The 57,671-nt window shown below is 45.3% G+C and carries 47 protein-coding genes and 2 pseudogenes (1 of these 49 running past the window's edge); 25 read left to right on the forward strand and 24 right to left on the reverse strand.

Annotation, left to right across the window (positions count from 1 at the left end; all coding sequences use genetic code 11):
- Positions 1-531: 531 nt before the first annotated feature.
- From H735_RS20900 to H735_RS31935, 5 genes and pseudogenes are all read right to left on the reverse strand, one after another.
- Positions 532-1,197 carry an HNH endonuclease gene (locus H735_RS20900; protein WP_020197856.1) on the reverse strand — a complete coding sequence of 222 codons (666 nt, stop codon included), beginning with the start codon at positions 1,195-1,197 and terminating at the stop codon, positions 532-534.
- Between the two features lie 4 nt (positions 1,198-1,201).
- Complete coding sequence (locus tag H735_RS20905; protein ID WP_027726843.1) at positions 1,202-2,431, reverse strand: AAA family ATPase; 1,230 nt, start codon at positions 2,429-2,431, stop codon at positions 1,202-1,204.
- Between the two features lie 323 nt (positions 2,432-2,754).
- A complete protein-coding gene (locus H735_RS30385; protein ID WP_227741570.1) occupies positions 2,755-3,144 on the reverse strand; it encodes a hypothetical protein in 390 nt (129 codons plus the stop codon).
- A gap of 174 nt (positions 3,145-3,318) precedes the next feature.
- Positions 3,319-3,506, reverse strand: a pseudogene (locus tag H735_RS30390) (IS3-like element ISVpa4 family transposase); the annotation flags it as partial.
- 668 nt (positions 3,507-4,174) lie between these two features.
- Positions 4,175-4,898 (reverse strand): annotated as a pseudogene (locus tag H735_RS31935) (mechanosensitive ion channel family protein); the annotation flags it as partial.
- Positions 4,899-5,247: 349 nt separating this feature from the next.
- On the opposite strand from H735_RS31935, the gene H735_RS20920 reads away from it, so the two are divergent.
- Both H735_RS20920 and H735_RS20925 read left to right on the forward strand, forming a co-directional pair.
- A complete protein-coding gene (locus H735_RS20920) occupies positions 5,248-5,595 on the forward strand; it encodes an L-threonine 3-dehydrogenase (RefSeq protein ID WP_020197861.1) in 348 nt (115 codons plus the stop codon).
- A 91-nt stretch (positions 5,596-5,686) separates the two neighbouring features.
- Positions 5,687-6,742: a glycosyltransferase family 9 protein gene (locus tag H735_RS20925; protein WP_020197862.1), complete on the forward strand. Its 1,056-nt coding sequence runs from the start codon at positions 5,687-5,689 to the stop codon at positions 6,740-6,742.
- Between the two features lie 73 nt (positions 6,743-6,815).
- On the opposite strand, the gene lldD is transcribed toward H735_RS20925, so the two are convergent.
- Positions 6,816-7,955 (reverse strand): FMN-dependent L-lactate dehydrogenase LldD, encoded by a 1,140-nt coding sequence (gene lldD, locus H735_RS20930; RefSeq protein WP_020197863.1) that lies wholly within the window; start codon positions 7,953-7,955, stop codon positions 6,816-6,818.
- A gap of 290 nt (positions 7,956-8,245) precedes the next feature.
- Positions 8,246-9,937: an L-lactate permease gene (locus H735_RS20935; RefSeq protein WP_020197864.1), complete on the reverse strand. Its 1,692-nt coding sequence runs from the start codon at positions 9,935-9,937 to the stop codon at positions 8,246-8,248.
- 156 nt (positions 9,938-10,093) lie between these two features.
- Between H735_RS20935 and H735_RS20940 the strand changes: the two genes are divergently transcribed.
- Both H735_RS20940 and H735_RS20945 read left to right on the forward strand, forming a co-directional pair.
- The gene (locus tag H735_RS20940) at positions 10,094-10,993 is read left to right on the forward strand and encodes a LysR family transcriptional regulator (RefSeq protein ID WP_005439033.1); all 900 of its coding nucleotides are present in this window, start codon (positions 10,094-10,096) and stop codon (positions 10,991-10,993) included.
- A gap of 137 nt (positions 10,994-11,130) precedes the next feature.
- Positions 11,131-13,170, forward strand: coding sequence for a prolyl oligopeptidase family serine peptidase (locus H735_RS20945; protein WP_020197865.1), 2,040 nt, complete (start codon positions 11,131-11,133; stop codon positions 13,168-13,170).
- Positions 13,171-13,391: 221 nt separating this feature from the next.
- On the opposite strand, the gene H735_RS20950 is transcribed toward H735_RS20945, so the two are convergent.
- Positions 13,392-15,023, reverse strand: coding sequence for an ABC transporter ATP-binding protein (locus H735_RS20950; protein ID WP_020197866.1), 1,632 nt, complete (start codon positions 15,021-15,023; stop codon positions 13,392-13,394).
- A gap of 74 nt (positions 15,024-15,097) precedes the next feature.
- Positions 15,098-15,595: a hypothetical protein gene (locus H735_RS20955; protein WP_020197867.1), complete on the reverse strand. Its 498-nt coding sequence runs from the start codon at positions 15,593-15,595 to the stop codon at positions 15,098-15,100.
- A 197-nt stretch (positions 15,596-15,792) separates the two neighbouring features.
- Here H735_RS20955 and H735_RS20960 point away from each other — a divergent pair, with 197 nt between their 5' ends.
- The 3 genes from H735_RS20960 to H735_RS20970 all read left to right on the forward strand — a co-directional run bounded on the left by H735_RS20960 (position 15,793) and on the right by H735_RS20970 (position 21,398).
- Entirely contained in the window at positions 15,793-18,153 is a 2,361-nt protein-coding gene (locus H735_RS20960) for a Lon protease family protein (protein ID WP_005439027.1), read from the forward strand.
- Between the two features lie 227 nt (positions 18,154-18,380).
- A complete protein-coding gene (locus H735_RS20965) occupies positions 18,381-20,009 on the forward strand; it encodes a methyl-accepting chemotaxis protein (RefSeq protein ID WP_005439025.1) in 1,629 nt (542 codons plus the stop codon).
- A gap of 408 nt (positions 20,010-20,417) precedes the next feature.
- The gene (locus H735_RS20970) at positions 20,418-21,398 is read left to right on the forward strand and encodes a porin (RefSeq protein WP_020197868.1); all 981 of its coding nucleotides are present in this window, start codon (positions 20,418-20,420) and stop codon (positions 21,396-21,398) included.
- 125 nt (positions 21,399-21,523) lie between these two features.
- Here the strand turns inward: H735_RS20970 and H735_RS20975 are convergent, their stop codons facing one another.
- The gene (locus H735_RS20975; protein WP_373364765.1) at positions 21,524-22,261 is read right to left on the reverse strand and encodes a flagellar brake protein; all 738 of its coding nucleotides are present in this window, start codon (positions 22,259-22,261) and stop codon (positions 21,524-21,526) included.
- Positions 22,262-22,413: 152 nt separating this feature from the next.
- Here H735_RS20975 and H735_RS20980 point away from each other — a divergent pair, with 152 nt between their 5' ends.
- The gene (locus H735_RS20980; RefSeq protein WP_020197870.1) at positions 22,414-22,689 is read left to right on the forward strand and encodes a GNAT family N-acetyltransferase; all 276 of its coding nucleotides are present in this window, start codon (positions 22,414-22,416) and stop codon (positions 22,687-22,689) included.
- Positions 22,689-23,672 (forward strand): phosphotransferase, encoded by a 984-nt coding sequence (locus H735_RS20985; RefSeq protein ID WP_020197871.1) that lies wholly within the window; start codon positions 22,689-22,691, stop codon positions 23,670-23,672. Before H735_RS20980 ends, H735_RS20985 begins: the two co-directional genes overlap by 1 nt.
- A gap of 61 nt (positions 23,673-23,733) precedes the next feature.
- Here H735_RS20985 and H735_RS20990 read toward each other — a convergent pair whose 3' ends face one another.
- On the reverse strand, positions 23,734-24,234 hold the full coding sequence (locus H735_RS20990; protein WP_005439016.1) for a GNAT family N-acetyltransferase: 501 nt from the start codon (positions 24,232-24,234) through the stop codon (positions 23,734-23,736).
- A 405-nt stretch (positions 24,235-24,639) separates the two neighbouring features.
- Here H735_RS20990 and napG point away from each other — a divergent pair, with 405 nt between their 5' ends.
- From napG to H735_RS21005, 3 genes are all read left to right on the forward strand, one after another.
- Positions 24,640-25,410, forward strand: coding sequence for a ferredoxin-type protein NapG (napG, locus tag H735_RS20995; RefSeq protein ID WP_020197872.1), 771 nt, complete (start codon positions 24,640-24,642; stop codon positions 25,408-25,410).
- Entirely contained in the window at positions 25,410-26,264 is an 855-nt protein-coding gene (napH, locus tag H735_RS21000) for a quinol dehydrogenase ferredoxin subunit NapH (protein WP_020197873.1), read from the forward strand. Before napG ends, napH begins: the two co-directional genes overlap by 1 nt.
- A 204-nt stretch (positions 26,265-26,468) precedes the next feature.
- Complete coding sequence (locus tag H735_RS21005; RefSeq protein ID WP_009704957.1) at positions 26,469-26,720, forward strand: hypothetical protein; 252 nt, start codon at positions 26,469-26,471, stop codon at positions 26,718-26,720.
- Between the two features lie 37 nt (positions 26,721-26,757).
- On the opposite strand, the gene H735_RS21010 is transcribed toward H735_RS21005, so the two are convergent.
- The 3 genes from H735_RS21010 to H735_RS21020 form a co-directional block, all read right to left on the reverse strand.
- Complete coding sequence (locus tag H735_RS21010) at positions 26,758-27,003, reverse strand: hypothetical protein (protein ID WP_005439002.1); 246 nt, start codon at positions 27,001-27,003, stop codon at positions 26,758-26,760.
- An 833-nt stretch (positions 27,004-27,836) separates the two neighbouring features.
- Positions 27,837-28,583 (reverse strand): metalloregulator ArsR/SmtB family transcription factor, encoded by a 747-nt coding sequence (locus H735_RS21015; protein ID WP_020197875.1) that lies wholly within the window; start codon positions 28,581-28,583, stop codon positions 27,837-27,839.
- Between the two features lie 228 nt (positions 28,584-28,811).
- On the reverse strand, positions 28,812-29,690 hold the full coding sequence (locus H735_RS21020) for an NAD(P)-dependent oxidoreductase (protein WP_020197876.1): 879 nt from the start codon (positions 29,688-29,690) through the stop codon (positions 28,812-28,814).
- A 306-nt stretch (positions 29,691-29,996) separates the two neighbouring features.
- Between H735_RS21020 and H735_RS21025 the strand changes: the two genes are divergently transcribed.
- Both H735_RS21025 and H735_RS21030 read left to right on the forward strand, forming a co-directional pair.
- Positions 29,997-30,464, forward strand: a complete 468-nt coding sequence (locus tag H735_RS21025) for a NanQ anomerase/TabA/YiaL family protein (RefSeq protein ID WP_020197877.1) — start codon at positions 29,997-29,999, stop codon at positions 30,462-30,464.
- A 175-nt stretch (positions 30,465-30,639) separates the two neighbouring features.
- Complete coding sequence (locus H735_RS21030; protein WP_020197878.1) at positions 30,640-31,821, forward strand: MFS transporter; 1,182 nt, start codon at positions 30,640-30,642, stop codon at positions 31,819-31,821.
- A gap of 104 nt (positions 31,822-31,925) precedes the next feature.
- Here H735_RS21030 and H735_RS21035 read toward each other — a convergent pair whose 3' ends face one another.
- From H735_RS21035 to H735_RS21055, 5 genes are all read right to left on the reverse strand, one after another.
- Positions 31,926-32,765, reverse strand: a complete 840-nt coding sequence (locus H735_RS21035; protein WP_020197879.1) for an energy-coupling factor transporter transmembrane component T family protein — start codon at positions 32,763-32,765, stop codon at positions 31,926-31,928.
- On the reverse strand, positions 32,762-34,543 hold the full coding sequence (locus H735_RS21040) for an ABC transporter ATP-binding protein (RefSeq protein ID WP_020197880.1): 1,782 nt from the start codon (positions 34,541-34,543) through the stop codon (positions 32,762-32,764). The genes H735_RS21035 and H735_RS21040 overlap by 4 nt, the downstream gene beginning before the upstream one ends.
- A 6-nt stretch (positions 34,544-34,549) precedes the next feature.
- Positions 34,550-35,098, reverse strand: coding sequence for an ECF-type riboflavin transporter substrate-binding protein (locus H735_RS21045; RefSeq protein ID WP_020197881.1), 549 nt, complete (start codon positions 35,096-35,098; stop codon positions 34,550-34,552).
- A gap of 310 nt (positions 35,099-35,408) precedes the next feature.
- Complete coding sequence (locus H735_RS21050; protein WP_020197882.1) at positions 35,409-36,539, reverse strand: HlyD family secretion protein; 1,131 nt, start codon at positions 36,537-36,539, stop codon at positions 35,409-35,411.
- Positions 36,539-36,925 (reverse strand): DUF3302 domain-containing protein, encoded by a 387-nt coding sequence (locus H735_RS21055; protein WP_005438987.1) that lies wholly within the window; start codon positions 36,923-36,925, stop codon positions 36,539-36,541. The genes H735_RS21050 and H735_RS21055 overlap by 1 nt, the downstream gene beginning before the upstream one ends.
- A gap of 146 nt (positions 36,926-37,071) precedes the next feature.
- On the opposite strand from H735_RS21055, the gene H735_RS21060 reads away from it, so the two are divergent.
- Positions 37,072-37,962, forward strand: a complete 891-nt coding sequence (locus H735_RS21060; RefSeq protein ID WP_020197883.1) for a DMT family transporter — start codon at positions 37,072-37,074, stop codon at positions 37,960-37,962.
- Positions 37,963-38,082: 120 nt separating this feature from the next.
- Here H735_RS21060 and H735_RS21065 read toward each other — a convergent pair whose 3' ends face one another.
- From H735_RS21065 to deoD, 4 genes are all read right to left on the reverse strand, one after another.
- Positions 38,083-39,666, reverse strand: a complete 1,584-nt coding sequence (locus H735_RS21065; RefSeq protein WP_020197884.1) for a GGDEF domain-containing protein — start codon at positions 39,664-39,666, stop codon at positions 38,083-38,085.
- Positions 39,650-41,134, reverse strand: coding sequence for a tetratricopeptide repeat protein (locus H735_RS21070; protein WP_009704947.1), 1,485 nt, complete (start codon positions 41,132-41,134; stop codon positions 39,650-39,652). The genes H735_RS21065 and H735_RS21070 overlap by 17 nt, the downstream gene beginning before the upstream one ends.
- 168 nt (positions 41,135-41,302) lie before the next feature.
- Entirely contained in the window at positions 41,303-42,772 is a 1,470-nt protein-coding gene (locus tag H735_RS21075; protein ID WP_027726846.1) for a lactate dehydrogenase, read from the reverse strand.
- A gap of 68 nt (positions 42,773-42,840) precedes the next feature.
- The gene (deoD, locus tag H735_RS21080; protein WP_005441106.1) at positions 42,841-43,551 is read right to left on the reverse strand and encodes a purine-nucleoside phosphorylase; all 711 of its coding nucleotides are present in this window, start codon (positions 43,549-43,551) and stop codon (positions 42,841-42,843) included.
- Positions 43,552-43,949: 398 nt separating this feature from the next.
- Between deoD and H735_RS21085 the strand changes: the two genes are divergently transcribed.
- The 4 genes from H735_RS21085 to H735_RS21100 are packed head-to-tail and all read left to right on the forward strand — an operon-like array spanning position 43,950 to position 48,065.
- Complete coding sequence (locus H735_RS21085; protein WP_020197886.1) at positions 43,950-44,900, forward strand: YbgA family protein; 951 nt, start codon at positions 43,950-43,952, stop codon at positions 44,898-44,900.
- The gene (locus H735_RS21090; RefSeq protein WP_020197887.1) at positions 44,890-45,693 is read left to right on the forward strand and encodes a MerR family transcriptional regulator; all 804 of its coding nucleotides are present in this window, start codon (positions 44,890-44,892) and stop codon (positions 45,691-45,693) included. Before H735_RS21085 ends, H735_RS21090 begins: the two co-directional genes overlap by 11 nt.
- 23 nt (positions 45,694-45,716) lie before the next feature.
- A complete protein-coding gene (gene phrB, locus H735_RS21095; RefSeq protein ID WP_020197888.1) occupies positions 45,717-47,132 on the forward strand; it encodes a deoxyribodipyrimidine photo-lyase in 1,416 nt (471 codons plus the stop codon).
- Between the two features lie 6 nt (positions 47,133-47,138).
- The gene (locus H735_RS21100; protein ID WP_005441098.1) at positions 47,139-48,065 is read left to right on the forward strand and encodes a L,D-transpeptidase family protein; all 927 of its coding nucleotides are present in this window, start codon (positions 47,139-47,141) and stop codon (positions 48,063-48,065) included.
- A gap of 26 nt (positions 48,066-48,091) precedes the next feature.
- Here the strand turns inward: H735_RS21100 and H735_RS21105 are convergent, their stop codons facing one another.
- Complete coding sequence (locus tag H735_RS21105) at positions 48,092-48,340, reverse strand: Lpp/OprI family alanine-zipper lipoprotein (protein ID WP_005441096.1); 249 nt, start codon at positions 48,338-48,340, stop codon at positions 48,092-48,094.
- 422 nt (positions 48,341-48,762) lie between these two features.
- On the opposite strand from H735_RS21105, the gene H735_RS21110 reads away from it, so the two are divergent.
- From H735_RS21110 to H735_RS21130, 6 genes are all read left to right on the forward strand, one after another.
- Positions 48,763-50,106: a DEAD/DEAH box helicase gene (locus H735_RS21110; protein WP_005441090.1), complete on the forward strand. Its 1,344-nt coding sequence runs from the start codon at positions 48,763-48,765 to the stop codon at positions 50,104-50,106.
- 183 nt (positions 50,107-50,289) lie between these two features.
- The gene (locus H735_RS31455; RefSeq protein ID WP_009704941.1) at positions 50,290-50,463 is read left to right on the forward strand and encodes a hypothetical protein; all 174 of its coding nucleotides are present in this window, start codon (positions 50,290-50,292) and stop codon (positions 50,461-50,463) included.
- A 382-nt stretch (positions 50,464-50,845) separates the two neighbouring features.
- Positions 50,846-52,858, forward strand: a complete 2,013-nt coding sequence (locus H735_RS21115; RefSeq protein ID WP_027726847.1) for a prolyl oligopeptidase family serine peptidase — start codon at positions 50,846-50,848, stop codon at positions 52,856-52,858.
- Positions 52,859-55,000 carry a TonB-dependent hemoglobin/transferrin/lactoferrin family receptor gene (locus H735_RS21120; protein WP_042980344.1) on the forward strand — a complete coding sequence of 714 codons (2,142 nt, stop codon included), beginning with the start codon at positions 52,859-52,861 and terminating at the stop codon, positions 54,998-55,000. It begins immediately after the preceding gene.
- Between the two features lie 9 nt (positions 55,001-55,009).
- A complete protein-coding gene (locus H735_RS21125) occupies positions 55,010-57,262 on the forward strand; it encodes a proprotein convertase P-domain-containing protein (protein ID WP_020197848.1) in 2,253 nt (750 codons plus the stop codon).
- A gap of 25 nt (positions 57,263-57,287) precedes the next feature.
- Positions 57,288-57,671: the beginning of an Lcl domain-containing protein gene (locus H735_RS21130; RefSeq protein WP_020197849.1), read on the forward strand. Its footprint extends 1,050 nt past the window's final position; 384 of the gene's 1,434 nt are visible here — the first part of the coding sequence; its start codon is at positions 57,288-57,290; its stop codon lies beyond the right edge, outside the window.

The following is a 57,671-nucleotide window of genomic DNA, read 5'->3' on the forward strand; positions in this document are numbered from 1 at the left end:
CTTTATTGGGCAAACGGCACAGCTATTTTTCGCTCTCTCAGATACGACAACAAAGCCACAGGCAGGACCTGTGGCTTTGTATAACAACGACAGAATGTTTTTCATTCAATTTGAATAGGGAACGCATTCTGTGTGCAGCGCTGGGCGTTTTATCACCACAATAGGGAGGGAAAACACCTAAGCTTATCGGATGTCCTCGGTGGGCTACTTTGCAGTTATGCCAAGTTCAAATCGATACTATTACTTCTGGCCAGACAGTAAATAGTAACTCAAAGAAAAAGCAGGGATACCCGAGGCTCTCAAGCATAGTCTAAAATTGAGCGTTGAAATCGCAAGTCTACCAGATGTCAAAATGAAGATAGTTGACGGAATTTTCCCTAAAAGAGTCCTGAAATGAACTTCTAGCAGCAAGCCGGCATAGGGATAGTTTGTCCAACAGGCTGTTGGACAAATTCTCGTCCCCAATTTTGCAAGAGTATCTCTTGCAAACATGCAAATGGTAAAAATAGGAGCTAATACTCACTCCTTCATTTAAAACCCAACTCTTAACTGAGGATGATTATCCACAAGGTAAGAATCGTTCAAGTAGTAGTATCGCCAAAATATAGAGAATGGATGTTTTACATTAAGCATTGCTTCGAAAGTTTCTTCTGCTTCTTGCTTTGCTGTTCGTCCTGAACTCTTGTTACGGAGCACCTGCCTTGCTAATAGCAACTTGGTATAATACTCCCACATTTGATCCATCAGAGCAGTACGGCTAATACCTCTTAAAGCCGTATTCTCTAGGTTGTAGCAAGCCTCTAGTAATGTCACCGTGTTTTCTGTTTGGGTGCATGGTTTTGCACTGGTTGCCGAAACTTCAACATCTCCATCAGGTGTAGAAGGCATCAAGCATTTAACCATTGCACCAACATCGTAAAAACGATTAGCACAATCTAAAAGATTGATATGCGTACTGCTTTTGATGCTATTGCATCGAGAGCATGAGTAGTACAAGTTCTCCCAGTTGTATTTCAATTCGGGAACTTTTTTGTGCGGAATGAAATGTTCCACTTCTACATCTTGGATCTCATCTCGTTCACACAGGTAGCACTTCTCGAAGAACATAGGCTTTAATTTCTTGAGAACATCCACTTCATTGTATTGATTCTTAGTGATGCTATCTGGTGTAGGGTATGTTCGAACAACATTGAACATTTAGTTACCCCTCACCATCGGTCGAATCTAAAAGAGCATTCTTACCTAGTAAAAGGAATGCACGTGAACGAGCGTTTAACTGCCCCTCATGCGGCTCTATTCCGTCAATTAGTTCCTGTAATCGTTCCGTATTTACTGGCTCTTGATTAATGATTTCAGCCATCTCATCCAATTGTTTGTTTAATATATCGGAAGTACTTTCAACACCTAGTAGTCCTTTTAAAATCGACTCATATGAGTACATAGAAAGGTCTTCCAGTGTTTCAAGTTTACTTAGATCATAAATTATTGAGTCATTTACCGACTGAACAACAAAAGGTGAATGCGTAGTTACAATGAACTGAATCTTTGGGAAAGCCTTGTCAAAGAAAGAAAAGATTTTTCGTTGAATCGAAACATGCAGATGCGCATCAATTTCATCAATTAAAACGAAACCAGTGATATCTTCCGCTGGTATATCACGCAACTCGACTTTCATCAGTAAATCGGCGTAAATGCTTAGAATTGAACTGTAGCCAGAAGACAAGTTATTAAATCGATATGGCTCCTTTCCTTCTTGGTGAATGTAGAAGGCTTGTTCCTCAGGGTTATATTGAAGAATTAGTTCATTATCTTCAAACAGGTTACGGAGATCATTTTGTACTTTTTCAAACCATTCGTTTATCTGTTGCTCTTTCTCTGGATTATTTTCACGAGCAATTACATGCGAACCATAGTTGTAATAACTGACTAGATATTTTTCGAACTGATTACTTGAATCCTCTTCGAAACCTTGGGATTTACCAGCCTGCTTCACGTTAGATATGCTTTCAATTTGACCATTTCCAGCAATGTTACTTGCAAGTCGATTCGCTTCGAAAAAACGAAGGATAAATTGATTTTTGTTAACCAATTCGAACAGAGCATCAGAATCACTGATATCCATGTTTTCGTTAGATATACGTTCTAACTGCCCTTTGAATAACTGAACTTTGTTAGCGTAGAAATTGTAATTTTGGTCCGATACGCCAATGCGATCTAACTGTGTTTGGTAATTGTTCAATTGTTGTTGAGTGGCTTCTTTAGACTGTATTTTCCTATTAAAGAATTGCTTTAGGTATTGATCTAACTGACGTAGAAAACGAGTCTTGCCGCAGCCGTTTCCACCTGTGATTATGAGGTTTTTTCCGTTTAAGTTAATGGTAACGTACTTATCACTAGTACCAATCAATTTGAAATCTATTGATTCAATCATGCTTTTAACCAATTGTGAGCCTGATTGATATTCTACAAGGTGAATTTGCAAGTACCAACTACATAATTTGCCATACTTCTAGTTATTCATGAATTGCTAATTTAGTAAACTTACTGACTCATTTGTGTCCAGAGACGTGTTGGGGCGACTAGCGCTAACTCGCATTTACCCCAAAGTGTATCTACTTCTCATGTGTTTGAGCTGTTACCCGACCGAAAAACATCGAGTTAAATTTAGCGACGATATCAGCGTAAAAGCTACGCTTCAATCACTTAAATTGGTTTATTTATGGTTGGATTTATACGAATTAGCTAAAGAAGCAACTAAGGGTAAGCTTGACTGTTCTTTGAGAGATCTAGAGCTATGGTCGATTGATAGAACGGAGATGAGTAATCCTGAAAGATTTGGTTGTATTGCTCACGGCTATCAAGCACAAAAGCAACTCGAACGTGGTCTAGGTTGTATGTCGTTAAAACAGAACGTAACCAACCTGCCAACGAATTCTCCAAAAGCGCTCTACAGCCCACGAACCACACCCATGTTTGCTGAACACTTCGAATAATATCTAAGATTTCTGACTTGTATCGGTACCTATCTCCCATTGAAGTTAGGTCTATGTACACAACATTAGCACCCAGTCCATGGTTAACTCGGTTGTAGATATCTTGAAGCTCTTTACCGCATTCACTATCAAATGTGTGAAACCTCATCATGCCCAACTCCCAATAGCCATTTATTAAGCGTTCTGGTGTACCTAAGGGCCAGCTATCAAAGGTGTATAAATTATTATCTTTACGCATCTACAAAACTTATTTTTATGAACAGATTAGAGAAGTGGAGTCTAATGGTTGAACACATAAGCCAATACCTTTGGTGGTTAATCCGGCTCATGCGGCATATCTCTGTTTGCTAAAGTAGATTTCATCAGGTGGGAGGCCATTGAGTCCCTGACAATTACGCTCCTCATTATAAAACATCATGTAGTGCACGATTTCAAGCTCTACTTCGCGGGGCGTACTGTTAGCTCTTAGTAAACCTCCTCATATTTCAGACTTCGCCATAATTGCTCAATAAAAAATTTTCGACCGAGCACTTTGGCCAAAAATCATTTGTTTGATTAAAAAGTGGTAAGCTGGTCAAGGGATTGCATAAGGTATTCCCCCATGCGGTTAAGCTAATGATCGTTAGCTTAACTTCTCAAGCTCTCTCACAACTATTAAGAAATCCTCACCATTTTGTGTAATTTTATTTGGGCTGACACAAACCTGCCCCTTTGCAACTTAGAGTAAAAGATCATTCTCATCTTGTTAATGCGAATTTCCCCTACGAAAAGTTATCCGAATAGAGTATGGCTAGCGTAGCGAGAAATTACGCTTCATCGAGCAATTTAACCCTTCAATACATCTGGCACTGGCACGATCAACAAGATTTTGAGCTTCAACATCATTACCAACAATGATGCGATGCGGAAAGTGTCAACTTGAATAAGTGACAGATAGACTCTCGAACACAGATGATGTGACAGACCCAGTGTTCACATCTAACTACTAAATGAATATCTATTCATGAGGATGAGCTAGATAAAGGTAGAGTTGAGTGGGGGATATAGATAGCTACTCGATCAAATGAAAAGATGAACCGCCAATCGTTCTGCTAGCACCTGAAGCGATTAACCCACTGACTCTGACAATATTCTAAATATACAATTGACAACATTCCCAACTAAAATTCAGTATCAGGAAAATTGCTGAACACTGAGTTAGGTACATAGATAGGTCGCTTATCGAAGGTACGAATGCTGGTCATGCGCCAGCCAATACGTTCCACCGTTCCTTCAATTTGACGGTCTGGAGAGCGGATCCAATCGCCAACTTTAAACGGACGATCAAAGTAAATCATCAAACCACCAAAGAAGTTTGATAGAAGATCCTTGGCTGCCAAACCGACAATCAAACCGCCGACACCACCAAAGGTCAGCAAACCGGAAAGGCTGAGGCCAAATGCCTGCATAACCGTTAATACACCGATGACGATAAAGAACAGGCGAGCGACTTTCGCGACGGCTTGTACGGTTGTCTCGTCACGGGTTTTCTGCTCAAGCACGTAGTCTTCGACGTTGGTGATAAGGCGCATCACAATCCAAACTAGGATGCTGATAACAAGAATGAGTTTAAGGGTGCTGAGCCAGTTGAACTCGTTCCCCAACTCACTTTGCAGAACAATGCCTAAAGATACCGTCGCAGGCCAACACCAGATTAAGGTACTGACGGGGGTTTTGAGTGCTTCTAATAAAAGGTCATCCCAATGAAAAGGGGGGGGTCTCGACCAAAATAGCTAATCGAGAATGCAATACGCGCCACGCAATCCAAGCAAAAAAGCTCGCAATCGTAATGAACAGTACGCTGCTGCTCCAGTCTTGATGATGGGCCATGATGTAAGTTTGAAGTTCTGTAAACCACTGTGGCATAAGTAAAGTTTCATTTTTTGGAACAATGAGTGAAAGGTAGCAGAGTTTGAGTTTCCGCCCTAGCAAAATGATGTGATTCGAATAATCCGTTCTTGTCTTCTTATAACTGTTATTAAGGAGATGAGTGTTTAGCGTGATGTTAATGATTAATGTGTAAATACAAGATAATGATACGTATGGTGAAATGTAAATTTTGTGCTGTTCAACCTACATGGTGTGATGAAACTCGAACTTTGAAAGATAAGCGCTATCATTCGAACCATCAATTGTAGGTTCTTTGACTCATCGCTAACATTTATCAAGCTCAAATATGAGACTTTAGTGTCACTTTGACATACGGAGATAAACCATGGAATTCACAGAGCTAGATAGAAATGCGCTCTACGACATTTGGATGTCGCAAAAAGCAAAAATGCACCTCACCCAAATGGAGATGACAAAGCGCCTAGGTTTAAGCTTGCATGAGTTCTCTGCTTTGTTACGTGGGAATGCTCCGCTAACACTTGGCTTCGTGAAGCAACTTTGCGAACAATTGCACGTTCGCCCTGGTCAAGTGATTCCATCTATGAGCAAACGCGATATTTCTTCTTCGGGCTCCGTGTACCTGCAAAACCGTATCACCGTAGATGGTGAAATCCGTAATGTCTTTATTGAAGGCAACCAAGTTGTGATCGAATACGAACACACGGTGAACTAACCGATCCATCCGTGTATTTTTTGTCGTAGACAATTTATTCACATCTCTACTGATAAAACTAGCAGCCATGATGTCCCTTTGAATGAAAGGAATGGCTGTGGAGACTTTTCTCCGTAATTTCGATAAACAACGTCGTCGTTTGACGCACCAACTTGAGCCTAAACTTGCAGGTTGGTTGAATGACGACTCTCTCACTGTTCACGAACCAATGCCGCACGCTCAGGTAAAACGTATTTTGATCGTGAGAAACAACAGTCGTATCGGAAATATGTACTTCCTGCTTCCGTTTGTTCATCAGGTTCTACGCTTATACCCAAATACGAAAGTTGATCTATTGTTGAATTCGCCTTGGCAAGGTGAAGTCTTCAAGAATCTTGGCATCAATCAAATTCATTACTCCAACTTGTCATTCAAATCGCCAGATAAAGGACTTGCGACTATCCGTTTGTTAAAGCGAGAGAGATATGACTTGTTGTTCGCACCGACTGCGGGCGCGTGCGACACTTTTCTTTCCGCTGTGATTCCGGCGAAGAATAAGATCGCTTTTAAGAAAGTTAAAACAGAGCAAGTATTTACTCACTCCTCGGTCGCCGATTCGCCTTTTCGTCACGGTGCCTACAAGCCACTTTCTATCCTTGAAGCTATGGGACATGAACTTGATAACACCTTAGATCATCATATTGTGTTTGATTCAAAAGAGCTTTCCTCTGGTATTCAGCAAGCACGTAAATTACGCGAAGAAGGCAAGCCAACATTTGCTTTCTTCCGTGGTGCGCGAGGCAAGAAAAAGCTCAGTGACCATGCTTGGTTAACAATTCTGGCTGAATTTGAACGCAAGCAAGGACAGAGTGTGAATTGGGTGGAAGTACTAAGCCCGGATATCCAGCAGCCACTATTAAAAGACTCCCGCACTTTGGCATGCAAGGACCTGCGTCAATTGGGTGCAACGTTGCGTTATCTTGATGGCTTTCTTTGCTGTGATACGGGGCCGCTGCATTTAGCGGATGCCGCAGGTGCGACTTGCTTTGGTTTTTATACAGAGACGTGCCCGCAGCGATTCGGATTGATGGGAGAGAAATGCCATGCGATTCGATTGTTTCTTTCGGAGGAACAAGCCGAGTTTGAGCCTGTGTTAAGAATGGCGTAACGCCGGATGAAATGAAAAAGTGACAGCACAATAGGCTGTCACTTTTGTATGAACATGGTTTAGAGCGATTTGCCTAAGGAATCTTCACCAAAGAATCACGCGATAAGTCAGAGATGGTTTTCGCTCCTGTAAGCGTCATTGCTACGCGCATTTCCTTATCGTAAAGGTCAAGCAAGTTCTCTACGCCAGCACCGCCTTGCGCTGCGAGTGCGTATACAAAAGAGCGACCAAGCAGCGTACAGTCTGCACCAAGTGCCAGCATACGAACGACATCCAAACCAGTACGAATACCTGAATCGACGAAAATCTTCAGGTCACCTTTTACGGCATCTGCAATGCTTGGCAGCGCTTTTGCTGTTGAAAGCACACCATCAAGCTGACGACCACCGTGGTTAGATACCACGATACCATCAGCCCCGAAGCGAACCGCGTCTTTTGCATCTTCTTCGTCTAGGATGCCTTTGATGACCATCGGGCCATCCCAAAAGTCTCGAATCCACTCTAGATCTTTCCAAGAGATAGAAGGGTCGAAGTTTGCGCCTAGCCAGCCAATGTAGTCTTCTAGCTTGGTTGGCTCGCCACGGTAAGTGGAGATATTGCCTAAGTCGTGAGGTTTACCTAATACACCGACATCCAACGCCCAACTTGGGTGACGCATGGCTTGGAATACTCGGCGCATCGCGGCATTAGGGCCACTCATACCAGAGTGCATGTCACGGTAACGCGCGCCCGGAACTGGCATATCCACAGTGAAGACCAGCGTTGTTACACCAGCAGCTTTAGCACGCTCAAGTACGTTCTTCATAAAGCCACGGTCTTTTAGAACATACAGCTGGAACCACATTGGGCGTTCAATCGCAGGTGCCACTTCTTCAATTGGACAAACGGATACAGTCGACATGGTGAAAGGAATACCTTTCTTTTCTGCCGCTTTTGCTGCTTGAACCTCACCACGTCGTGCGTACATACCGGTCAGGCCAACAGGCGCTAAAGCTATTGGCATTGCCAGCTTCTCGCCGAAGATTTCCGTTTCTAGGCTTAGATCGCTCATATCACGCAGAACACGTTGGCGTAGTGCCACGTCACCTAAGTCATCGGTGTTGTGCTTTAATGTGCGCTCGTCGTATGAACCGCCATCAATGTAATGGAAAAGGAATGGAGGCAGCTTGGCTTTCGCAGCAGCGCGGTAATCTGTAGAAGCAGAGATAATCATATTCGTGTGTCCTGGCTGTTATTCTAAGATTGCGTCCTGAGTCAATGAGCACCTGCTCTGTCAGTGTTTCACTGACTGCCATCCTTTCGGCAGTCGACATCAGAATAGAGTATAGATAAGTGATTGAGCTGTGAGACATTCCATACACGGAACAATCAATTATCTGCACTGAAAAAGACTGGCACATCGGTCGGGGGATTGATGCGGCAAGCCACACCAAAAGTGTCGGGGTAGTAGTGCTGACCGCTGTGCCAGAGAAAGTGCAGGGCGGGGGAGACCCTGCGTAAGTTTTACTTCATTAAGGCGTCTGTAAGTTGGAATCCGTAAATCAGAATCAGACCGATGATGCCTGTGACCACCAAGTAGTAGAACGTTGGGATAACCGTCTTGCGCAGCGTTGCACCTTCTCGTCCTAGCAGGCCAACCGTTGCAGAGGCTGCCACAACGTTGTGGATGGCAATCATGTTACCGGCAGCAGCGCCAACCGCTTGAAGAGCAACCACAATGGCACTTGAGATAGTCAGTGTCTGCGCTACTTCGAACTGGAACTGGCTGAACATCATGTTCGATACGGTATTAGAGCCGGCGATGAATGCACCAAGGGCACCAACAGTAGCACTCAACGCCGGGAATGCTGAGCCAACGAGGTCTGCTGCAAAGTTCGCCGTCGTTACAGGCATACTTGCTAGCTCGGCGCCGTTGACACCTGAGTTAATAAAGATACGAACCATAGGGATGGTGAACACGAGAACGAAACCTGCACCGACTAGTGTCTTGCTTGATTCGCCAAACGCTTTGCCTAGTGACTTAGCGCCGCCACCTTGCAGAAGAACCGCAAGTAACGCAACGAAGACTAAGATGCCACCCGGAAGGTATAAAGGTTGAATTGCCGTGCTGATACCAGTTTCGCCAAGAATATTACCAAACGATAGGCTTACACTCTTAAGCAGACCTTTGAACTCAGGGCTTACGCGGCTTGCTACTAGGATAACTGCTAGCATCACGTATGGTGCCCAAGCTTTGGTTAGGCTCATTGGTTTGCCTGGGTTGTCATCAAGATTGATCTTTAGAGAACCTAGCCATTCTGCTGGCCATTTATCTTCGCTCTCGAAGTCCCATTTGGTTTTTGGAACAAGGAAACCTTTCTTCGCCGCAGTAACTACAATAGCTAGACCAACTAGACCACCAATGAGTGATGGGAACTCTGCACCCAAGAACACGCCTGTAAGTGCGTAAGGAACGGTGAAAGCAACACCAGCAAATAGTGCAAATGGCAGAATGTCTAGACCTTCGCTCCAGCTCTTGTTTTTACCGAAGAAGCGAGTCAGCATCATTGCCATTAGTACAGGAATTAGCGTGCCAACGGTCGCGTGAATCATTGCCACGCTTGCGGTGATTTGTTGCAGGTAGGCATCCCACGTTGAACCGTGTGCGACAAGTGCTTCACCAATGTTGTGTGTATCTAGACCTTTATTCACACCCACGATGATTGGTGTACCAACCGCGCCAAATGATACTGGTGTTGATTGGATCATCATGCCCATCAAGACCGCTGCAAGAGCAGGGAAACCAATCGCAACCAATAGTGGTGCTGCGATAGCTGCAGGTGTACCGAACCCCGATGCACCCTCAATGAATGAACCAAAACACCAAGCGATGATGATGGCTTGCACTCGACGGTCTGCCGAAATATCAGTAAATCCATTGCGGATAGTCGTGATCGCTCCGGTATGTTTTAAAGTGTTGAGCAAGAAGATGGCACCGAACACGATCCATAGAACAGAGACAGTAATTCCTAACCCTTGGAATACAGAGGCCAGTACGCGAGTAGCTGACATATCCCAAAACATTAGGGCGATAGCGACGGTTAGACCGAACGCAACAGGCATGGCTTTTTTAGCAGGCCAGTTGAGACCAACCAATAATATGGCGGCGACAACAATTGGCGAAAACGCCACAAGGGCAAGTAGGGTTTCACTCATTGGTACATCCTCGTACGCTGACTTCTCGAACGGCTTTATGCTGTAGAGATGATTTTTGTTGTAATGGTTTTGTTAATTTGGTGTAAATTTACCCCTTTATTTTTTATAGATATAGGGAAATAATGAAATTAATTTATTCCAAAAGTGACATAATCGATGCGTGCAGACGACCTAATCCTATTCTCTCAGGTAGTAGAAATGGGCAGCTTTAGTAAGGTGGCTGAAGAAAATAACCTTACAAATTCGGTAGTTAGTAAAAGAATTGCTCGATTGGAAGAAGAAATTGGCGCTCAGCTATTATATCGAACAACGCGTAAATTGACCCTGACCGAAGCGGGAAAGGTTTTGTTACATAGTGCTAAAAATGTGAAGCAAGCCACTCAGGAGGCTATGGATGCAGTTTCAGGCTTTGGTGAGAATGTCAGTGGTCATATTAAAATGTCGGTGCCGACTATCTCCGGTGATTTGATTCTAGCGGATGCAGTTGCAGAGTTTTGTAATATGCATCCTGGTTTAACAGTGGATATGTCGCTTGATAACCGCTTTGTCGACTTGGTTGCTGGTGGTTTTGACTTGGTAATTCGTACCGGCTACTTGGAAGATTCCAGTCTGATTGCGAGACATATTCTGGACTCTCAATGGGTAGTTTGTGCGTCGCCTTCTTACATCGCCAAAAATGGCAAACCGATTGAGCCTATCGACTTAACCACACACAACTGTCTGCAATACGCTTATCAAACTACTGGGGCGACCGACTGGCAGTTTAAAGGCAAAGATGGCGATTACATTGTCAGAGTCTCGGGTTGTTTCTCGACAGATAACGCTACGGCATTACGCAAGGCAGCCCTGGGTGGGCATGGTATCGCCTACGTACCGCGTTGTTTGGTGTATCACGATATTCGCAGTGGTGAGCTGGTGGATATTTTCCCAGAGTTAGTTGGTAAAAAGCTTGGCATCTATGCGGTTTACCCTTTTACTCGTCAGCCGCCGAATAAAGTGAAGCTCTTGATAGAACACATCCGAGAGCGATACCTCACTATCTCGCATTACTTTTAATTGGTTCATAAATATAAGAAATGTTTCAATCTATTGGTTGAAATTCGGTGTTTGAACCCTAAGGTAGGTATTGAGAATAAATCTCAACAAAATAATAAAACAAAACACTTAACTTCAAACGGAGTAACACGGACGTTATGCATTACCCAAAAACTCGTAAAGATTCCGTCGTCGACACTTATTTTGGTCACGACATCGCAGACCCATACCGCTGGTTAGAGGACGATCTCAGCCAAGAAACCGCAGAGTGGGTTTCAGGACAAAACTCAGTGACCTTTGATTACTTAGGTCAGATTCCTTTCCGCCAACAAATCCGCGATTTAGTGGCGAATAGCCAAAACTACGAAAAGTACTCTCAACCATTTGTTCATGGTGAATACACTTACTTCTACAAAAACGATGGCTTGCAGAACCAGAGCGTTTTATACCGCAAAAAGGGTGATGAAGAAGCGGAAATCTTCCTAGACCCGAATACTTTTTCAGAAGAGGGAACAACATCACTTGGTGAAGTGAAGTTCTCTAAAGACGACTCTCTTGTCGCGTATTCTATCTCTGAGGGAGGCAGCGACTGGCGCAAGATCTTCGTCATTAATGTTGAAACCAAAGAACAGCTTGAGCCTGAAATTGTCGACGCTAAGTTCATCACAATTTCTTGGCTTGGTAGCAAGGGCTTTTACTACGCGAGTTATGACAAACCTAAGGGCAGTGAGCTTTCGGCGCGCACTGAGCTGCACAAGCTCTACTACCATGAGTTAGGCACACCACAATCTCAAGACAAAGTTGTCTTTGGTGCGTTGGACGCGCAGAAGCATCGTTATGTAGGGGGAGTGACAACCAAAGATGATCGCTTCCTTATCATTACCGGCGCAGAGTCGACATCGGGTAACAGACTGTTCTATGTCGATCTAGCTTCAGAAGAGCAAGACGTAATCACGCTTCGAGACACAACCGATGGTGATACACATCTGATTGATAACCAAGATGACACCCTAATCTTCTATACCAACCTAGATGCGCCTAACGGCAAAGTGGTTGGCTACAACACTCAAACTCAACAATGGGCAGAGATCATTGCCGAGCAGGAGCAACCACTGGATATCAGCAAAGGTGGTGGTTACTTGTTTGCGACTTACATGGTTGATGTTCTCTCTAAGGTTCAGCAGTTTACTTACCAAGGCGAGTTAGTGCGTGAAGTTACTCTGCCTGATCAAGGCACTGTATATGGCTTACAGGGCAAAGCAGAAGATAAGACGCTTTACTACACCTTTACTAACTACGTGACCCCTCCGACCATCTTCTCTTTTAATGTGGAAAGCGGTGATTCTGCACTCTACCAAGAATCGAAAGCCCCGTTCGACCGTAAAGAATACGAGTCTCAACAAGTGTTCTATACCTCAAAAGACGGGACGAAAGTGCCGATGATCATCTCGTATAAGAAAGGCACCAAACTCGATGGTACAGCACCAACCATGCTTTATGGCTATGGTGGCTTTAACATCAGTTTGACGCCGATGTTCTCGGGAAATGTCGCGAACTGGTTAGAGCTTGGTGGTATTTACGCGGTGGCAAACATGCGTGGCGGCGGCGAATATGGCAAAGCTTGGCACAATGCAGGTACTCAGCAACAAAAGCAAAACGTGTTTGATGACTTTATTGCCGCGGCGGAATACTTGATTGAGCACGACTACACTAGCTCAGAGCGCCTTGCGATTCGTGGTGGCTCAAATGGCGGCTTGTTGGTTGGCGCTTGTATGACTCAGCGTCCAGAACTGTTTAAAGTGGCGATTCCTGCGGTTGGCGTATTAGACATGCTTCGCTACCACACCTTTACCTCTGGTGAGGGCTGGAAGTACGACTACGGCACGTCAGAGCAAGCCGAGGCGATGTTCCAATATCTACTTGGTTATTCACCTGTGCACAACGTCAAAGAGGGTGTCTCGTATCCGGCTACGCTTGTCACGACCGCAGACCACGATGACCGTGTTGTCCCTGCGCACTCATATAAGTTTATTGCAGAGCTGCAAGAGAAGCATCAAGGAGACAATCCGGTGCTGATTCGTATCGATGTGAATGCTGGCCATGGCGCGGGGATGCCGCTGAGCAAACAAATCGACCTGACTACCGACGTTTACGCGTTTGCATTACATAACATGGGTATCGAAACGCTCGATATTTAATACGAAGCGCAGGCTCAACATAATAAAAAATGCCGCGACATCCATCGCGGCATTTTTCATGGTTGGGGGAACTCAATGTGTTAGTTAGGGTGACTAAGCCTAACTTTGAACCAACCAGTCTCGGCGGCCAAACCGAATGGCAGCTATACCATTTTTCGTAGTTATGGCGAAAAATTCACCATACTTTAATCCTAGTTTAAGAATATGAAACTGTGATGAATCTAGGCTGCATCATCTTGATTTTCATTGTTTTCAAGGTCAAATGAGGCATCAATCAGTTTTCTTGTGTAATCGCTTTTCGGATTATGGAAGATTTCTTCAGCCGTTCCTTGCTCCATGACTTCACCCTTTTGCATCACCAAAACACGGTCCGACAAAGCTTTGACTACGGAGAGGTCGTGACTAATAAACAAGAAGCCGATGTTGTGTTTCTTCTGCAAATCTTTCAGAAGATCAATCACGGTCAACTGAACAGAGCGGTCGAGAGCCGAGGTTGGCTCATCAAGCAAAATGAAAGAAGGCTCAAGAATTAACGCACGCGCAATAGCGATACGTTGACGCTGACCACCAGAGAACTCGTGCGGGTAACGGTTAATAGATGCAGGGGCTAAGCGCACCTCTCGCAGAACATCACGTGCTTTTTGCATTCGTTCTGCTTTGCTCATTTGAGGTTGATGCACAGTGAGACCTTCAGTGATGATGTCACCGACCGTCATGCGAGGAGAAAGCGAGCCGTAAGGGTCTTGGAACACCATCTGGACATCTTTCTTTAACTCAAAACGTTGTTTGGCAGAGAGTAGGGAAAGATCTTGTCCTTTGAATTGAATCTTGCCACTTGATGGCAGCAAACCAATCAAAGCCCGTCCTAGTGTCGATTTACCGGAACCTGACTCACCAACAATACCAAGCGTTTCGCCTTGCTTTAACTCTAGTGAGATGCCTTTAACTGCCTCAAAATACTCGTTCTTGCTGGCGATGAAGTGCGGCTTAACAAGAAACTTAACGCGGATATCATCGGCTTTAAGAAGTTCAGCGGCGTTTTCTTCAATCGGGTCTTTGCTGCCTTTAGGAATCGAGTTAATCAACATCTTGGTGTAATCATGCTGCGGTTCGGAGAAGAGTGCGTCTGTAATGCCTTCTTCGACCACTTCACCTTTACACATCACCAATACTCGGTCAGCAAAGTGTTTCACTACGCCTAAGTCGTGAGTGATGAACAAAATCGCCATGCCCATCTTGGCTTGGATCTCTTTGATCAGATAAAGCACTTCTGCCTGAACGGTAACGTCTAGCGCCGTGGTTGGCTCATCGGCAATCAGAATGTCTGGCTCGTTTATTAGAGCCATGGCAATCATGATGCGTTGCAACTGACCACCGGAGAATTCGTGCGGATACTTAGTGTAAGCTTGTTGAGGATTTGGTAAGTGCACTAAGTCAAACAGCTCAAGCACCTTGTCTTTGGCTTGTTTCTTACTCACTGGACGATGACACATAATGGCTTCCGCCACTTGAATACCAACGCGCATGTATGGGTTAAGAGAAGTCATTGGCTCTTGGAAAATCATACCAATGCGATCGCCACGGATGCTTTGCATTTGGCGTTCGGTTTTCTCTAGGATTGATTCGCCTTCAAAGACGATAGAGGAATCGGCGTGCAAAATGGCATTATCTGGCAGCAACCTCATCAACGCATTGGTTGAGACAGACTTACCAGAGCCAGATTCGCCTACGATAGACAGTGTTTCACCTGCTTTGAGATCGAAGCTAACCTTCTTTACTGCATCGACGATACCATCGTTTGTCGTAAAGCTGACAGACAGGTTGTTCACCGAAAGAATGGTTTGTGTGGACATCACGTTTCCTTGTGTATCGAGTTGTTATTACTGTTATTTGTTGTGCCTTACCGTGGCAACTCTAATGAAGAGGGCTAATTGTAGAGTTGAGACGCGCCCGCTTCTGCAGAACTCATGGCTTGTAGATACAAGAACTGTTCATGAGCACGGGTGACGTGATCGAGCTCTATCATCCATTGAGCGTTACGTTGGGCAGAGCAAAATGCTGCCATGTGCGCCAATAAATCTTCGCTCTGTTTGCTCAGCATTTGGCTAACGCGGCCAATTAAATCATGGCTCTCGAGCTGTAAGAATTGGAACAGAGCGTAAGGCTGATTAAGCGCCGCGAACGCTTCTTGCTGCATACCGAGTTTGTTGAGAATTTCTGACTGCGCAACGCTCGCATCACGCAACCCACTAATTAAACACACAAACTGACACGGCTTGGTTTGTTCGTTTTCAAGTGCGGAGTGAATGTGGTTTGGCAGGTGGTTGAGCACGTCTTCGTAAAAGCGATGAGCTTCTGGCCAATGGCCTTGTTCCATCAGCTGCTCTGCTTTCAAATAGCGCATCCAGCATTGCTCAATATTCATCTTCATCTCCACAAAATTCGATTTGAACAGATATTAAATGAAATTAATTATCAATTGCAAGTGCGACTTTTTATCATTTTAAAAGGCGTACAGCTGTTCGTAAAATGTTCAAACGAACCGGGGTGGAAGATAAATCACTTAAATTTAAACAAATAATCTCTACACTGAGGTAACGACAATAAGAAAAGGAGGCGAGTATGGCAGTACAAAGATTGGAACCTAAACAGCTGTATTCTGTAGCTGATCTAGAGAATATGCCATGTAAGTCGACCAAGGAATTACCTCCGATTGACGAAATTGTAGGGCAAGAGCGCGCACAGAAAGCGGTCGAGTTCGCCATGTCAATCAAGGAGAAAGGGTACAACATCTACGCCATTGGTCAGAACGGCCTAGGCAAGCGCACCATGATTTTGCGCTATTTAAATCGCCATCAACACGATGCCGCAGCACTGTTTGATTGGTGTTATGTCGCGAACTTTGAAGACACGCGTATACCAAAAGTCCTAAAGCTCCCGTGCGGAATTGGTAGCAAGCTCAAAGTAGACATCGAAAAGCTGATGGGTAAATTGCTCAATGCTTTACCTCTCGCGTTCGACAATGAGATGTACTACAGTCGAGCTGATCGTTTGAAAAACCAACTTGCGAATAAACAGCAACACGAGTTGGACAGCATCAGTAAGGAAGCAAAAGAGAAAGGCATCAGCCTAACGATCACGGCGCAAGGTGATTATCAGTTTGTTGCGATGGACGGTGAAGAGCTGCATACCGAAGAATCTTTCGAAGCGCTCAGCAAGAAAGAGCAAGAATACTTTGGCAGCAGTATCGATGAGCTAGAAGTCAGTTTGCGTAATATGGTTCGCGAGCTCACGGAGTGGGAAGACTCATTTAGCGAGAAGATCAAAAAGCTTAATGATGACGTAACGCTGGACGTGATTACCCACTTCATCAAGCAATTGAAAGTGGATTACGCTGAGTATTCGGAAATCAAAACCTACTTAACTGATCTGCAAAAAGATATTGTCGAAAACGCGGACATCTTCCTAGAGCAGAGTGGTGAACAAGGTGAGATTGCTACCGCTTCCTTAGATAAGAAGCTTCCACGTCGTTACAAAGTCAACGTACTGGTTAGTCGTAAAGATTGCGAGTTCCCAATTGTGGTGGAAGAGAATCCGAACTACCACTCGCTATTTGGTTCAATTGAAACGGCGACGTTCAAAGGCACAGTGTTTACCGATTTCTCTTTGATTAGAGCGGGTAGTTTGCATAAAGCGAACGGAGGCGTGTTGTTGATGGATGCACAAAAGGTGCTTGAGCAACCTTATGTGTGGGATGGATTGAAGCGTGCATTACGTTCTCGTCAGCTGAGTTTTACTTCTTTAGAAAAAGAAGTGACATTGACTGGCGCGGTTTCTCTTGATCCTGAACCGATTCCATTGGATATCAAAATCATCTTGTTTGGTGATTACCGTACTTACCAACTGCTGCAACACTACGATCCGGAGTTTGGAGAACTGTTCCGTGTGACGGCGGATTTCGAAGACGAAATGAAGCGTACACCGGATTCAGAACTGCAATACGCACGTTTTATTTCTAGTGTGGTGAACGACAACAACATGCTGCACTGCGATAAGAAAGCCATCGCGCGCATCATCGAGTACAGTTCACGTTTGTCTGGAGACCAAACCAAGCTTTCGTTGCATTCTGCCAACATCGCTAACCTATTACGTGAGTCTAACTACGTGGCTCGCCAGGCGAATTCCAACATGATCCGTATCGGACACGTGGAAGAGGCACTGAGCAATCAAGAAATGCGAGTCAGCCGTTTGCAAGATAGCGTGATGGAAACCTTCGTTAATGGCACGACCTTGATTCGTACCGAAGGTTCTGCCGTGGGTCAGGTCAACGCACTGTCGGTATTGAGCACCAGTGACCACATGTTTGGCGCGCCGAACCGCATTACGGCAACCACGTGTTACGGTGATGGTGAAGTGATTGATATCGAAAGAAGTGTTGATCTTGGCGGTAGCATTCACTCGAAAGGTGTGATGATTCTGTCTGCTTACTTGTCGTCTGTGTTTGGTAAGACAGCACGCGTTCCACTGACAACCACGATTACCTTTGAGCAATCGTACGGTGGTGTAGATGGTGACAGTGCAAGTATGGCCGAGTTCTGTGCAGTCGTGTCGGCGTTCTCGAAACAGCCAAACCGTCAGGATATTGCGATTACTGGTTCGATGAACCAATTCGGTGAAGCACAGCCTATTGGGGGTGTAAACGAGAAGATCGAAGGCTTCTACGATGTGTGCGAAATCAAAGGTCGTCATGCTGGACAAGGGGTGATCATCCCGCGTTCAAATGTACATAACCTGATGCTTCGCCCTGACATTGTCAAAGCGGTAGAGAAGGGAGATTTCCACATTTGGGCTATTGACCACGTAACCGAAGCGGTTGAGCTGTTTACTGGCAAAGATGCTGGTGAAGCGACTGACGAGGGAACTTACCCTATCGACACCATCTTTGGCTTGGCACAAGCTAAGCTAAATGCGCTGAGAAAATAAGCACTTATTGACATAAAAGTTGATAGAAAAGCGTATAAATTTTCATAACTTGTCATAATGACAATATCCCGACGCAGTTGTCGGGATATTGTCGCTAAAGCCATGAAATTGATGGCTTTTTGCTCTGGACAAAAGTGTGATCTATCTCTAGTATTTGCCCCCTTGTCTATTCGTCCGGGAATAATCCCATCGCAAGGAAGCCAACACTCAAATACCTGAGGTTACTCATGCAGCTATCACTGAAAAACTTGTCAGTACGAACGCAAGTTTTGGTTCCAGTTCTATTCACCGCGATCACTCTGTTCATCACATTGTGGATCACTCAAAACAACTTAGAAGCAGAGCAAGAATTGGTTGCTTCTAACTCCGACTCTCTTGTGTTCTACAAAGACACATTGGCTAAAATCGACGACCAAGTTTACCCATTGCGCATTAGCGCGGTTTACGCAATCTACGATGCTTCTCGTCGTGATGCTTTCCTTGCTGACCTAAAGGCGGGTGCAAAAGCGATTGATGCCGATCTCGATCTTGTCGATGCTCGCGGTACGTTCAGCAAAGAAGCGCAGAAAGTACGCCAAAGTATTGATGCTTACATTGATTACTCAACACGTGCGGTAGAATTCTTTAACCGTCACGACCGTGGCTTAGTTTCTGATAGCGAATACACAAACTTTATCTCAGGTTACCGCCGTGTTGGTAACGAAATGGTTGCAACCATCAACTCACTATCACAACGTGTGAATGAGATTGCGACGGAAGCAACCGCAGCAAGCGCACGTGAACATACTCGCGTACAAAACAATGCCATGATGTCGGTGATTGCGGTATTTGCATTCTCTTTGCTAGGTGCTTGGTTCCTATCTGGCATGATTGTTACGCCAATCCAAAAACTGCAAGAAGTGATGCGCAAGCTAGCAGGTGGTGACCTGTCAGTGCGTGCAGACATTGATGGCGACAACGAAATTTCGCAGTTAAGCAAAGACGTAAACCAAACAGCGAAACAGCTTCACGATACGGTTGACCAACTGATGCGCATCAGTGAAGAAGTGGCTTCTGCTTCAACAGAACTTGCAGCGGTAATGACACAAGCTGAAGCGAATGCACAACAAGAATTGGCTGAAATCGAGCAAGTGGCATCGGCGGTTAACGAGCTAGCAAGCACAGCAAACAACGTAAGTGACAACGCGACATCAGCAGACGCAACAGCACGTGAAGCAGACGGCCTAGCGCAATCTGGCCTAGCTATCTTCCAAGAGAGTGCACAAGCAAGCGAGCAAATGTCTCAAGCGCTTAACGATGCGGCTCAAGTGGTTCTTCGCCTGAAAGAACAATCGGTTCAAATCAACGACGTTATTGAAGTGATTCGTGGCGTATCTGAGCAAACTAACCTCCTAGCACTGAACGCAGCGATTGAAGCTGCACGTGCCGGTGAATCTGGCCGTGGTTTTGCTGTTGTAGCCGATGAAGTTCGTATGCTGGCAGCGCGCACTCAAGACTCAACGCAAGAAATCTCCTCTATTATTGAAGAGCTTCAAGCTCAGTCTGGTCTTGCAAATGACAGCATGCAGGTGAGCTTAGAGATGCTTAATCGCAACAACGAGCTAACTCAACAAGCGAACGATGCGTTGATTGGTATTACCGAGTCGGTAGCGAACATCAACGATTCAAACACGCAAGTGGCGACGGCAGCGGAAGAGCAGTCTCAAGTAACACAAGACATCAACCGCAACGTGGTAAACATGTCTGAACTTGTAAACCAAAATGTTGCTGGCATCAGCCAAAGTGCGAGCGCAAGTACAGAACTTTCTCACCTTGCTGAAAAACAAAAAGAGCAGTTGAGTTTCTTCAAGCTTTAGTCAAAAGCAGCAAGCGACAAACATCGACTGATTGAAAAGAATCCCTGAGCTTCGGCTTGGGGATTTTTTTATCAAAAATCGAGTAATGATTTAATTAACAGTAATTAAAACAGTCAGTTACTCAAAATAAAAGGTGATTAAAATCACATTTATAAATGTTGAATCTCACTTTTTAGCGTCAAAAGTTTTTTGACGCGCACGCTTTTATTCACCGAACCGATAACTTGAGGGTTTGGAGGTATTCATATCGTCATCTCCAGTGGTGTTTTGTTCAATTAAGGCTGTGTATTCAACTTGTTGCGTTAAAAATAACAGCTGCTACGATGCCGCCCGTTTTCTCGTTGGTACAGAAAAGTCCTGTTTTCTGGTGAGAAAATGATGACAAAACAAAGATATGGAAAACTATAAATGAAATTGAAAACTTTAGCTGTAGCAGTGGCGCTAATGGCATCTGGATCTCAAGTTGTCGCTTCAGAGTTGTACAACCAAGACGGTACATCACTAGAAATGGGCGGTCGTGCTGAAGCTCGCCTATCTATGATCGACGGTAAAGCAGAAGACCGTTCACGTATCCGTCTTAACTTCCTAGGTAAGCAGGAAATCAGCGATAGCCTATACGGTGTTGGTTTCTGGGAAGGTGAGTTCGAAACATTCGAAAACGGCGCAGTTGATAACAACAGCGATCTAGAGACTCGTTACGCGTACGCAGGCCTTGGCGGCAAATACGGTGAAATCACTTACGGTAAAAACGACGGTGCACTAGGCGTTATCACTGACTTCACTGATATCATGGCTTACCACGGTAATACAGCGGCTTACAAACTAGCAGTGGCTGACCGTACAGACAACATGGTTTCTTACGCTGGCCAGTTCGAGCAACTAGCATTGCGTGCAAGCTACCGTTTTGCTGACCGCACTAAAGAAGCAAATGGCTTTGGTGATAACGATGAGAATGGTTTCTCTCTATCAGCAATCTACGCATTTGCTGACACTGGTTTCGAGATTGGTGCTGGTTACGCAGATCAGAACGAAGATGACGAGTTCATGCTAGCAGCAGCTTATACTGTTGGTAACTTCTACGTTTCTGGTCTTTACACTGGTGGTGACAACCTAGATCAAGATACTAATGTGGTTCCTACGTCTGGTGACGTTGACTACAAAGGCTATGAGCTAGCTGTAGCATACACAATGGGCCAAACAGTGTTCACTTCTACGTACAACAAAGCAGAGAAAGATAACGACGACAGCGTCGATAACCTAGCAGTTGACGTAACTTACTACTTCAAGCCTAACTTCCGTGGCTACGCGTCATACAATTTCGATCTAATGGACAACGAAGGTTCTAATGAGCAAGACGAACTAGCACTAGGTCTACGTTACGACTTCTAAGTCAAATTGTTTTCTAAGATCCCGCCTTTTTCTTAGAAAAACAAAACCCCTTACCGTGTGGTAAGGGGTTTCTTCGTTTTAGGGGTATTTGAACGCCTTGATTCATACGCTGGATATGGACTGGTTTATCCTTTCAAAGTTAGCTTGGTGCCATCAAATTTGAGGTGACTTAAAAGGTTTTTGGCGTTTGCTTTCCCGAAATCATCAAACTCGACTCCGTATCGTGCGTAGTGTGTCGATTTCTGTAAGTTACAGATTCGCCCTTTTAGTGGCGCTAACATGCGTCCGTTACCCGGCATTGTTATGTCAAGCGTGACAAGATCACCGACTTGGAGCGTTCTACTCATCGGTGAGGTAACAAATCGACAGCCACTCTTAGAAAGATCTCGTATTTCACATTCTGCTCGGTATTGCTCGAACTGAAGGCGGCTGCGCAGATTCACTTCGTATCGCACTTCTTTTCGCAGCTGATAAACCTGCATAGTGTTAGGCAGACTCAGTACCAATAATGGGTATGGGTCACCCAAACGGTGTTGAAGTTGGGCGCGAAAAGGGATCACGGCGCCTTCACCACGATGGGAGTAGGCTTTTACGTTAATCCAGAAGCCTTCCTGAAAGTAAAACTTCAAATCCTCGTCGGAGATATTTGGGAGTTCAATCACCGCGGTATTGTTGGAATGACAGCCCATAAATGTACTGGTTGTGATGAACTTGGTGCCTACCGGCGTGGTGACGTTAAGTGTCACTTCACTTCCATGTTCCACCATTGCCATTGCATCGGTGCTGTTTAATGTGCTTGCCTGACGTTCTGGTGCTTTTTTATTTGTAAGAGACGAACGATTGTCCCTTGCACTCGTCATCATATTTCTCATTATTATTGTCGTACCTAATGTGAGAAGACGGTTTTGCGCTATGTTATGGTAGTACTAAATGACTAGACTATTGCGTGGATATCATTCTATGCAGTCACATAGCTGGTTTCAATAAAGCACGAGTGAAAAGTGGGGCACGGATAATGCAGAAAGTGACACAAGACACAACAAGCCAAATTTTTTGGGTCGATTTAGAGCAAGACTACAAAGCAAAAGTGGTTTATAAGCTTGATGGACAAGAGATGCACATAACGTCCACGCTGATACCTGAAGAAGTGCGCGGTAAAGGCTATGGCAAAGTGATGATGGAAGCCGTCTTGCCGGAGATTGAAGCACAAGGCTATCGCGTTGTGCCCGTTTGCCCTTACGTGATTAAATACATGGCAACACACCCTGAATGGGCGCATTTACTCGCATAATGGAGCCAATGAACAATCCGCTTTATCAAAACATCGGTGACGAGCTCAAGCTAGGTTCGCTTGAACGCATCGATGTGATTCAATCTCTATGGGGTGGTTATGGTGAGTTAGTTCGGCTGACTTTTCCATGCCGCTCGATCATCGTTAAACACGTTCAACTTCCTAAACCATCGGAACATCCGCGTGGTTGGAACACCGATCGCTCCCATCAACGTAAGTTGCATTCTTACCAGGTTGAAGTGAGTTGGTATCAGCACTTTAGCCAACAAGCCGACGAACGTTGCCGAATCCCACAAGGGCTCAAATGTTTTCAGAACGAAAATGAATGGCTGATTGTGATGGAAGATCTCGCTCAAGCCGGCTATCCAAACGTGATTAAAGAGGCGAGTAAAGCACACTTGAAGGCCTGCTTGGTTTGGTTGGCAAACTTCCACGCGCGCTATATTGGTGTTAGTGATGACACTTTATGGCCAACAGGCACCTATTGGCATTTGGACACAAGACCTGATGAATTGGCCGCACTTCAAGATGACAGGCTCAAGCAACATGCGGAGATGATTGACTGCACTTTGCGTCAGGCACGCTTTCAAACACTGGTTCATGGCGATGCCAAGCTGGCCAATTTTTGCTTTGATGATGAAGGCTCAGCCGTTGCTGCAGTAGATTTTCAGTATGTAGGTCATGGCTGTGCTATGAAAGACGTGGCGCTGTTCATGAGCAGTGCTGTCGAACCGAATCAGTGTGCAGAGATGGAATCTTGGGTGCTGAATACCTACTTTGACGCCCTAGATAGTGCACTTAAACATTATCAACCTGAGCTTGATGCTTCTGTGGTTGAGCAAGAATGGCGACCATTGTTCGCTGTTGCTTGGGCGGATTTTCAGCGCTTTGTGAAAGGTTGGAGTCCTAGTCACTGGAAGATTAACCCCTATACCGAATCTTTAACGAAACGAGCGTTAGACTATTTGGACTTGAAGCAGTAAATAAAAACTCCCGCTGGATTTCACAGTGAAAAAGCGGGAGTTTTATCATGGTGAATAACTATTAATTTTTCGGTTTTCGAATGCGAGCCATGCTATAGGTGTTGATAAACTCACCGTCTCGGAAAGAGGCATCAACAAACTCACCTTCAATCTCAAAGCCGTGCTTCTTGTACAAGCCTATTGCAGCGTCGTTATCGGCATTCACTTCGATATGGATACGTCTCACATTTAACCAGTTATCGGCAAGTTCTGTCACCGTACTAATCAACGCACTTCCAACGCCTAAGCCGTGAAACTTGTCATGAACACCAATGCCAAACGAGGCGGTGTGCGAAGTTCTCGGGCGCTGTGAATGATGAAATCCAATGTTTCCCACTACCTTGCCATCGATTTCTGCAACATAGCTATACACACCAGCTGGCATGTTCGATAGTCGCTCAACCCACATCTTGAGAGATGGCTTAGGGAGTTGCAGGGTTTCACGTTGTGCTTTTGGTTGCGAATAAATTTCGACTAGCGCAGCGGCGTCTTCAACAGTGGTTGGACGAACGATAATTTCCATGCTTCTCTCCTGTGGTTTGTTGGAATTAACTTCAATCTAACCAGAGAACGTCACTTTGAATAGCCTTTTTTTACTTTTACCCTTCAAATGGCTTTTAAATTAGTATGTTATGAGCCTCCAACTTTCACTTTTTATAGTGAATTATCATTGAAAATACCAATGAGAGTGATTTTCCGTTGAATTTTTGCACTAAGAAACTTCACCTTTATGGAGAATAATGGTGAAGTTGTATTGACTAAAATAAAGCCATTTTTATCAAAGTGTGAAGTTGGTATCTGCAACGAGTTGATTTTAATCAAGACAGGTTGGAGTTACCTCTTATGGGGTATGGGGAGCACGCCTTTTTAGCGCTATTTATGCTTAACTTATTTAAGAGCAATTAGAGCGTGTTTGAGGAAAATAATAATGAAATCCTCTCAGTCAAAAGTCTCGCAAAGTCGACGTCGATTCTTGCGTGACACTGCCCGTACCGCCGCTGGTGTGGGTGCGGCAGCGTGTGTTCTTGGATTGCAGTCTTTGCAGAGCCAAGCACGCGAAACTAAAGGTGTGCTTATTCGCCCGCCTGGCGCTTTGCCAGAAGGTGATTTTGAGTCTGCCTGTATTCGTTGTGGGCTGTGTGTTCAGGCATGCCCTTATGACACTTTGAAGCTTGCGAGTCTGCTATCCCCAGTTGCCACTGGTTCACCGTACTTTACTGCGCGCGATATTCCTTGCGAAATGTGTGAAGACATTCCTTGTGTCGTGGCTTGTCCTAGCGGTGCGCTGGATCATGACCTCACCGATATAGACGATGCGAGAATGGGGACGGCTGTGCTGATCGACCACGAAACCTGCCTCAACTGGCAAGGTTTACGTTGTGATGTTTGTTACCGTGTGTGCCCGCTGATCGATGAAGCGATCACATTGGAGAATATTCGTAATGACAGAACGGGCTATCACGCGAAACTGATCCCGACCGTCAATTCTGATGTGTGTACGGGCTGTGGTAAATGTGAACAAGCTTGCGTGCTTGATGTGGCAGCGATCAAAGTGGTGCCGACCGATCTCGCCAAAGGTAAGGTTGGTAGTCACTACAACTTTGGCTGGCAAGAAATCGACAAGCCGCTTGAAAATGTCTTACCAGCAGATAATCCAGTACCAAGTGGTGCGCTTGAGTCGCTCAAAGGAGGTCAATAATGGCCAAGAACTTAGCGCAAGATGCTGGCAAAGAAACCATCGAAAAACTGGGCTGGTGGCGTGCGCATCGTTTTCTCATTCTACGTCGATTATGCCAACTGACCATCATTATTCTGTTTATGGCAGGGCCAACATGGGGCATTCTGCAAGGCAATTTATCTTCCAGTATGCTGCTTAATACGGTGCCACTGAGCGATCCTTTGATTGTATTACAGTCTCTCGCCACAGGTCATATTCCAGAGTTTAACGCTTTCCTAGGCGTAGCGATTGTGTTGGTGTTTTACGCGATTCTTGCTCCGCGCGCTTTTTGTGCTTGGGTGTGCCCGCTCAATATCGTGACGGATTTTGCTGCGTGGCTGCGCAGAAAACTCAATCTCAAAGCGAGTTATCGTTGGTCGCCAAATATTCGCTACTGGTTAATTCCCGCATTGATGCTTGGCAGCGCGATTTCGGGTTCAGTGCTCTGGACTTGGCTGGATCCTGTTGCGGCGCTGCATCGTGGTTTGGTATTTGGCATGGGCGCTGGCTGGGTTTTGATCTTATTGGTGTTTGTGCTGGATTTATTGCTAGTTGAGCACGGCTGGTGTGGTCACTTGTGTCCATTGGGAGCAACGTACAGTGTGATTGGTAGCAAGAGTTTAATGCGAGTCACTGCCGTGCGCCGAGAAGACTGTACTAAGTGCATGGATTGTTTTTATGTTTGCCCCGAGCCGGAGATTTTGCGTCAACCGTTAAAAGAAGGCGACCGTCGCGTGATGGATCAAACCTGCATGAGTTGCGGGCGTTGTTTAGATGTTTGTCCTGAAAAGGTGTTTGAGTTCCAGAATCGACTGAATGTGAAGAACATTGAATAACAAAACAAAGAGTAAGAGAACAAAGAGCGAGTTTAGCTGGTAGGCAGTCTAGTTTTGCTTAATTTTTCGATGCCATCAAAATATTATTGAGCTTAATTAAGATTCATCACTGTTATAGAAATAGCGTATTCCTTTTTATTAACCACCCGCGTACCTGGGTGGTTTTTTTTGACTGTTATAACGTGAATGAAAGACTCTATTGTTATGAAAAGCCTCTTAGTTCCTCTTGTTTTACTTAGCGCTGGTTGTGTTAACCAAGCTCAACCCACTGGACGTGAAGTTGACATCATCGTTGTTGCTCCTATGGAGTCTCAAGTCAGAGTCACTTATCAAGAGCACAATCTATTGAATACCGTTTACCTTAGTGGCGAAGCATGCCGCTTTGATATTGGGCCCACGACGATTAAAGGCGAGGGGGCTTCGGTTGAGCTAAAACCAAATGGCCAGTGTCGATAAACACTGGCCATTTTAGGAAGGAATGGAAGGTGGGCGCTTAGTCCGACTTTTCGTCTTTGATAAGGCCTTTTCTTTCTAGTCGCTTTTTAGGGTTAACGCGATGGTCGACGCCTAGCGCTTCTTTCGTAGTATCCGCGATCGTCTCATCAAGCGTACAACGGTTACCTACAACCTTCGTTACACCGTTAGCCAGCTTCTTAGGGCTACATTTTGGGTCGATAGGGCCAGCGTTTGCGACCACAGGAAGCAGTGACAATAACATCACTGAAAATGCGTATTTCATCTCATGAATCCTAATCTCTCAATTCGGTGCTTAATTTAGCATCGGTAATAATAAGGATTTAGGCATTCCCAAGATTGTTCATCATCCAGATGACTATAGACGTTTAGGTCGGTATAGAAAGTTGAAAGCCCTCTCTCTTCCGTGAGAAAAGGGCTTTCGATGAGGCTTCACCTCATTATCACTAGGTGTGCGGTCTGCTTGTTTAATGGAGCAGGTAGTCCATGCTGACTAGCTGCCGCCAAAGTATCGAACTGCTGACCACAACCCACAAAACGGTCTTCGCGATTTTAGCGTTTCGCATGGGTATTCCCGATTATCAAAGATGAAATATTGATTGAGCCAGTTGTTTGGCTGATGCTCAGATGATACCTCAATGAATACTAGCCGAAGTTATCACCTTTAAAACATATCGGTCTGGAATGCCTACACACTGCATCTTTTGAAAAAAAGCCCACCTATGGAGTGGTAGGTGGGCAAGGCTTATGTGGAGTCACAAACTGCTACCAGCTGGAGTCGGGACCGTAGTAGCAAGATACTTACAATATCGTTTGCTTGTGTGTTCAAAAAGGCATCTTAAATAAAGCGATTTTGGTCGATGCCCAACAGAAAAATGGTTAATTTGCTCATCTAAAACCAAGAGGTATGGGTTATACCCAAAATCGGAAAGATTGCGCTTTATTATTTTAATATATCAATGGTTTATATTTTGGTTGGGCTTGGGTAATTACCAAGCAATGGAATTGACGAAACGATGACAAGGTGACACTGCTTCAAATAAAAATATTCAGCAGCGTCTCTGGATTAAATGTAGCGGTGTGGTGGGAGTGAAGCTCTTATTGCTCGTTCTGTTGCGCGGCTTTTAAGCACGATTTCTCAACGTTAATGATACCAGGGTTACCAACGCGAACCGTTTGCAGTAAATGCTTGATCCACATCGGCAAAGATGGCGATAAGCGGTAATGAATCCAAAGACCTTGGCGTGTGTCTTTTAAGAACGTGGTATCGCGCAATAATGCTAAGTGGCGAGAGACTTTCGGCTGGCTTTCATTTAACGCGTTTTTAAGATCCGTGACCGTCAAGTCTTGTTCGTCTTCCAAAAGCATTAATATTTTCAAGCGTAGCGGATCGCTCATCAGTTTAAAGAAGCTGCTCGGATCAACATGCGTGTTGTTCTCTTCGCTATTGAGAAGCAAAAATAGGCTAATGCGCTCCATCAGTTCTTTGGCGGTATTTTTAAATGGCTTAACGCCTTCCAGTGGTTTGGGATCAACAAGATTCCAATGCAGCTGATCGACATCTTGCTCGAAAATAACACATTCATCTTTTGCGTTGTCACATAAGGTGATGACAAAGTCGTAGTGCTTGCTTTCAACTTCCGCATAATCTTTAGAGCGAAGCCCTTCACTCGTGATGTTTTGCCCATCTAAAACTTCAAACACTCTTGGGTCGACTTCACTTGGGTGAACGCCTGCGCTGTCAGCATGAAAACGGTCTCCTGCCATGTGGTTAAAGATCGCTTCGGCAAGTTGCGAGCGAGCGGAGTTACCAGTGCAAAGAAATAGGACTTGTTTTTTCATCATATCAAACTAAAAAATGCGGAGGCGTATGCCACTGTGACCATTGATAGAAGACAGTATAACGCTGCATGGGGTGAACAAGAAGCACTCGAACGTGCATCAGGTTCTATATTAACCGTTTAGACGTGCTAGATATGAAGAATCGTGATGAAAAAGTGGGGAATAGAAAGTTGGAGTGGGAAGAGTAAAGTAGCCTTACTGCGACGTTTGCGCAGTAAGGCTCAATCCGAATTACTTCTCTAGCTTAGTGAAGTAGTCGAAGATTACTGGTACGTCAGATTGACCTAGGCCAGCGTTTAGCGCTGATTGTAGGTTTGCAGAAGTACCTTCAGCGATAAGAGACTCAGTACCTAGGTCTTTTACCATCTCTAGGAAGTAACCAAGGTCTTTGTTTGCGTTTGCAATAGAGAAACCTAGGTTTGGATTGCCATCTACAGCGTAGTTCTTACAGAACTGCATAAATGGTGAGTTTGATGGGCCTGCAGACATGATGTCGAACAGTTGTTGACCATCAACACCAGCAAGTTTTGCAACCGCAAACGCTTGAGACATGGTTGCTACTGTTGTCATACCCATGAAGTTGTTTACAAGCTTCGTCACATGACCAGAACCTAGCGCGCCTAGGTGGAATACGTTCTCGCCTTGCTCATCAAGTACTGGCTTCACTTTGTTGAATGTATCCATGTCACCAGCAGCCATGATGTTTAGTAGGCCTTCTTTCGCGTGAGCAGGAGTACGGCCAAGAGGTGCGTCAATCATGCCTGCGCCTTTTGCCGCTAGATCTGCACCAATCTTACGAGTAGAAGCTGGGATAGAAGTACCGAAGTCGATCAGCACTGCACCTTCTTTGATGCCTGCTAGGATACCGTCTTCTGCGTAAACCAGTTTCTCTACAACTTCTGAAGTGGTTAGACAAAGCATCACGATGTCACTTGCTGAAGCCAGTTCTTTTGCAGAGCTTGCTTCTTTCGCACCACGAGCAACACACGCTGCAACCGCTTCTTTGTTCAGGTCCATTACGTTTAGTTCGTAACCACGGTTTTGTAGGTTCTCAACCATGTTGCCGCCCATTAGACCTAGTCCAATGAAACCAATCACAGGTTTTGTCATATCTAACTCCTAAAATATACTATTGTATGATTATATGGTCATTATAATATTCGCCTGTCTGGAATTTGCAATGAAAAAATTGCCCAAATGTGTTGTCGGATCTCAGTTTCTTCTTGTGAATTAAATTTTATGTTTTTGTTTTTAATTCATATCAATGGGTTATGTTCAGTTTTGACGCTTGAAAAGGTTGAGAAGCTAGAGGCATGAATTCACGGTTTTGTGATCTGGCGAGCATACAAGTCATCGTAAGTAGAATAAGTTCATTTGTATTACAAATATATCTTGTTTTATTTACTTGAGGCATTTATGCACACCGGACATTTAGCACACTTAACGTTCCTTTCTTATTTATCTCCTAAGCTGCAAAGCGTCATCGAGATAGCAAAAGATAAGCTCAGCACACCGATTGAAAATGGTAAGTATGAGTTATTTGGAGAATCGGCTTTTATGATGGTGGTTGAAGAGCAAACTCAGCCACTTGAACACCGACGTTCTGAGATCCACCGTAACTATCTAGATGTACAAATCCTGCTCGAAGGTGAAGAGGTATTTGGCTACAGTTTGAATCCTTTCACAGCAATAGAAGAAGACCTGCTAACAGATAAAGACGTGGCCTTCAGTGAACAGTTGGTTGATGAGAAGTTCATAAAAGTGGGGGCCGGAGAGTTCATTATTTTCTATCCGGGGCAACCGCATCGCCCATTGGTTGCTACAGAGACAGGACCGGCATCAGTTCGTAAGGCAATCATCAAAGTACATAAAGATTTTTTGTAAAATAAACTTTAAAAAATAACGACATAGCCGCTTTTTAAACGCAAGTTTAGAGGCGGTTTTTTATTCTAACTTTCGGAAATTTAAGTAAAAAACAGAAAGTAAATACATAATAATGATATTGCGAATTTGTTACATTTGGCGGTATGATGGCGGCTTCATATCCTAAGGACTCATCATGAATATGCCACAGAAAAGTTGGAGAACGCCACAAAACTTTCTTCTGCTGATTTCCATTATTGTTCCTATTGCCTTCTCCACTTGGATGGCGCTACTGAACAACTTCGTTATCGAAAAAGCCAACTTTGATGGTGCTGATATCGGCTTACTGCAAAGTGTGCGTGAGATTCCCGGTTTTCTTGCTTTCACTGTTGTCTTTGTTTTGCTGTTTATCCGCGAGCAACGTTTTATGTTGGTCTCGCTCGCCATGCTGACACTGGGCACGGCAATCACAGGTTACTTCCCATCTTTGTTTGGACTTCTTTTTACTACCTTGTTGATGTCGACTGGTTTCCACTATTTCGAAACACTGAAGCAATCTTTGTCCTTACAATGGCTTTCTAAAGAAGAAGCGCCAGAGATGCTTGGTAAGTTCATCTCGGTTGGGGCGTTGGCATCTTTAATTACCTATGGTGCGATTTGGGTACTGCTAGAACAGCTGAAGTTGGATTTTAAGACGGTCTATTTATTGACAGGCGGTACGGGTTTTATCCTGATTATGGTGATGGCGTTTGCGTTCCCTGAATTCAAAACGGAAGTACCACAAAACAAAAAGTTGGTGCTGCGTAAGCGCTACTGGCTTTACTATGCATTGACCTTTATGAGCGGTGCTCGCCGTCAAATCTTCACGGTCTTCGCTGGTTTCTTGATGGTGGAGAAGTTTGGCTATTCGGCAGCGGACATCACATTGCTTTTCTTAATCAACTATTTGTTCAACTTCCTGTTTGCTAAACGTATTGGTCGCTTTATCGGAGCCGTTGGTGAGCGCAAAGCATTGATGTTTGAATATGTGGGATTGATTTTTGTCTTCGTCGGCTACGGTTTAGTGCAAACCGCGGAGTGGGCGGCAGCATTGTACGTGATTGACCATTTGTTCTTTGCGCTGGCACTCGCAATCAAAACTTACTTCCAGAAGATTGCCGATCCGGCAGATATGGCATCAACCGCTGGTGTGGCGTTTACCATCAACCACATTGCTGCTGTCGTGATTCCGGTAACCTTTGGTGTGATTTGGTTGGTTTCACCTTCAAGCGTGTTTTACATCGGTGCCGCTATGGCTGCAGTGAGCTTGTTACTGTCTTTGAATATCCCAGCTAAGCCGGGAGAGGGTAATGAAACACGTGTGTTGAGATGGAACTAAGTTAGTGCTTACTACTCAATAAGTTAACGCGAAAACTGGTTATAAAAATGGGATGCAGAGGCATCCCATTTTTGTATTCGGTTTTCAACGTGAGACTGGTTCGTTTAGAACGGATACCAAAACAGTTGAGTGTCTATGACGCGTTTGCTAATCGCTGCGGCAACAATCACGACGATGCCTGCCATACACACCATATCGGCTTTGGTCAGCGGTTTTAGGCTGTACCAAGTACGAGAAGAGTGACGCCCAAAACCACGCAATGTCATCGCATTAGAGATTTGGTCGGCGCGATCTAGGCTAGAGAAAATCAAAGGGCCTAAGATCTTAGAAACGTTCTTCATGCGGGTAAACAACGGCGCTTTCTTACTCAGTTCAACACCACGAGCTTGTTGAGCGTGCATGATGTTCACGAAGTCTTTCTTCACTTCTGGCAAGTAACGCAAGGTCAAACTGACTGCATAAGCGATTTTGTAAGGCACACCCATACGGTTCAAACTTGCTGCAAACTCAGTAGGATGCGTAGTAAACACAAACACCAAAGCAATTGGGAACATACTGAAGTATTTCAGTGTCACGGTAACCAAATAGAACAAGGTCTCTTGAGTAAGTGAGTAATTACCCGGTAACGATAACAATACCGTTGTTGAGCCCATGTATTCACTGCCTTGCTGCGGCGCTAATGCGAACATAAACAGCGCATTAATCAATAAAACACTGCCTGTACCGATCAGTAAAGGCTTGTACACATGGAAAGGTACCTTGGTCATTTTTAACAAACCAAGACCTACAACGATCAGTAGAGCAATGATGCGCAAATCAAAGGTTGTAAGTACCACCGTTACCCACGCAATGAACATCAAAAATTTGGTAATGCCATTGAGTTTGTGCAGTGGTGATTGGGTATCGATGTAGTTGATACCAAACTTCATCTTGTTGTCTTTCATGCCACTACTTTCTCAATTTTCTTAGCATCATTATTTTGTGAATCTTGAGCTTCTGAAGTTTGTACATCGGCGTTGTTTTCATGCTCTCGACGCGCTTTTTCAACGTCAATAAAGTGCTGCATAAAGTCGTTTGTGTTCTCAATGCCTAACTCAGTAGCCAGTTCATACAAGCTAGTCGTCGCCAAGTTTGCTTGGTCTAACAGTGCTGGGGAACTAAACACTTCGGTCATTGGTGCGTCGGCAATCAACTTGCTATCAGCAATCACGATGGAACGAGTGGTGTACTCCAAGACCAAGTGCATGTCATGAGAGATGATCATCACCGTAATGCCAAGTTCACGATTAAGCTTCTCGATAAAGCTCAGCATTGATGTGTAGTTACGATAATCTTGACCAGCAGTAGGCTCGTCCAGAATCAAAAGCTCAGGCTCTAGGGCAAGAATCGATGCAATCGTCACACGCTTCTTCTGACCGTAGCTTAATGCTTCAATTGGCCAGTGGCGGTACTTGCTCAAACCACACAGCTCAAGGACTTCCAATACCTTCGCTTCGACTAGTGTCTCTTCAACGCCACGGTTACGCAGGCCGAAAGCCACTTCGTCGAAAATCATGTGATGCGAAATCATATGATTTGGGTTTTGCATTACCACGCCAACCTTTTGGCTGCGCTCGAAAATGGTTAGCTCGTTTAAGTCTTGGCCGTTCAAGATCATCGAACCTTGGTCTGGTTCAATCACGCCCATCACAAGCTTAGTGATGGTGGATTTACCAGAGCCGTTTTTACCCAAAACCGAAACGAATTCGCCGCGTTTTACATCGAAGCTAACGTCTTCAAGTGCGTTTTTCTCACCATCGTATGAATAGGTAAGGTTGCGAACAGCCAGAAGAGTCTCGGCTTGCTTTTCAACGTTGGTTGCTTTTGAGGCTTCAAACCATGCGCTGACGGCGGATTGGTATTGCGCCAATGGCAATGTGCTTAAGCTCGATGGCTTTGCATCGCCTTCAATCGCGCAGCCTGCTTCTTTCAAAGCAGAAAGGTAAAGAGGCTCACGGATACCGTATTCTTCAAGAAGCGGGGACGCTAAGATTTCATCTGGTGTGGTATCTGCGATGATTTCACCACTTTCCATCAGAATGATACGGTCAACAGAGCGGTGCAGTACATCCTCAAGACGGTGCTCGATAATGATGATGGTTTTACCCGTTTCACGGTGCAGATCATCGATAATCTCGATGGTCTTCTTACCCGTCTTTGGATCAAGGGCAGCAAGTGGTTCGTCAAACAACAAGATGTCGACGTCATCGACTAAAATACCCGCCAAAGAAACGCGCTGCTTTTGACCGCCTGATAAATCGTGAGGAGAGCGATCTAACATCTGTTCCAAATCGACCATTTTGGCCGTCGCTTTGACCAATGGGTACATGTCGATGTTAGACATCAATTGGTTTTCCAACGCGAATGCGATGTCTTCACCAATGCTCAACCCAACAAATTGGCTGTCCGTATCTTGCAGTACGGTACCAACTTGTTCGGTGAATTGGTGCATGTCAAAAGGGGAGGTGTCTTGACCGTTGATGGTCAGTTGGCCACTGGTTTCCCCTTTGATAGCGTGTGGGATCAGTCCGTTAAGACATTGGCCAAGGGTAGATTTACCACTACCACTTGGACCGATAATGACGATTTTCTCTCCTTTCTCTATCCTTAGATTGATATTTTTTAGCGTCGGTTTGTCCAGCGACTCATATCTAAAAGAGAAGTTAGAAAATTCGATTGTCATTCGACATTAAGCCTCTGCTAAGTTGCGGCTTTGCTTGTTACGTTTTGCGACAGACTTAAGAATGAAGAAGCCAACAATAGCAATAAGAATGGTGTTACCCAGTGCGATGATCGACAGCTGTGTAAATACCTTAGTGAACGGTTCTGCATACAAGATGGTGTCTAGGAAGGCTGAGCAGCCGTAACCAAATACGTTACCCAATAGAGCAAGCACCACGAACAACGCGAAGTCTTTCATATTGAAGTCACCTTTCTCTAGGCGGTTGCGTGTTAGAGAAGGGAAAAGACCGATAATTAAACCGACAATGCCTGAACCAAGTACCCAAGTTAGCCATACGCCCCAGCCTGCAAATAGGTCAGTAACCCAGTGGCCAATGAAGCCAACCAAGAAGCCTACAAGAGGGCCGAATAACACTGAGAACAATGCCAATACCGCCATTGCTGGTTTCAGCGTCGTGTTTGCAAACACAGGAATGCCAAACATTGGCAAACCGCCGATGCCGTATAGCGCAGCACCGATTGCAATAACCACTACGGTTTTAGCAGAAAGATTCATAGATAACCTCAGTTCAATTGTCGATTTTAAAGAACGTTCACTTGCTTTGTTTTATAGCGCTGATTGTGTAACAAAGTTAGGAAACAACCAAGCTGCTTATTGTTTGCTCTGTTTTTCTTCAAGAAATGTGTGATTGGATTCACGCATCCCATTGACTGGCTTAGTTTTTCAGCAAGCATCAAAAATAAGGCGCGCATTATACAGAATATTGATAAAAGTGGGAATGCTATCTATCTGGATGGCTAGAATGAAAACAGGGGCTGACTGTCAGCCCCTGATTACACTTTTTGATGCGTTTTTCGCCATTAAATTAATGGTCTAGGTATAGGTAGTTTTGCCAGCTCTTCATGCGGATAAGCACTTTTCGCATGATAGAAACGTGGGTAAAGCTATCTGAATAAACCGCGACCTCAACCGCCGTACCGAGTGGTAGGTGATACTCAGTCAGATCATCAGTGATTTGCAGAGTAACAAACACACGACCACTGGTGCGAAGTGCATCGGTACCCAGTAGTGCACCACGTGCTTGGAATTGGCTTTCCGCGATGGCAGGTAGCACTTCGATGACCTTACCTTTGAACACTTGTCCCGGTAATGCACGGAACATAAACTCGGCCTCAAAGCCAGGCTCTAGGCGTTGCAGAGAGTTTTGACGGAACGCTGCGGTGTACAGTTTTTGTTCGGTATGAACGAAAGTCATCACAGGAGCAAGTGGCAGCGGTACCGCCATTACGCCCGGACGCAATGCTAACTGAGTCACGTAGCCGTCGGTTGGCGCTCTCACCACTGTCTGATCGAGGTTGAACTCCGCTTGGCGTAATTCGGCCAATAGTGAAGCAACCTGCGTGTTTTCTCCGCCGACTTCAGAGTCCAACGCAATTTGTGCTTGTTCACGTTTGGACTGAGCAACTTCAAGCGTCGCTTGAGCCGCTTTAAATGCTTGACGGCGAGTATCCAATTGTTGCTCGGTGAAGGCGCCACGATCGAAACCGCGTTGGTAACGGTCGAATTCGCGTTGCGCTTTGTCACGTTCAGCAAGTGCTTTGATGACTGCAGCTTCCGCTTCTTGAACGCCAGACTCTAGTCCTAATGCACCTTGGCTGGCTTCTTTCACTTTCGCTCGTAACTTATCCACTTCCGCTTGGAATGGAATCGGATCGATACGGAAAAGTACATCATCTTTCTGCAATGGTTGGTTTGGTTGAACAGGTACTTCAATCACTCGGCCATGAACGCCAGAAACGACGGGTGTAGTTGAGAAGACTTGGTTACCAATTTGCGTGAACGGATGGTTGTAGTTCATCAGCAAGATAAGCGTACCGACCAATACCACACCACCAAGAACAGCAGTTGGAACTGTCCATTTGTTCAATGGGATATTGAAGATTTTGAAAATCGCGATACATAGCGCGGCGTAAGTCAGAACCAGTAGTAAATCCATTATTGTTCCTCCTTACCTTGTTCTTTTTGTGCTGGAGTGCTTGACGCTGGCTTTTCGCCTTTCAGCGTAGAGACTTCTTTTTTCAATTCGTTGACTTCATCTATTAGCTCTTCGAGGCGATGATGGATATCATGCGTTTCTTGTTCGAGTTGTTTGAAGCCCCAACCTCGTTCTTTGCGCCATAATGTCGCCCAAATCCAAAGGAAAGGCCAAAGGGCGTGAAGTGTGAAAAGGCTTACCCAGCCAGCGTAATGAATAGCGTCTTGGTGAGGATGCTCGCGCTCTTTTGCTATTTCATAAGGAATATCGTGAATCACAATGATTCCGTAGAAGATAACCAAAGCAACGAAAATGAGTAACCCAAGTGCAAAATAGTCTAGAAACATCTTACTTCCCTGTGCTTGTTGCTAAATAGAAAAACTTACGTAAATTAACTGTTTAAGTATTTGATGAAACAATAAGTGAATCAAGTTATTTATAACTCGATGCGCTGTTATTGAGAGATACGGCATGCAATACGAAGGAGTAAGCAGTGCAATATTCAGGTGAGATTGCTGCAATTTGCGCGGCGGTCGTTTGGGCGGTTGCCACATGGATATACAGTCAGTTCAGTCATCGTTTTTCAGCGATGCAGTTGAACATCGTCAAAGGCATTATTGCATCAGCGATGATGCTGGTGGTCATGCCATTTCTGCCGCAGGGTATACCAACACAAATTGAACCGTTACATCTCGCTGTATTAGCGGTTTCCGGTGTGATTGGTATTGCCATTGGTGACAGTGCTTACTTCGCCGCGTTGAAGCGCATTGGTCCGAACAAAACCTTATTGCTGGAATCTCTTGCTCCCCCGCTATCAGGCGTGCTTGCTTTGGTGTTTCTTGGTTCGGAACTGACATTACAAAGTTGGTTTGGCGTCGTGGTGACAACCGCAGCAGTGACTTTTGTGGTCTTTCAGCCTTCTTCTTCAGGTGAAGAAACAAATTGGAGTGGCATTGGGTTTGGCCTGTTGGCGAGTGTATGCCAAGCTTCGGGTGTGGTGATTTCGCACTATGCGTTGGTTGCAGGCGATCTTCCACCGTTACTTGGTGCGTTAATCAGGCTCAGCATTGGTGTGTTAGCGGTTTGCTTGGTGATTAAAGTCGTTGAGCCCGCACCGTTTAAAGGCATCAAGCAGCACATTCAAGAGATGGGTAACAAAGCAATGGGATGGTTGTTACTGGCGATCTTTGTCGGAACCTTTCTCGCCCTTTGGCTACAACAGATTGCGTTGAAGTACGCCAACCCAGCGATAGCGCAAACTTTAATCGCCACCAGCCCGCTGTTTATCTTGGTGATTTATGCGATCAAAGGTGAGAAGGTTGGCGCGAAGAGTGTAATAGGAACATTGGTCGCGCTTGGCGGTATTTCATTGTTCTTTCTTTAAGCCTTTCTCTTAGCAAGAATAAGCAAGATATAAAAAACGCCCCAGTTTGAGCTGGGGCGTTTTTTATTGTTCAGAGTTTGGTTTGTGGGGCAGAGCTTTGTTTATCGTTGAGGGCTTGGCTTATAGCTCAGTACACACTTGATTTCGGCCGTTGGCTTTCGCACGGTACAAGGCTTTGTCGGCACGATAGAAGGTACGTTGAGTGTTTTCACCTTCACGATGTAAGGTGATGCCGATGGAGACGGTCAAACCGCGCTCGCCCAAGATTTCATGCCAACCAAACTGGTAAATGCGCTCACGGTAATTTTCTGCGTGCATTTCAGCTTTAGCGACTTCAGTGTTTTCAAGAATCACCAAGAACTCTTCTCCACCAAAACGTACACATGAAGACCCACGGAATTTAAAGTAACCGGAGAGTTCTTTCGAAACGTTCACAATGGCTTTATCACCCACTAAGTGGCTGAGCTCATCGTTAATCGATTTGAAGTGATCAATGTCGATAACCAGTAAGGCAAAAGGCGTGTCGTGCAGCAGCAAATCTTTGAGCTTCACTTCCAACCAACGTCGGTTGTGCAAAGACGTCAGAGGGTCTGTGAACACGTCTTGTTGCAACTGGGCTACCGTATTTTTGTGTTGTTGGGTCGTCTCTTTCAGTTCTTTGTTTTCAATCTCTGAAAGGATTAGTTTGAGTTGTAATTCAAATCGAGTCAGGCGGCGCAACTGTGCAGGACCTAGCTCGCTGATTGGAATGTGTTTCACCAAGTCAGATTCAACGCGAAACGCTTTCTTCTCGTAATTGAGTGCCTCTTTGAACAAGCCTTGCGATGAACACACTTGGCTCATTGCATTGTAAAAGCGGTTCGCAATCAATGGTGAAGAATGTTCGTTGATGCGTTTGCCAGTCGAGGCCAACAGTAGGTTTGACAGTGATGGGTGGCCGACTTCATTCAAACAATAAGCCGTCTCGATTTTTACCATGGTTGAGAGCCAGAATGTGTGCTGCTTACCGGTTGCGTACTGGATTTGAGAGATGGCAAGCAGCGCTTCGTTGTACTCTTTTTGTAAACGGTGCAGTTTGGCTCGGTATAAATGAATCTGGCCGGTTAGGTTTTTATCACTGACCAAGATGCTGAGTTCTTCACATTCGCTGAGCAAGTCTGTCGCCGCGCCGATGCGCTGAAGGCTGATGTAACACGCCAACATATAGAGTTTGTAGCGCAATCTCAGCGAGCGGCTACCAATCGCATGATCAATTGCATCGATCTTTTGGTAGTAGCGTAGAGCGCGATTATGATCGCCATACGCATCACACAGATTGCCCATCCCAATGATAGCTAACACGTACTCGTCAATGTAACCGTATTCCACCGATATATTGGAGGAAGAGATGTACTCGGTTAATGCCGCGTTGTAGTCGCCTTTCTCGACCAAGCGATCACTCAAGCTCGATTTCACCGAAAGAATGTCTTCGACGTCCTCTGGCAGTTTGAGTAAATCTAGTGCGTGGCGTAGCTCTTCAATGCTTTCTGTTAACTGTTTAATCTTGCTGCGGTACTCGGCACTGATGATATAGCAATGCGCTTTCTCTCGATTGGTTGAAGCAATGTGTAGGCGAATGTGTTCCCACAAGATCAACGCCTCTTCACCAGTGACTGAAGAGGGATCCATGCCTGCATCGGTGACCTTACTAAGCAGTTGTTCCATTCTTCATTACCTCAATGTGGCTCTCTTCCAACTGCTCTAATGTGAACGGGAAGGTTAGGATGTCCTGTAGATAAAGGGTCGGCTTAGGGCCAGTTAAACCGCGACGTTTCCAAGGGTAGATGTCCAACATAGCACAGACGGTGCGGTAGAGATCTTCAGCGGCTTGATCCTTTTCAGCAATCAACATCGCTAGACGGTCGCTGCTCAAGCGCGAGATAAGATCACTAGAAGTGGTTAGCGAATGGACTAATTCGGTACAGATGTCGAGAAACGCTGGATCGGAGTGGCGGATCATGATGATCGCATGATTAGAGCGTTTTAATTCGGTCTTAAACAGAACCAGTTGTTCCCACCAATAGGTTTCTGACACTACATTTGAGAACTGCTTTTCTGGGTCATATTCATGTTGAGCACGAATACGGTTGATGAGTTTTCTTGCTCGCTGTTCTAGCTGGCGTTTTGAGCCACGAGCTTTGTCCATGCTGACTCGGTGTGTCTGCTCTTTAAGCATCTTGAGGGCATGTTTGCGATATTTTTGAAACGCTTGGAAAGCGAGCTCGTAATTGCCTTGCTCTTCGGCAACTCGTGATTGTTGGAAGCAGATTTGGCTGAGTAGTTCACCGTTATCAAACGCGAGCGCGGATTGTTCGGCGGATTGCAAAAGTTTTGCAGCACTCTCGGTGTTTTTACGCAATAGTTCGAGTCTTGCTCGACTGATGAAAGAGTGGGCCTTCATCCAAGTCAGGTCTTGCTCTATCGCGAGCTGGTGGGCTTTTTGCGTCGCTTCTTCTGCGGCATCGAGACGTTCTAAGCCAAGAAGCGCAAGACCTTTAAAGTCCCATATCTCAGCTTGCCAAGTGCTGTCTTCATGATCTCTTAGGACTTCGGTTGCTCCGTCTAAAACGGTGAGCATTTCAACAAAGTTGTTGAGTAGGTAGTAATCCCAAGCTAGCAGGATTCTCGCTTTCCCTTCTAACCAAGCAATACGGACGTTATTTGCCACTTTAACCGCAAGTTCGTGCGTGGAAGCGGCAAGCTTATGTTCGTTAGTGATTCGCCAAACGTTGCCTAGGCCAATTAAGGCTTCGATTTGAATCTCGATGTCGTCGACCAAGGCTGATTGCTCAAGGGCGTTAATCCAATATTGTTGAGCGGAGTAATATTTTGCTTGTCCCCAATATTGCAGTGCGAATAGGTGGAGAATTTCTGGAAGGTGATCGTCAGTATCGAGTTGAATTTGAATATTGTAAGCGTCTTTAATCAGCTTTAGGCCATGACGATAGTCCATGCTACACCAGCATGCGTGCGACATGATGATAAGTGCGCGGATCTCGCCATCGACAAATAGAATTTGCTCTGCACGAATACGGCACTGTTCTGCGATTCGGAATGCTCGCTCGGGATCAGATTTTATCTGGCCTTCAAGGGCGTTGAGCTCGGCCTCGAGCTGAATTTGGCTTTTATCCAACGTTCACATCCATGACTATCGAACTGGAATTTACACCTAAAAACAAGGGTTAGATGCATTTATCGTTTTGGTGTGGAAAATGGCCACACCAATAAGGAATCGGATACTGTAATGTATACCGTGTTCAACACTTACTTACCACTCATAAATGAGTAAACTGTTAAATAGTCATGACAACAATTGTTTGATCGTTAGCGGTGCGTCTGTGACCTTCAGTCTTTGAGCAGCAGTAAGTCCTTGCTTATCCTGATAGCACAAATTATGCCAAGCTCTGAATATATCTAAAAGAGGCAATATCCCGGCAGGTCGTAATTTGCGACGTGGCTCGTTGATGAAGCTCTCAAACAGCAGTTGGAAGCGGTTTTGATAGAACTGAATGTGACGTGTTGTTGCCACATTAAACCAGGCTTCTGGCTCGTTTTTATCGCCAGCTAAATAGCAAATACCCTTGTTGCACTCATACTGGCTAGAAATCGCCCAGCGATCTCGCCACCAACTCATGTAGGCAATGTCTACTTTGCCAAATGGCGCACTCAAGTCCCAAATCGCGTCCTCTTCTACGTACATCAGATCTACATTTTTCTCTTGGATACGAGACAAACAAACGCTCAACGCAGCAGAGCGGAGCAGGGGATCTTGAGGCATGTAGATAGAAACGCGCTTCTCAGGGCAGCACATATCTAGCACATGAAGATAGTGCGCATAAGAAGTGTATGGCGGACGAATCAAAGCGCCCTTGGATGGGTAATGGAACACCGAAAGGTTACCCAAAGGATCCTCAACGTTGCCACGAGCCAGAATGGTTTGATATTTCTGATCGATGCGCTCACGCAGTTTTTTAGATGGTGCTGGTGGCGGTTCACTCGCTTCTGCTGTGTATTCTTGTGAGACAAAGCGAGACACTTCATCGTATGGGTTGTGATCCAGTGTAGCGACTGGCTCATCATCAGAAGAGTAATTCACATGCTGACAAAGGATATAACCCGAATGTGCTTCACCTGAAGCAATCCAGTAAACGCCATTATTGCTGTTTGGCTGCAGCGCGACATAGTTTGATGCGAGCTCATAATGCTCAGCGTGGTTTACCCAGCGTGCATCAATCGTCGCCAGTTTGCGTCGGCAACGGCTAGCGATGTGGTCAACATGATCGTAAAAGGTTTTTGGGTTGATGCTGAGTTTACGGCAGATTTCACGAACGGAATAACCAGTAAACAACAAGCCCATCAAATTCTCTTGGAATTGAAGCTTTTTGTTGGCACCAGACCATTTATCGACAAAAGTACTTTGGCACACTTTGCAGCGGTAACGTTGGCGATCGCCACTGTAACCGAAAGCGTGATAGAGGTGTTTATGAGTATGGACAGAAAGCCCAAAGTTATCGCAGTCATCGTTGCGACAAGCAGGTAACCCGTCACTGTGGACGTGACGCAGACGATGAAGTTCGTTCACTACATCGCGGTTATTAAGTAAGGGGGGGAAAGCTCCACACTCACGGCATACCATCGCCGGACGTTTAGGGTTAGCATGTTGCAAAACGTATCGCTTTGCATCACTCAATCCAAAGTTGTCACACGCCAATGTTTTACAAAAGTTGAGTTGTAACCCATCTGCGTCCCTTGGCAGTTCGCCGTTAGACACAATCGCCCCCTCGGGATAATTCTTGCAGCCGGTCAGGCCCCGGCTGCTATTTACTACTTAGGTGTTTCTTAGATGTTGATTGCTGTTTCTAGAGCAACTTTCATCATGTCGTTGAACGACTTTTGACGCTCTTCAGAGCTTAGTTTTTCACCACGGATGATGTGGTCAGAAACTGTTAGGATAGTTAGAGCTTTCGCACCTAGGTCAGCAGCAACGCCGTAGATACCAGCCGCTTCCATGTCTACACCTAAGATGCCTAGTTTTTCCATTTTCTCGAACAGGTCTGCTTCTGGTGTGTAGAACAGGTCTGCAGAGAATACGTTACCAACTTTAACCGGTACTTCTTGAGCACGTGCTTGGTTAACCGCTTCTTCTAGAAGACCGTAGTCAGCGATTGCAGCGAAGTCGTGGTTGTTGAAACGGATACGGTTAACTTTTGAGTCTGTAGATGCACCCATACCGATAACAACGTCCATTAGTTTCACGTCGTCACGTACTGCACCACAGCTACCTACACGGATAACGTTTTTCACGCCGTACTCAGCGATTAGTTCGTGTACGTAGATACAGCAAGATGGGATACCCATGCCGTGGCCCATTACAGAAACTTTCTTACCTTTGTAAGTGCCAGTAAAGCCGAACATGTTGCGAACGTCACAAACTTGTTTCACATCTTCTAGGAACGTTTCTGCGATGTATTTAGCGCGCAACGGGTCGCCTGGCATTAGAACTGTTTCAGCGAAATCACCTGGTTGTGCGTTAATGTGTGGGGTTGCCATAAGTGCTCTCCAAAGTTTTGTTCAGGTAAAACGCATCAATTATAGAATGCTATTACCAATTCTGTTGAACTTGTTCGTTTTCGTTGAGGCCATAATATCGGGACAGGGTAAGGGGACTTGAGAGTTAAGTCACAAAACGGTCGGTTTTAGTGTTTAAATATTCTGTTGATAACTAAATCTGTTGAAAGCAAAAAGGCAATCGATTTGCTTTTGAGCAGTTTGTCGATTGCGCGCACAAATTCTTCCTTTCTTCGCCTAAATTTTTTCTGAAATTGTGCTGATCGAATTCCTGTACAAGTGAGTAAAACGGTTAAATTGTACAATTTATTTTCTTGTACAATCTGGAAAGGCTTGCTATAAGTTATACAACAAAACATTTTGTATAGGGATGCGTCATCATGGAATCGTCAATCAAAGTAGGTATCAGCTCTTGTGTGTTAGGTGAACGTGTACGTTTCGACTCTGGGCACAAAATCAGCAACTTCGTTACTAAAGAATTAGATGGGTACTTCAGCTTCGTGCCTGTATGCCCGGAAGTCGGTGTTGGCATGACAGTGCCTCGCCCAACCATTCGTCTAGTGAGCAACGAAGAGCGTATTGCATTGGTCGAAACAAAGAATCCCGAAAACGATCATACCGATAAAATGCTGACGTACTCAGAAAACAAAGTGAACGAGCTCCAAGGGGAACACCTGTGCGGCTACATCGTGTGTGCTAAGTCTCCAACTTGCGGCATGGAACGAGTGAAGGTTTACAGCAAGAACAGTGCTGCAAAAGAAGGCATTGGTTTGTACACCAAAACTTTGATGGAAAAAATGCCGTGGTTGCCAGTAGAAGAAGATGGTCGCTTAAATGACCCTGTGTTGAAAGAGAACTTCATTACTCGCGTTTACTGCTTGAACGACTTTTATGAGTCAATGGGCGGCGAGCCAACTCGTGGCAAGATCATCGAGTTCCACTCTCGTTACAAGCTAACACTGATGGCGCACCACCCAGAATCTTACCGATCTCTAGGCCGATTAGTTGCTGATGTTGCGAACTATGAAATCGAAGACTTTTACAACGAATATCGCCTTGGCCTAATGAAGGCACTGCAAAACCGAGCGAGCCGTAAAAATAACACAAACGTGTTGATGCACTTACAAGGCTACTTTAAGCGTTCGCTGAACAGTGATGAGAAAGCAGAGTTAGCGACGGTTATCAGTGACTACCGAACTGGCCTGTTACCATTGCTTGCCCCGTTAACCTTAATTAAGCACTATCTCAATGCGTACCCAGATGAGTACCTACAAAAACAAAAATATTTAGAACCATACCCGCAGGAGATGAGACTACGTTATGGATTGTAGCCAAGAAGAAAAACTATACGCAATTAGAGATGTATCAGAGTTGACGGGCGTAAAACCCGTCACCCTGAGAGCTTGGCAAAGACGCTATAACTTGATTCAACCTCAGAGAACAGAAAAAGGCCATCGCCTATACCGCCAACAAGACCTAGATACGATCCGTGAGATCCAAGGGTGGCTTGCTAAGGGAGTGGCGATTGGCAAAGTTAAGGGATTATTGGGTCAAGAGTCTGATGTTGACGTCGCCTCTGACGTTCAGCGCTTGGAAGAAGCCGAAGCTGTGCTGAAAGCCCTGTCCGAACTCAACCGTGGCAAAACGGAAACCTTGTTATCTGGTGTATTAAAGGAATACCCACTTAACATTGTTATAGAACAGCTGATAAACCCAGTTTTCGAAGCGTTAGACTTAGTGAAAGTGTCGCAGCGTTCTCTTCAATTGGGGTTGTTCCAAACTTGTTTGATCACTCGATTGGCCTTGGTTGTCGATTCTGAAAACAAAGCGTCCTCAAAGGGCAAATGCTTACTGCTTAGCTTTGACCAAGCACGTGATTCAGAGAGTTGGGTACAAGCAGCAAAACTGTGTGAACAGGGCTATCACATTACTTTGATCGATAAAGTAGAAGACGTTTCTGGTCTGATTGACCATGACGTGCTCTCTCGTTATCAATTCGTCCACTTCTTCTCAAACAAAGCACTGCCTATTAAGCAAGTGGAAGTGCTAACCACACTGCAAACGCAGCTTCCAGAAAAGATTCAGTTTTCTGAAGTGATCGAAAAGCTGCACTTTGCTGCCTAAAAATACCCTCGTAAGGAGACGACATGATTCTGGTTTGGTTTCGACGTGACCTAAGAACGTTAGACCACACAGCGCTTAAGGCTGCTCTGGATTCTGGGCAGCCTGTTGTTGCCTGTTTTGTTGCAACGCCAGAGCAATGGCAAGAACACCACATGGCACCCATGCAGGCGGATCTCATTGCACGACGTTTGACACATCTTGAAGAAGAGCTTGCAGAGCTTAATGTCCCGCTTTTGTACAAAGAAGTACCCAAATTTTCCGACGTGACCGAGGTCATTAAGGGGTGGGCATTATCACTGAACGTAGAAAGCGTCATGGCGAACATCCATTACGAGGTCAATGAACAAGCGCTAGACCGAGAGGTTTCAGAGGTTCTTGCTAAAAGCGACGTCACGTTCGAAGCTTTCCATGACAAATGTGTTCATGCGCCAACCACGGTATTAAACAAGCAAGGTGAATACTTCAAGGTATTCACGCCATTCAAGCGGGCTTGGTTGTTGAAATTCCAAATGCCAATGGTGTCCAAACCACAACCGCAAGCCGAGCTGTCCAAAGACGTGCTTCAGACAGTTGAAGCAGATATTTATCATTCCGATGTGCCTTTTTCTTACCCACGCGAATCCAGCGAACGTTGGCACGCATCAACCACAGATATTGTTCAACAACTGAGAGAGTTCGCCCGGGAGCGCAGCGATGCGTATCAAGCAGAAAGGGATCTACCTGCTGTCGATGGCACCAGTCAGTTATCTCCCTATCTCGCAATTGGCGCGCTGTCGCCAAGACAATGTATCGCAAGGCTGTATGCAGAAAACCCACTTCCTGACCTCACCGAAGGGAAAGCCACTTGGTTGAGTGAAATTATCTGGCGGGAGTTTTACCAACATTTATTGGTGTTTGAACCAAAGCTTGTTAGAGGAAAGGGCTTCATTCCGTGGGAAGAGAAGATCCAATGGTCTTATGATGAGCAAGCTTTCGAACGCTGGAAAACAGGCACAACAGGGTATCCTATTGTTGATGCAGCTATGCGCCAGCTGAACACGACAGGTTGGATGCACAATCGTCTACGCATGGTTGTAGCGAGCTTCTTAACTAAAGACCTGCATATCGACTGGCGTTGGGGAGAGGCATACTTCATGAGTAAGCTGGTGGATGGCGATTTCGCTGCCAACAATGGTGGATGGCAATGGTCGGCGTCTACGGGCTGTGATGGGCAACCTTATTTCCGAATCTTCAACCCTATCAGTCAGGGCGAAAAGTTTGACTCTGATGGCACCTTTGTTCGCCATTGGGTACCGGAAATTAAAGAGGTACCGAATAAGTTTATTCATAACCCTTGGCTATGGAGTGGTTTTAATTTACTGGATTATCACAAGCCGATGGTTGATCACAAGGTGGAAAGAGAGATAACCTTACGGCTCTTCAAAAACGCCAAGGAATAGAGAGAGATGCCTAGCAAGAAGCGTCCGATGAGTATCGCTAAACGAACCCTGTTGTCTGTATCGCTATCTTTAGTGAGTGGTTTGTCATTCGCAAAGATGTACGAATTGCCGGAGGACGGGGCGCGCGTCATAGGCCGCATGGAAAACCACGTGGTTGAACAAGGCGAAACCATGGCAAACATTGCTAAGCAGTACGATGTTGGCATGCTGGCGTTAATGGCGGCCAACAAAGGCGTGGACCCTTTTCTACCAAAAGAAGGCCACGTCCTGACTATTCCTACTCAGCTTATTCTCCCAGACGTTCCCCATAAAGGCATCGTTATCAACTTGGCAGAGCTGCGTCTTTACTACTTTCCGGCTAAAGAAAATGTGGTTCATGTATTCCCGGTAGGTATTGGCCGTATTGGCCGAGACACGCCAGAGATGACAACGAGCATCAGCCAGAAGCGTCCAAACCCAACCTGGACACCACCTTCATCTATCCGTGCGGAATACAAGGCGAAGGGCATTGACCTACCTGCAGTCGTACCAGCTGGGCCTGATAACCCACTCGGTATGTTTGCGCTGCGCTTGGCGTATGGTCATGGTGAGTACTTGATCCACGGTACTAACAAAGACTTTGGTATTGGCATGCGTGTAAGTGCGGGTTGTATTCGTATGGATCCTAACGATATCGAGTGGCTATTCGACAAAGTACGTCGTGGTGAAAAAGTGAAGATCATCAATCAGCCGGTTAAAGTCACGCTAGAACCAGACCGCAGTGTATTTGTTGAGGCGCATGAACCATTGACTCGCAGTAACGGCGAGAAAGATCACTTACAAATTCCACAAGAGTTGAATTGGTGGTTGGATGAATATGGGATGACGAATGCGAAAGCAAAAGCAACGATTGCTGCTCAGAATGGTGTTCCAGTAGAAATAACCGCGCCTTAACAAGCGTTAAAGCGCGGAATCACATCTTACTTAGTGTAAGACTGAGCGATGTTGTCGATACGCTCGTTAGCACGTGCAGCTTCTTCTTGAGCTGCCATAGCCGCGTCGTTAGACTTTTGAACGTCAGATTGTAGAGACTGAACGTCTTGGCTTAGTTGGCTAACTTGGTTGCTTAGTTCGTCTAGTTTAGTAGCTGTTGCTGCTTCGTCAGAAGAAGCACAACCTGCTAGTAGAAGTACTGAAGTTGCTGCAGCTGCGATCAACGTTTTGTTCATTTTAGAACTCCTTGCCTATAGTTAAATTCCTACGCTATACGTTTTGTGTCATATAGTCATAGTGGTAAATGTGAATACATTCTATCAGTACATGATGTAGCAAAAGTCAAAAAAATCCAAGGATTTCATAGAGTACCTGATACGGACGCTAACCTTTAGTTTACATAAGTGAGCGTTTACTCACCTTTAACGCCAGTATCGGGTAGTACAGCAGCTCTTTTACCACGTCCCTGATATCAATAATTTAGACGAAATTTACACAAATGAAAGTTTCTTAGATGAATCTTTATTTTTTCTAATGGAATTAGTTTGTGTGATCTCTATCTATACTCCTATGATTTGCGGTATTATACCGAGCTTTTATTTTTTGCTGCGTTAGAGCGGAAACGACACTGAAAAAGCGCTCAAACGATGACTATTTATTGGAGAATACTTTGCAATTTAAAGATCTAGGCCTAGACAACCGATTGTTGAAGAACCTAAAACACTACGATTTCAAAAAAGCGACTGACATTCAGAAGCAGGCGATTCCTGTTGCGATTGCAGGCAAGGATCTATTGGCATCTTCGAAAACGGGTTCGGGTAAGACTTTGGCGTTTGTATTACCAATGCTTCACAAGTCACTAAAGACGAAGTCGTTTTCTGCAAAAGACCCTCGTGCAGTCATCCTTGCTCCTACTCGTGAGCTAGCAAAACAAGTATATGGCGAGCTTCGTTCAATGCTTGGTGGCCTGAGTTATGACGCAGCATTGATTCTTGGTGGTGAGAACTTTAACGATCAGGTAAAAGCACTACGCCGCTACCCGAAGTTCATCGTGGCAACACCAGGACGTTTGGCTGACCACCTAGAGCATCGCTCTCTGTTTCTTGATGGTTTGGAAACGCTGATTCTAGATGAAGCTGACCGTATGCTCGATCTAGGTTTTGCACCAGAGCTTCGTCGTATCCACAAAGCGGCGAAACACCGTCGTCGTCAAACTCTGATGTTCTCAGCAACGCTTGATCACGCAGAAGTGAATGACATTGCATCAGAGATGCTGAATGCGCCAAAACGTATTGCGATCGGCGTATCAAACGAAGAGCACAAAGACATCACTCAAAAATTCTACTTGTGTGATCACCTAGATCACAAAGAAGCGATCCTTGAGCGTGTTCTTGAAGAAGCTGAATACCGTCAGGTGATCATCTTTACTGCAACTCGTGATGACACTGAGCGTCTAACGAACAAGCTGAATGAGAAGAAGCTTAAAGCGGTCGCGCTGAGCGGTAACTTGAACCAGACTCAACGTAACACCATCATGAGTCAGTTTGAGCGTGCTGTATTTAAGATTCTAGTAACGACAGACGTTGCATCTCGTGGTCTTGATATCGCAACAGTAACGCACGTTATCAACTTCGATATGCCGAAGCACACAGAAGAATACGTGCACCGTGTTGGTCGTACTGGTCGTGCGGGTAACAAAGGTGACGCAGTGTCTCTTGTTGGCCCTAAAGACTGGGACAGCTTTAAGCGTGTTGAAACTTACCTACAGCAAGATTTGAACTTCTCTGTATTTGAAGATTTAAAGGGTAAATTCAAAGGCTTGAAACCACGTAAACCTGATTTCCGTGGTAAGAAGACCGAAACCAAAAAAGCACGCCCACAAGCGAAGAAAGTCGCGAAGAAACCTGCTAAGCGCGATAAAGGTTTCTACCAAAACGTGGCAGTGGGTGAAAACGTGTTTATTCCTAAGAAAAAGCCAGCGGAACCAAAAGCTGAAGATTAATCTTCAACTCAGCGTTAGAGGTTAACTGAATTCAAATCCGAGCTTGCGAGCTCGGATTTTTTATATCTGAAATTTACCTTCTCACGACTATTGTTTAGCTGTTCTAAACAAGGGTTAAATAGTCTTTGATTTTTCTGAACGCCAATTTTACTTAGCATAGGTTTCCAGAAGAGGAGACAAAATATGTATCAAGAAGAACAGTGGTTAGAAGACATCGATCTGAGCCTTACAGAACAGCAGTGCAAATCGTTAGGTTGGGGAAAGAAAGGCGTCTGGGTTGAGATGTTGGCGTTTCTCTGCGTAGCGTTGGTGAGTTGTACCTTAGTACACAATCGCGGAGGCTCACATGATTACTGAAAAGTCTCAAATGGGTGAATTGATTAAATCGGTCGTTTTTTCCTCCCTCTATTTTGTTGGATTTCTTGCTTTACTTTGGGTTGTAACTAGTCATCTTTTCTAGTTTTCCTACCTCTTTTGAGCTACTGACTAAAGTAAAAAGTTACCCTCGTCACCTTCTTCAGGTGACGTTTTCATTTCTAGATTCTTAATTGCATAGCAATAGATGACTTATCTAACAATAGCTTTGCATCACAGTGCATTTATCCATGATTTAAACGTTTGGCATAATAAAAACCGATAAAAATGTCACGAAAATATGTAAATGATAATTGATCTCATTTTTATTTAAGGGCAGAATACGCGAAATAATATTAATCCTATAAATAGTTGTGCCATTTATATGAAATTTAGTCATGTTTTTTGGGGGCTTTTAGTCACCTCTATGCCCAGTGTTGCCTCGGATAACTTTGATTGGCTGAGAGACGATTCTAGACAAGATGAGCGAGTCCTTTCTTACCTCAAGCAACAGAACCAAAAAACAGAACAATTTCAGAAACGCTATGATGAGATTACCCAAAATCTGTTGAGCCAATGGGAAGCCATGGCAGCAGAAAAAGGCGAGAAGCCTTGGGCGATTAAAAACGGTCAAGAATGGAACCTGACTCGTCGACAAGGCAACTTTGTTTTGCTTTCGCGAGCTGATAACAACGCGCAAGAGAAAGTGGTTTACGATTTCTCTTCTCGCCAAGAAGAACGTCAATACTTCCAAATTGGTCAATGGCGTATTCAAGGCGATTCTTTGTTGTTTACAGAAGATATTGATGGCAGTGAGCAGTACCGTGCTGTGTGGGTTGACCTAAAGAGTGGTGCAGCACGTGAACTTATCAGCAACATTGATAATGGGGTTCTGCTCTCACCAAATGGCAAGTTTGCTTTCGCCGTCTCAAAAGAAGCGAAAACTCAACGTCCTTACAAAATCGTTCGAATTAATACTCAAACCAACGAGCAGAAAGTACTTTGGCAAGAGGACAAGACCGATTGGCTCATGTCCTTCTATCCAGCAGCCGACGCGCGTTTCGCACTGGTACAAAGTAACAATGAATCGACCACTGAACAAAAGATTCTAAACCTTGATTCTGGAGAGCTAACGACCTCGCTACGTAAACCAGAATCCGGTGTGGAGTATTATGCGGATGTTGCTCAAGACAGAGTCTTTATCAACAGCAATCTTAATGGTCAGTTTGGTTTGTTTGAAACTGCGATGCCCGAGAAACATGCGGACACTGTTGAGTCTAATTGGAAGTCTTTCTTACGCTCAAAAAATGGCGTAGAACAATTTTACTTGTACGATGCGGGACTTGTGGCATTAACCAAGCAAGACAATCAAACGACAATCTCGGTTTACTCTTATGATGGCACCGCGAAAAAAACGCTTCCGTTAGAGTCGGAAGGGCGTGTTGCTTGGTTGAGCACTCTTGGTGATTACCGCTCTAACAAAATCCGCATTCGTAGTATGTCGATGACGACACCGCCGTTGTGGGAAGAGTTTGATGTTAAAGCACTGACAAAGACAAATCTCTCGCAAGATATTTATCACGGCTTCTCTAGCCAAGATTATGTTTCTCAACGCATTATGGTCAAAAGTCATGGTGTGGAAGTGCCGGTTTCTCTTGCTTATCGCAAAGATAAGCTCAGCGACAACGCTCCTGTTGTGCTGTACGGCTATGGCGCGTACGGGTTTACCATGAAACCTTACTTCATGCCTCAAACCGTGAGCTTACTGGATCAAGGCGTTATCTACGCGATAGCGCATGTTCGTGGTGGCGGTTACTTTGGTGCCGACTGGCACGAGCAAGGCCGAGGCGTTCTTAAAGCTAACTCTATCAATGATTTCACGGTGGCTGCACAAGCACTTAAACACTTTGATGGTGGTGAACGTGATGTCTACGCGATTGGATCGAGTGCTGGTGGTACTTTAGTTGCCGGCTCGATCAACCAAGATCCTGACTTGTTTGCTGGCGCGGTGATGAAGGTTCCATTTGTCGATGTCGTTGCCAGTATGTCCGATACGACGTTACCACTTACCGCACAACAATATGGGGAATGGGGGAATCCGACACTCCCAGAGCAGCTCAAAGCGATGCAAGCTTATGATCCTATTCTCAATATCCACAAAGACGCTTACCCACCCATGTTGGTTCAAGTCGGATTAAACGACCAACGTGTGCCTTATTGGGAAGGCGCGAAGTACCTCGCTCAAATTTCGTCGACCAGTGAATCGACAGGCCCTTATTTGTTGCAAACGGATTTTCACTCTGGCCACCGCATGGATCCAAGGCAGGCAAGAGAGCAACAAGCGAAGGAATACGCATTTCTACTATCACTAATTAAAACATCTAAAGCGGAGCAGTAAATGAAGCTTACCCCTGTGTCAGCGGCAGTACTTTCGGTACTTGCTGCCAGTCAAGTGCACGCCGAATCTAAGGTTTTCTCAATGGAAGAGGTGGTTGTAACCGCCAATAAAATCGATCAGCCATTGTCAAAAGTGGCAGGTAGTGTCGCGGTTATCACAAACGAGCAAATCGAAGAACGAGGCGAGGCCGAGCTTTATGATGTGCTACGTAACGAACCTGGTGTAAGCGTGACGGGCGGTGCAGGACGTCCGCAAAACATTACCATCCGTGGTATGACAGGTAACCGCATTATGATCGTTCGTGATGGCATTCGTTCTGCGGATGGCTTCGGTGCGAATGACATTAATGATGCAGTTGGGCGAGATACTTTTGATCTATCCAATTTTGAATCGCTGCAAATCATTAAAGGTGCAAGCTCTTCGGTGCATGGCTCTGGCGCGATCGGCGGTGTGGTGATTTTAGAATCCAGTCAGCCGGGTGATTTCTTAAAAGACAAAGACTTCTACACCGATGTTTCCGGTACTTACACCGATATCAGCAACAAGTACAAAGGCACGAGTAATCTAGCTTTCCGCTCCGGTGATACAGAGAGTTTGTTCAACGTTTCATACTGGCAAGGGCAAGAGACACGTAACTTTGATGAAGATTTGTATAACCGCGACCTAGATGGTTACAGCGGTGCTTATACAATCAACCACTTTTTCAATGAAGAGGTGATGTTGAAAGCCAAAGCGGAACTCTACACCCAGAATCAAGAGCGTTTGGAGGGTTCACCGTCCATTCAACCTGATGGCATCTGGCATATTGAAGACTTTGCTGAAGATGAAACCTCCGAAGAGTACAGCGCTTACATTGGTGCAGAGGTGACACCGATTAATCCAACTTGGTTCGAAGAGTTGGATACCAAAGTTTACTGGCGTCACACCGAAGTCGTGGAAGACACCAACCGTTTAATGCGCCAAGTGGATCACAATGGTTTGATCACCAAACGTCGCGAGCTGGAACACAAAACCTTCATTGACGAGACAATTGGCTTCCGTGGTGACTTCACCAATACGATTTATGCAGCAAATGCAGAGCACCAGTTGGCTTACGGTGTCGAGCTTTCTACTGACTATTATGAACGCACAGATAGCGATTCCAAGATTGATTGGAACGGGGTAACGCCTTCGACCAAACAACCTTTCGCTCCTGCTCGTGCTTATAACATTGGTTTGTACGTTCGAGACATGGTGGAACTGGATAAATGGACCATCACAGGCGGCCTGCGCTTTGATGCGCACCGTCTAACGCCGGATGGTGAGGGAGAAGTGGGCGGCTTCCCATTAAAGGACATGGATAGCTCGGAGGTGTCTCCAAGCCTGTCGGTTTCTCGTGAAATGTTTGCCAACAACATCGTTTATGTGTCGTACAACCACGGTTACCGTGCTCCGGAATACGACAAAGCATATGGCTTCGTGAACCATGATTTCGTACCACTAACGCCTTTTGTTATCGCACCTAACTTAGACCTAGAAGCTGAGACTTCGGACTCATTTGAAATTGGTAACAAGTTCGATAACGGTCGTGCGCATGTCTATGCGTCTGTGTTCTACAACAAGTTTGAAAACTTCATCGATGTTGTGACCACAGGCTTTGACTCAAGCACTGGTAATTACATCAAACAGTACCAAAACCTTGATGGCGTAGAGACTTATGGCGCAGAGCTTTCTGCGGGGTACGCGCTCACCAAACAATGGGACATCAGCACTAAGTTTGGCTACGTAGATGGCAAAGACGCGGAAGGCGAATACGTTCGAAGCATTACGCCATTCGAAGGTAACGCTCAACTGAAATACGCCAACCAAGACTTCAATGCTTACGTGGCTTGGAACTGGGCCGCTGCTATGGATCGCGTTCCTAAATGCCAGACCACGCTTGGCCTAGCGACAGAGTGTGCGCAGACAAGCGCGTGGAATACGTTTGATCTTGGCGCAACTTACTACGTTTCCAAAGAACTTCGTGTTAGCGCAAACATCGTCAACCTGTTCGACAAAGAGTACATCCGATACCAAGACGTAGCGGGTATCGCTGAGGAAAGTAAGCGTTACTCAACTGAGCCTGGGCGCTACTTCACGCTAAATGCAAAATACGAATTCTAGGACGAAATCATGAAGCTAAAACCATTGGCGTTTTCGCTGCTTATTGCTTGTACCCCTGCGGCGCAGGCTGCAGAGTGGGATTATCCCTCAACGGACTCTGTGGTAACGAATGAAGCGCAAGCGAAAACTTATCTAGACAGCCACTACTCAGAAGCTGGCGAGTTTAAGTTCCGTTACAAAACCCAGTCTCAGCTTGGTGAGCATTACAATTTTGATGTTTGGGTAAACGGTGAATATCAAGCACAGCGTGCCCTCGTAGTAACAACCGATAAAAATCATCACGTTGTGCGAGTGTTTAAGAGCCTTGAAGATACGATAATTCGCAACGGTAAACCAACGGTTGCAATGGAATTGGAATCGCCTCGCCAACTGCAAGCACAAGAGCCACCGGCTTTGAGCTCTGGAAATCTGGTTGATGTTGAGGTTTCTTTATTCAACCCAGATCTTCGTACCATGCAACAGCAAGCGGCACCAGAATCGACGTGGTCAGCACTGTCCGATTACCCTCAGCCGATCGAGTACGTAACCAAGTCGATTGAGGTTTTACAGTCCGGCGGTAAGTTCTATCTCTCTAACCCAAGATTGAAGCAAGTGGATGCGACGGGCTTATTTGCAGCCCCAGCACCTGGTGAAGCTCCTGTACTCGATACGTTGGACTTTCTCAGCGCAGAAGGGGTTCAAGCGTTTGACAGTGTTGATGAGATGCAAAGCACCGAGTTTGGTGACAATGCGTTCCCACAGTTGATGGCTTTTTATCATCTTGATAGCTCGATCCAATATCTGACAAGCCTGACTTACGACTTGTTTGATGAACCGCTTCGTTTTGACGCTCGCGGTTTATCAAAAGATAACTCGACTTACTATTACGGTCCGAAAGCTCTCATGCTGGGTGTCGGTGGTGTTTCTCCGGATGCAGTCGATGCTGATGTCGTGATACATGAGCTTGGGCATGGCATTCATTACCAAATCGTACCGGATTGGGCGTACGGTCACACTGGTGCTATCGCAGAAGGTTTTGCTGATTACTGGGCGGGCAGTGCGAGCTACCGCACTCAATATTTGGATGCTTCGCGTCGTGGTCAAGAATTCGAGTTAGATACGGTGTTCAACTGGGACGGTGTGTTCGGAACACGCAAAACAACTCGTAGCTTATGGAACCAAAGAGCGCGTTACTTCGAGGGCTCAGAGTATCCAGCGCACGTCAGTGTGGGCGGTGAACTAGGCGACGAGCTATGGTCAACGCCACTGTTCCAAGCACTTAAAGCATCGGTTGAGCGATACGGTGATGATACCGATAACGTGTTCCGTGAGTTTGACGCCATTGTACTTGAAGGCATGTACGGCATTGGTCGTGGCGTGAAAATGCATGATCTGGCGGAATCGACCGTGTTTGCCGCAAACACTTTGTTCCCAAATAAAGACTATGCCCAATTCCTGACAGACAGCTTCAACAAACACAACTTACTTAAAGCGCCTCTTCGTGTTCGCTATGACGCTCGATACATCGCACAAGATCAAGACGTTGGTGTGAGCCTGAGCCAAACTGGCCGCGAAGCGAGCATCAAAGGGCAATGGCAGCTAAACAACGCATCCGTTTTCGACTTTGATGAAACGCTTTCTGACTCGACCTCAATGAAGGTGGCGTTACCAAGCGGTCTGACGTGTGGCACGCAATTCGATTCCTCTATTTCATTGGATTACCAATTTGCAGAAGGTTTAAAGACTCACCAGTGGAGTGAACAGGTGATGCTGGTTAATGGTACGCCAGAGCTTGATATCCAGCCTCAATCAGTGAATTCCGCTTTGCCAGAGCAGGGCGACAGGCTGTTCTCTCAGACGCTATCGGACAAGTCACTCACGATTGATGACTCGTTTGCGGTTTACCTGAACATTGAACATGACTCACTGCAGGATCTGCAAGTGACGCTAGTGTCTCCACAAGGCAAATCGGTCGTGCTACTTAGCCATCAATCAAGCAATACCAATGGATTTAAAGGTTACTTCACAGCTCAGTATGACGAGGAGTTACAAGCACTTGTCGGTCAACCGAGTTGGGGAACTTGGCGTCTCGAAGTGTCTGACCGCGTGTCAGGAAACTCTGGGGTGTTGAAAGAGTGGGGTGTGAGTCACTTTGCTCAGTATCAGTGCAGTGCTGATACCACTAAAGAAAGCAGTGGTGGTGGTTCAGGTGGCAGTGGTTCGCCTTGGACCTTGTTAGGACTTTTCCTGCTTTCAATGGTGAGAGTGATTCGCTCTCGTTAATTAAAATCAAAAGAAGATAAAATCTATGAAGTTTCAATATTCTTTCGTTGCTATGTCACTAGCCCTAGCTGGCTGTGGCGGTGGTTCTGGTGGTGACACGTCGGCACCGACCTATGATGTAGCTGGCACCATCGTTTCTGCAGGTACACTTCTTGATACGCCAGTGTGCATCGATTTAAACCAAAACTACGTTTGTGATACGACCGAGCCGAGTGCTAAAACGGATAATGCCGGTAAATTTAGCCTGACTTCAAGCGACAAAAACTTACTAACCAGCACCATTCTTGCTCAAGTTAATCAAGGTTCGAACCAAACGTTGCGTCTTGCGGCTCCGGGCCAAAACTTAGCAACGGGTAACACGGTCAATGGTGTAACAACGTTGCTCGCAGGTCTTGTGGTTGACGGTAAA

This window comes from Vibrio owensii CAIM 1854 = LMG 25443 (genome assembly GCF_000817815.1).
GTDB classification, from domain to species: domain Bacteria; phylum Pseudomonadota; class Gammaproteobacteria; order Enterobacterales; family Vibrionaceae; genus Vibrio; species Vibrio owensii.

What these genes read in the sequence shown, in the direction of transcription:
- H735_RS21040 (WP_020197880.1), bottom strand. Translation starts at nt 34,543, where the DNA reads ATGACAATCGAATTTTCTAACTTCTCTTTTAGATATGAGTCGCTGGAC.
- H735_RS20920 (WP_020197861.1), top strand. Translation starts at nt 5,248, where the DNA reads ATGGAATTCACAGAGCTAGATAGAAATGCGCTCTACGACATTTGGATG.
- H735_RS21045 (WP_020197881.1), bottom strand. Translation starts at nt 35,098, where the DNA reads ATGAATCTTTCTGCTAAAACCGTAGTGGTTATTGCAATCGGTGCTGCG.
- H735_RS20975 (WP_373364765.1), bottom strand. Translation starts at nt 22,261, where the DNA reads ATGATGACGAGTGCAAGGGACAATCGTTCGTCTCTTACAAATAAAAAA.
- H735_RS20955 (WP_020197867.1), bottom strand. Translation starts at nt 15,595, where the DNA reads ATGAATATTGAGCAATGCTGGATGCGCTATTTGAAAGCAGAGCAGCTG.
- H735_RS20970 (WP_020197868.1), top strand. Translation starts at nt 20,418, where the DNA reads ATGAAATTGAAAACTTTAGCTGTAGCAGTGGCGCTAATGGCATCTGGA.
- H735_RS20990 (WP_005439016.1), bottom strand. Translation starts at nt 24,234, where the DNA reads ATGGAAATTATCGTTCGTCCAACCACTGTTGAAGACGCCGCTGCGCTA.
- H735_RS21120 (WP_042980344.1), top strand. Translation starts at nt 52,859, where the DNA reads ATGAAGCTTACCCCTGTGTCAGCGGCAGTACTTTCGGTACTTGCTGCC.
- H735_RS21035 (WP_020197879.1), bottom strand. Translation starts at nt 32,765, where the DNA reads ATGAAAGACAACAAGATGAAGTTTGGTATCAACTACATCGATACCCAA.
- H735_RS21065 (WP_020197884.1), bottom strand. Translation starts at nt 39,666, where the DNA reads ATGGAACAACTGCTTAGTAAGGTCACCGATGCAGGCATGGATCCCTCT.
- H735_RS21125 (WP_020197848.1), top strand. Translation starts at nt 55,010, where the DNA reads ATGAAGCTAAAACCATTGGCGTTTTCGCTGCTTATTGCTTGTACCCCT.
- H735_RS20905 (WP_027726843.1), bottom strand. Translation starts at nt 2,431, where the DNA reads ATGATTGAATCAATAGATTTCAAATTGATTGGTACTAGTGATAAGTAC.
- H735_RS20950 (WP_020197866.1), bottom strand. Translation starts at nt 15,023, where the DNA reads ATGTCCACACAAACCATTCTTTCGGTGAACAACCTGTCTGTCAGCTTT.
- phrB (WP_020197888.1), top strand. Translation starts at nt 45,717, where the DNA reads ATGATTCTGGTTTGGTTTCGACGTGACCTAAGAACGTTAGACCACACA.
- napH (WP_020197873.1), top strand. Translation starts at nt 25,410, where the DNA reads ATGGCCAAGAACTTAGCGCAAGATGCTGGCAAAGAAACCATCGAAAAA.
- H735_RS21005 (WP_009704957.1), top strand. Translation starts at nt 26,469, where the DNA reads ATGAAAAGCCTCTTAGTTCCTCTTGTTTTACTTAGCGCTGGTTGTGTT.
- H735_RS31455 (WP_009704941.1), top strand. Translation starts at nt 50,290, where the DNA reads ATGTATCAAGAAGAACAGTGGTTAGAAGACATCGATCTGAGCCTTACA.
- H735_RS21020 (WP_020197876.1), bottom strand. Translation starts at nt 29,690, where the DNA reads ATGACAAAACCTGTGATTGGTTTCATTGGACTAGGTCTAATGGGCGGC.
- H735_RS20980 (WP_020197870.1), top strand. Translation starts at nt 22,414, where the DNA reads ATGCAGAAAGTGACACAAGACACAACAAGCCAAATTTTTTGGGTCGAT.
- H735_RS21030 (WP_020197878.1), top strand. Translation starts at nt 30,640, where the DNA reads ATGAATATGCCACAGAAAAGTTGGAGAACGCCACAAAACTTTCTTCTG.
- H735_RS21025 (WP_020197877.1), top strand. Translation starts at nt 29,997, where the DNA reads ATGCACACCGGACATTTAGCACACTTAACGTTCCTTTCTTATTTATCT.
- lldD (WP_020197863.1), bottom strand. Translation starts at nt 7,955, where the DNA reads ATGATTATCTCTGCTTCTACAGATTACCGCGCTGCTGCGAAAGCCAAG.
- H735_RS20935 (WP_020197864.1), bottom strand. Translation starts at nt 9,937, where the DNA reads ATGAGTGAAACCCTACTTGCCCTTGTGGCGTTTTCGCCAATTGTTGTC.
- H735_RS21055 (WP_005438987.1), bottom strand. Translation starts at nt 36,925, where the DNA reads ATGTTTCTAGACTATTTTGCACTTGGGTTACTCATTTTCGTTGCTTTG.
- H735_RS20940 (WP_005439033.1), top strand. Translation starts at nt 10,094, where the DNA reads ATGCGTGCAGACGACCTAATCCTATTCTCTCAGGTAGTAGAAATGGGC.
- H735_RS20925 (WP_020197862.1), top strand. Translation starts at nt 5,687, where the DNA reads ATGGCTGTGGAGACTTTTCTCCGTAATTTCGATAAACAACGTCGTCGT.
- H735_RS20960 (WP_005439027.1), top strand. Translation starts at nt 15,793, where the DNA reads ATGGCAGTACAAAGATTGGAACCTAAACAGCTGTATTCTGTAGCTGAT.
- H735_RS21010 (WP_005439002.1), bottom strand. Translation starts at nt 27,003, where the DNA reads ATGAAATACGCATTTTCAGTGATGTTATTGTCACTGCTTCCTGTGGTC.
- H735_RS21050 (WP_020197882.1), bottom strand. Translation starts at nt 36,539, where the DNA reads ATGGATTTACTACTGGTTCTGACTTACGCCGCGCTATGTATCGCGATT.
- H735_RS21085 (WP_020197886.1), top strand. Translation starts at nt 43,950, where the DNA reads ATGGAATCGTCAATCAAAGTAGGTATCAGCTCTTGTGTGTTAGGTGAA.
- H735_RS20985 (WP_020197871.1), top strand. Translation starts at nt 22,689, where the DNA reads ATGGAGCCAATGAACAATCCGCTTTATCAAAACATCGGTGACGAGCTC.
- H735_RS20945 (WP_020197865.1), top strand. Translation starts at nt 11,131, where the DNA reads ATGCATTACCCAAAAACTCGTAAAGATTCCGTCGTCGACACTTATTTT.
- H735_RS21090 (WP_020197887.1), top strand. Translation starts at nt 44,890, where the DNA reads ATGGATTGTAGCCAAGAAGAAAAACTATACGCAATTAGAGATGTATCA.
- H735_RS20900 (WP_020197856.1), bottom strand. Translation starts at nt 1,197, where the DNA reads ATGTTCAATGTTGTTCGAACATACCCTACACCAGATAGCATCACTAAG.
- H735_RS21105 (WP_005441096.1), bottom strand. Translation starts at nt 48,340, where the DNA reads ATGAACAAAACGTTGATCGCAGCTGCAGCAACTTCAGTACTTCTACTA.
- H735_RS21115 (WP_027726847.1), top strand. Translation starts at nt 50,846, where the DNA reads ATGAAATTTAGTCATGTTTTTTGGGGGCTTTTAGTCACCTCTATGCCC.
- H735_RS20965 (WP_005439025.1), top strand. Translation starts at nt 18,381, where the DNA reads ATGCAGCTATCACTGAAAAACTTGTCAGTACGAACGCAAGTTTTGGTT.
- H735_RS21015 (WP_020197875.1), bottom strand. Translation starts at nt 28,583, where the DNA reads ATGATGAAAAAACAAGTCCTATTTCTTTGCACTGGTAACTCCGCTCGC.
- deoD (WP_005441106.1), bottom strand. Translation starts at nt 43,551, where the DNA reads ATGGCAACCCCACACATTAACGCACAACCAGGTGATTTCGCTGAAACA.
- H735_RS30385 (WP_227741570.1), bottom strand. Translation starts at nt 3,144, where the DNA reads ATGATGAGGTTTCACACATTTGATAGTGAATGCGGTAAAGAGCTTCAA.
- H735_RS21100 (WP_005441098.1), top strand. Translation starts at nt 47,139, where the DNA reads ATGCCTAGCAAGAAGCGTCCGATGAGTATCGCTAAACGAACCCTGTTG.
- napG (WP_020197872.1), top strand. Translation starts at nt 24,640, where the DNA reads ATGAAATCCTCTCAGTCAAAAGTCTCGCAAAGTCGACGTCGATTCTTG.